This window comes from Corynebacterium pilbarense (genome assembly GCF_026930265.1).
GTDB lineage: Bacteria > Actinomycetota > Actinomycetes > Mycobacteriales > Mycobacteriaceae > Corynebacterium > Corynebacterium pilbarense.
Genome location: NZ_JANRML010000002.1, coordinates 57672 through 112791 on the forward strand (window position 1 = coordinate 57672; position 55120 = coordinate 112791).

Here is a 55120-nt window from a genome sequence, read left to right on the forward strand (position 1 = left end):
TGCCCTTGGAACCGGAGGTGACCTGGTCCAGCGCCGGGCCGTTGGCGCCCTGGACGATCATGCCGTTGTCGAAGAGCTTGTCAAACAGCTCCCAGGTCTTGTCTTCGCCCCACTCGGCGATCATGGCGGTGAGCAGGTCGGCGGCGGTGCCGGACTCGCGCGGGTCCGGCATGATCACCTGGTCGGCGTACTTCGGGTCTGCCAGGTCCTCCCAGTCGGAGGGGATGTCGGAGACAACATCGGTGTTGGCCACCAGGGCCAGCGCGGAGCCGTCGCGGCCGTGGAAGGTGTCGTCGGCGGCGTTCCAGTCAGCGTTGGCGTCCTCGATGTTCTCCGGCTCGTAGGGCTCCAGGGCACCGGTCTGAGCCTGCTTGTTCGCGGCGTTCCAGGACGCCAGGTAGACCACGTCCGCCTGCGGGTTCGCTTCCTCGGCCTTGATCTTGGCGGTGACCTCGCCGGTGGTGCCGGCGAACACGTTGACGGTCACGCCGGTGCGGTCCTGGAAGGCCTCGACCAGCGCGTCGGTCAGGCCCTGCGGGTTTGCCGAGTAGTAGTCGATGGAGCCGGACAGGCCCTCCGGGGCCTTCCACTCGTCGGCGGAGACGGTCTCGTTGTTCGCGCCGGTGGACTCGGCGTTGTCGCTGGACTCGACGGAGCCGCAGGCTACCAGGCCGAACGCGGCGGATGCGCCCGCAAGGGCGGCGATGATCTTCTTCATGTTGGGAAACTCCTAAATAGAAGGAAACGGGATTAGGAACGCGGGGTGACCGTCAGCAACACGTCGTCGCCGCGGCCCAAGCGGTGCCTGGTGTAGGCCAGCCAGGGCTCGGGCGCACCCGGTACGACGCTGCGGATTTCGTAGCGCCCGCCGGTGTACTGGCTCTCCACCACCTCGCCGACAATGGAGTTCGCCGGAAGTGCATCCGGTCGCTTTCCATGCAGCGGGGTGACCTCCAGGTCCTCCGGCCGGTTCGACGGGAGGGTCTCGTGGGTGTTGGTCACGCCGACGAAACCGGCGACGAAGTCGTCCGCGGGGTGGTCGTAGAGCTCCACCGGGTCCGCGAACTGCACGACGTTGCCGGCGTGCATCACCGCAACGCGGTCCGACATGGCCAGCGCCTCAGACTGGTCGTGGGTGACGTAAATGACGGTGAGGTTGAGCTCGTAGGCCAGGCGGGTCAGTTCCGAGCGGATCTGGGTGCGCAGGGCTGCGTCGAGGGCGGACAGGGGCTCGTCCATAAGCAAAAGCTCCGGGTCGGAGACGAGCGCACGCGCAATCGCGACGCGCTGCTGTTGGCCGCCGGAGAGCTCGTTGGGGCGCTGCTCCGCCTTCGCGCCGATGCCCACCATGTCCATCGCGCGGGCGACGCGCTGTTCGCGCTCGGCCTTGGCCACCTTCTGCTTGCCGGTGGTCAGCGGGAACTCGACGTTTTTGGCCACCGTCATGTGCGGCCACAGTGCGAGGTCCTGGAACACCATGGAGAGGTTGCGCTTGTTTACCGGCACGTTGGTGCCGGAGCCGAAGACCTCGCGGCCGGCGAACTCGATCACGCCCGCGTCCGGGGTTTCCAGCCCGGCGATGCAGCGCAGCAGGGTGGACTTGCCGCAGCCGGAGGGGCCGAGGACAGAGACGAACTCGCCTGCCGCGATGTCCAGGGAGGTCTCGTGGAGCCCGGTGCCGTCCGCAAACTCACGACGGACTCCCCTCAAGGAGACTTGAGCCGTATCGTTTGCAGTTTTTTCAGCACCGTTTCCAAAATTCACCCGTGGCACGTTAGAGGCGCAAGGTTGCCGCCTGCCGACGTCAAGCCGACGCTCAGGTGAATTCGCGGTGAAAGTTTGGTGGCGCTACGACCCGAGCGAGTCCACCGACCAGGACAGCCACAGCATGGCCGCGCCGAGGACGGTGGTAAACAGCGCGTCGAAGCGCCTCGAGCGCACCGCCACCAGGCCGATCACCTTCGAATCGCAGGTCAGGCGCATCACGGTCAGCCACAGCATGGCCGCGCCGAGCGTGAACGTGGCGCGGCGCCAGTGCTCCGTGGCGGCGTAGACGCCGGAGAGCACGAACCCCACCACAAACAGCACGCCCATCGCGCGCTGCACCGCCACCGGCAGCGGTGAGGCGGCCGCGCCGCGGTCGTGGGGGTTGTCCAGCGTGAGTCCGTCGGGAAGCTCAGTGTTCAACCGGTCGCCCAGCCGGTCGCTCCCCGGCAGCTGGATCCTGCTGCTTGCCAAACCAGCGCCCTAGCTGGCGTCCTGGCCGATGCCGGCCTGGCGTTCTGCGTTTTCCACGATGTTGCGCACCAAAAACGTGCGCGTCATCGGGCCCACACCACCCGGGTTCGGGGAAACCCAGCCGGCCTTCTCCCACACCTCCGGGTGCAGGTCACCGACGGTTTTGCCGTCGACGCGGGAGACGCCGACGTCGAGAAGCGCGGCGCCTTCCTTGATCATGTCCGCGGTGATCATGTGCGGCTTGCCGGCGGCGGCGATGATCACGTCCGCGCGGCGGGTCTCCGCGGCGAGGTCCTTGGTGCCGGTGTGGCACAGCACGGTGGTGGCGTTGACGTCGCGGGCGGTGAGCATCAGCGAAATCGGGCGGCCCACCGTCACGCCGCGGCCGATCACGCACACGATCGCGCCGTTCAGATCCACGCCGAAGCGCTCCAGCAGCTTGATGGAGCCGTTCGGGGTGCAGGGCAGCGGCGCGGGCTCGTTGAGCACCAGCTTGCCCAGGTTCACCGGGTGCAGGCCGTCGGCGTCCTTCGCCGGGTCAATCAGCTCCAGAATGCGGTTTTCATCCAGGTGCTTCGGCAGCGGCAGCTGCACGATGTAGCCGGTGACGGCCGGGTCGTGGTTCAGCTCGCCGATAAGCTTCTCCAGCTCCTCCTGGGTGCAGTCGCCCGGCAGCTCCTTCATAATGGACGCAATCCCCAGCTCTTCGCAGTCCTTGTGCTTCATGCGCACATAGTTCTGGCTGGCGGGGTCCTCCCCCACCAGCACCGTGGCCAGGCCCGGGGTCACGCCGTGCTCAGCTTTGAGACGAGCCACACGCTCCTTCAAATCCGCGAAAATCTCCTCGCGGTAGAGTTTTCCGTCCAGTTTGATCGCAGTCACGGCCCCAATCCTAGACTGTCAGGCGTGCTCCACCTGATCTACGACAACCCGGCCATCGGCGGCAACGCCGGCGCCGCCATCCGCCTCGCCGCCAACACTGGGGCGCAGCTGCATTTTGTCGAGCCGCTCGGCTTTAACTTCGACGACAAGCACTTAAAACGCGCGGGCCTGGACTACCACGACCTGGCGGATGTGATCATCCACCCGGACATCGACGCCTGCTTCGACTCCATCCCGGATTCCCGTATCTTCGCGTTCACCGCGCACACCGAGCACCACTTCCACGAGGTGTCCTACCAGGACGGCGACGCGCTGCTGTTCGGCAACGAGGCCAACGGCATCCCGGAAGCACACCTGGCCCACCCGCGGATCACGCGCGAGGTGCGCATCCCGATGCTGCCGGCGCGGCGCAGCATGAACCTGACCAACTCCGCGTCAGTCGCCGTCTACGAGGCGTGGCGCCAGCTCGGCTTCGTCGGCGGTATCTGACAAGGGGTCCGTGACCTGCATCGGTGGGAGCTTGCGGGCCCGCAGCTTATCGACGATTTCACGTGCCTGCGCCTCCCCCACATCGCGCAAGGAGACACTGAACGGGCCGGGCACCATGTCGAGGTCGACGTTGGCCAAGCCGAGGGCACGCTGCAGCGGGCCCTGCTCGAACGCCAGCTCTTGGATGTGGGGCGTTTCCACCATCTGGTACCAGCGGCCCAGCCGGCCGGCCGTCGTAGCGACGGCGCCGTCGCGGATGGTGACGGTCTGGCGTTTCCAATCGATCGGCGAGACCCACCGTGCGCTGCGCGGCGAGCGGTAATCGGCTGCGGATAGGTCCGTCAGCTCGTCGCCGGTCATCGGCCCGATGGCGTCCACCATCGCCTTCGCCTGCTCCCACGTGCCCACCGGCAGAAGCTTCGAGGTGCCGGTCTGCTTGTTGCGCTCCGAGCCGTAGCCGGCCACCACCACGGAGACGGTCCACCAGCCGAACATGCGCCAGAACATCGGCTGGCGCAGCTGCACCGCGTGAATGCGGGAGCGCGGCACCGCCTGGCGGCGGCGGTTGGCCAGCCCGTACGTGAGGTGGAACATCTCCCCTTCCTTGGTGCAGGTGAACCGCCAGGACTGGTCGATGGTGCGCCAGATCCTTGGCAAGAAACCCACCAGCACCGGGATGATCGCCGCGGCGGTCAGGTCCGTCCAAATCGGCACGAACGCCCACGCGATGGTGAACAGCGTGGACATCTGGAACGCGGTGCCGATGAGCGACCTGCGGATGGGGATTGGAGGAACGAGGTTCGGGCCGGAGGCGTCGATAGGCAACTGCTTCTGCGGTCCCCCGATGCGGCGCAGCAACTGGGCGCGCACCTCCTCCGCTTCATCGCGCGGCAGGTAAGTGATGTCAATAGCGGATTGGGCGTTACCGGCGGCCTCGATGCGCACCGACGCGAGGCCGAAGAGCCGCGGCGCGAAAGACTCGATGACGTCGACGGCCTGGATGCGGTCGAAACGCGCGGAGCGAACCTGGTTGGTGAGCACGCCACGGCGCACCTCCACCTCCTCCTCGCCGATTTTGAAGCCGCTGCGGCGCCACCAAATCTGGGAGACCGCGAAGATCACCGCGAGCGCCGCGACGGCCCCCGCCGCCGCCCACGCGATCTCGCGCACGCCGACGTTTTCGCGCTGCGCCCAGTGGTAGATGGGCATGGTGAAGTTGAACAGCGCAATCGTGGCCAGTGCCAGCACGAACGCCCAAACGCGAAGGAGTGGCGTGAGGCGGTGGATGCGGCGGTAGCCCTCCATGCCGGGGGTGGTGTGCTCGGTGTGCTCAGTGTGCTCAGTGCTCACAGGCCGCTCATCCGCTCGCGGGCTTTGACGGCCAGACGGTCGCGCAGCGCGTCGGCATCCTCGGCGATGAGGCCCGGAAGATCCGAATCCGACGAGCTGGACGCCGTGTGCACCTTCAGCTCCTTCAGGCCGAGGGAGCGGGAAATCGGCCCGGACTCCACATCCACGAACTGGATGCGCCCGTACGGAATCACCGTGATGGTGTGGAACATCTTGCCCTTGCTCAACACCAGCTCATTGTCCGTTTCCAGCCAGCCCATGTTGCGCACCTGGAACGGGATAAGGAAGAACCGCCAGATAAAAAAGACGCCGAAAATACCCAGCGGGATGAGAAAACCCCAGCCCCACTCGCGGTAGCAGAGGTAGAGCCCGCCGCAGACAATGAGCGCCCAGATGGCGTTGCTGACCAACTGCGGCCACATCAGCTTCGGGGAGACCTTGTGCATCGTCTCCACCGAGGTGGGCAAAGGCTGCAGGGGCGCGTCTGACATGGCGCTCACGCTACCAGCCCGGGGTGGTGGGGCTTACCCGGCGTAGATGCTTACCCCAGGATGCTTACTCGGTGTAGATGCTTACCCCAGGATGCTTATCCATCGAGTACGGCGGCTGGCATCACCCTGGATCTCTCGAGAAGTAAGCGTTTAGAAGTAAGCATCCTCGGGCGGTAAGCATCCTGGGGTAAGCATCCACAGCCAACACCCGGCGCACCCGCCCCGGTCACGCGCCCATCACCGGAAGTCCCGGGACCCGCGGGAGAGCAGCTCCCCCATCGCCAGCGGCTCAAGCCGGTCCGCCACCACGGACACCGCCCCGGAGGCGTTCTGCACAATCCCGCGCACGACCAGTGCTTTGGCGGTGCGCGCCAACACCCGCTGCTTGTTCCACAGCCCGACGGAGATGACCACGTTGATCAGCCCGGTCTCGTCTTCCATGCCTAAAAAGGTCACCCCGCCTGCGGTGGCCGGGTGCTGGCGGTGCGTGATCACGCCGGCCACGCGCACGCGGGTGCCGTCCTCCACCCCGTGCAACAGGTCAGCAGCCGGCACCACACCCTGCGCCGACAACGCCGAACGCACCATCTCCACCGGCATGACCCCCGGTGTGACACCGGTGGCCGCAACGTCGGCGGCCATCAGCTCAAACGGGTTCATGCCGGGCAACGACGGCGCCACCACCGACGACAACCCCGGCAGCATGCCCTCGCGCTCCGTGGCGGCCACGCCCGCCTGCCACAGCGCCTGCCTGCGCGTGGCCCCGAAGCAGTCCAGCGCCCCCGCCCGGGCCAGCGCCTCGACGTGCTCCACGGACAGGTCGGCCCGGCGCGCCAGGTCCGCGATCCCGTCGAAAGGCGCGGCCTCCTCGATCCGGTCCGCCGCGTCCACGCCTAAGCCCCGCACCAGGTTCAACCCCACCCGGATGGTGGAGGAATCCACGCACGACGCCTCGCGCCCGGAGTTGTTCACGCACACCGGCAGCACCTCCACCCCGTGGCGGCGCGCGTCCTGGATCAGCGACTGCGGGGAGTAAAACCCCATCGGCTGCGCGCGCAGCAGCCCCACGCAGAACTCCGCCGGGTAGTGCCGCTTAAACCAGGCGGAGAAGTACACCAGCGAGGCGAACGACTGCGAGTGCGACTCCGGGAACCCGTAGGCGGCGAAGGCCACGATCTTCTGCCACAGCCGCTCGGCGACCTCGGAGCCAATCTCGTTGGTGTGCCAGCACCCCTCGAAAAACCGCGACTTCAACGCCGCCATTTTCTCAGGCGAACGCTTCGACCCCATGGCCCGCCGCAGCGCATCCGCCTCGCGGCCGGAAAAGCCTGCCGCATCCACGCAGATCTGCATGAGCTGCTCCTGAAACAACGGGATGCCCAGCGTCTTGCCCAGGGCGCGCTCGAGCACCGGGTGGTCGTACTCCACCGGCTCCAACCCGTCGCGCCTTCTTAGATACGGGTGCACCGAGCCGCCCTGGATCGGGCCCGGCCGAATCAGGGCCACCTCCACCACCAGGTCGAAAAACTGCCGCGGCTTCAGCCGGGGCAGGGTGCCCATCTGCGCGCGCGATTCCACCTGGAACACGCCGACGGCATCGGCGCGGCAGAGCATGTCGTACACGGAGGCGTCGTCAAGCGGAAGCTCCCACAGGTGCACCGTGCGGCCCGTGGTCTCCTCCACCAGGTCCACCATGTGGTGCAGCGCCTCCAGCATGCCCAGGCCGAGCAGGTCGAACTTGACCAGGCCGGCCGACGCGCAGTCGTCCTTGTCCCACTGCACCACCGAGCGGCCCTCCATGCGCGCCCACTCCACGGGCACCACGTCCGCGATCGGACGGTCGCAGATCACCATGCCGCCGGAGTGGATGCCCAGGTGGCGCGGTTGCCCTTTCAATTGCGCCGCAAGCTTCTCGACGGCCTCCGGCACCTCCGTCATCCCCTTCGCCCAACTATCGGCCGCGCCTTGCGCAAACCCCAGCGCACGCGCGGCGTCGCGCACCGCGCCCTTGGTGCGGTAGGTGATCACGTTGGCCACCTGCGCCGCGTTGTCGCGCCCGTAGGTGTCGTAGACGTGCTGGATCACCTCTTCGCGCCGGCCCGACTCGATGTCTAAGTCAATGTCGGGCGGGCCGTCGCGGTCCGGGGATAAGAAACGCTCGAACAGCAGGCCCGCCTCGATCGGCTCCACATTGGTGATGCCCAGCGCGAAACACACCGCCGAGTTCGCCGCACTCCCGCGCCCCTGGCACATGATGTTCTGCTTCGCGCAGAAATCCACCAGGTTGTACACGATGAGGAAGTAGCCGGGAAAGTTCAGCTCCTCGATCACCTCCAGCTCGTAGCGGATTTGGGCCATTGCTTTTCGACGCACCTCCGGCCCCCGCGCCGCATAGCGAAACTGCGCACTCGCCAGCGTGAGATTTCGCAGGTGGTCCATCTCGCTGCGGCCGTCCGGCGTGGGGTAGCGCGGCAGCTCCGGCGCGACCAGGTCGAGCGTGAACGCGCAGCGTTTCGCCAACTCAACGCTGAAAGCCAATTTCGACTCGCAACCCGGGTACATGCGTTGGAGCTGGTCGCCGGAGCGCAGCCAGTTCGCCCCCATCGGGTGCAGGTCCCCGTGCGCCTGGGCGAGCGACTCGCGTCTGGCCAGCGCCCGCTTCGCCTGCGCCAGCCTGGCATGGTCGCGTGTGGCCGCGGCGGGCAGCGCCGTGACGATGGCGGGGAGTTTGCCCGCGTGTTCATCCAGCGCCGCGTGGCGGTCCGTGTCCTCGGGCGTCATGGACACCTCGTACTCCAGCACGACATTGTCCGCGCCGAACACGTCGACCAGGTGGTCGATTTCCTCCGCCCACCGCCAGCCGGCGAGCACGACGCAGGTGCCGTCTAGCTGGTCACCGATGAGCTCAAGCGGCGGGTAGGCCACCTTGTCTTTCTCGCGGGTGGCCATGTGCGCGGCCGCCATCAGGTGCGACAGGCGCTTGTAGCCTTCCGGCCCGCGGGCGAGCACGGGCAGAACCCGGTCGCCGAGTGTCAGCTCCGCCCCGAAGACGGTGTCCACCCCGGCCGCGGCGGCCGCCTCCGCGAACTTCACCGCGCCGTAAAACCCGTCCCGATCCAACAGCCCCACCGCGCTCATCCCCAGCTCAACGGCCCGGGCCACCAAATCCTCCGGTTCGCTTGCCCCGCCGAGGAAGCTATACGAGCTGACGGTGTGCAGTTCGGCGAACGGTGTCGTCGATAGGCATCGCTCGCGCGATGGAGACGTCGGCTCCGCCTTGCCGTACGCGGCGCCTGCGGGCGTGCCGGTGTGCCCGACCGGCACCGGCTCCGGGCCCGGGCGGCCGGAGAGGATGCGCTCAAGCCGCGACCACGACAGCGGCGCTCCCCCGTTGAACCTCATGCCGGGAACGCTACCACTGTTCGAAACTGTGTGCTAGTCCGCGGGACGTCGCCACCGTCACCGCCGTTCGGGCCCTGGATCCAGCTAGTTGCACCTCATTTTTCGCCCCCAGGGGCCGGATAGCTGGGTCTTACTAGCTGGATCCGCAAAAAGGGCCGCAAAAAAGGGCCGCACAACCGCCGCGAAAACCACGCAACCCACACCCCTGGACAGACAGCTCGGTTAAGAAATTCGACCAGAAATAGACTAAGCGGTACATAGGGTGCTAGATTCTGACCCGTCATAGATTCCCAACCCAAGGAGACCCCAATGCGTATCAAGCGCACCCTCGCAACCGTTGCCGCGGCTGCCCTGGCCACCACCGGCTTGGTCGCCTGCTCCAACGAGTCCGACAACGCCGCCGGCACCACCGCAGCCGACGGTGACAACACCACCGTCAAGATCGGCACCACCGAGGCCGACCAGGAAGCATGGCGCGTGTTCAAGGACCTGGCCGCCGACAACGGCATCACCCTGGACATCGTCTCCTTCTCCGACTACTCCCCGGTCAACGAGGCGCTCGCGCAGGGCGAGCTGGACGTGAACAAGTTCCAGCACATCAAGTACCTCGCCGAGTACAACAAGGCATCCAGCAACGACCTGCGCGTTGTCGGCTCCACCGAGATCGTGCCGCTGGCGCTGTTCTGGAAGGACCACGAGTCCATCGACGGCATCGAGGGCGAGTCCGTCGCCATCCCGAACGACCCGTCCAACCAGGGCCGCGCCATCAACGTGCTGGTCCAGGCTGGCCTGCTCACCCTGAGCGACAGCGTCGCGGACGAGCTCGCCCCGACCCCGGCCGACATCGACAAGGACGCCTCCAAGGTCACCGTCACTCCGGTGGACGCATCCCAGACCCCGTCCGCCTACAACGAGGGCAAGCCGGCCATCATCAACAACACCTGGCTGGAACGCGCCGGCATCGAGCCGGGCCTGGCCATCTTCCAGGACGACCCGGAGTCCAAGGAGGCCGAGCCGTACATCAACGTCTTCGCGGCCCAGGCAGATGACATCGACGACGAGACCCTGAACAAGCTGGTTGAGCTGTGGCAGACCCCGGAGGTCGCCGAGGCCGCGGCCAAGGACTCCAAGGGCACCTCCGTGCCGGTCTACCGCGATCAGGCTGAGCTCAACGAGATTCTGGACCGTCTCCAGAACTAGTAAGTCTCCACACACCTCAACACACAAAGGAGCACGCACATGCGTACCAAGCGCGTTATCGCCGCAGCAGCGGCCTCGCTCATCGCAGCCACCGGGCTGGTGGCTTGCTCGTCGGAGACGGAGTCGTCGGCAGGCAATGGCGACGGCGACAAGGTCACCGTGAAAATCGGCACCACCGACGCCGACCAGAAGGCCTGGAGCGTCTTCGCCGACGAGGCGCAGAAGGCCGGCATCGACCTGGACATCATGCGGTTCACCGAGTACCCGCAGGTCAACCCGGCGCAGGTCGAGGGCCAGATTGAGATCTCGAAGTTCCAGACCATCAACTACCAGGCCCAGTACAACGCCACCGCCGACGAGGACCTGCGCATCATCGGCTCGGGCGAGATCAACATCCTGGGCCTGTACTGGAAGGACCACGACTCCCTCGACGGCATCGAGGGCACCGAGATCGCCATCCCGAACGACCCGTCCAACCAGGGCCGCGCGATCAACGTGCTGGTCCAGGCGGGCCTGGTCACCCTGCGTGACGGCGCGCCGAAGCTGACCCCGACGCCGGCCGACATTGACAAGGACGCCTCCAAGGTCAAGGTCGTCGCCGTGGACGCTTCCCAGACGCCGAACGCCTACAACGAGGGTCGCCCGGCCGTGATCAACAACAACTGGCTGGCGCGCGCCGGCATCGACCCGGCTTCCTCGGTGGCCGCGGATGATCCGAACTCGGAGCTGGCGGAGCCGTACATCAACGTCTTCACCGTCTCCGGCGACGACCTGGACAACGAGACCTACGAAAAGATCGTGGACGTCTGGCAGTCCGAGGAAGTCACCGCGGCGCTCAACGAGGACTCCAACGGCACCGCCGTGCAGGTCCAGCGCTCCAAGGAGGAGCTCAACGAGGTCCTCGACCGACTCGTGGAGGAGTACAAGTAGATGACACATACCGGCACCCGGATTGAGTTCCGGAACGTATCCAAGGTCTTCAAAACCAAAGACCGCGAGGTCACAGCCGTCGACGACGTCACCCTGACCGTCGAGCCGGGCGAGATTCTCGGCGTGATCGGCTATTCGGGTGCCGGCAAGTCCACGCTTGTCCGCCTCATCAACGGCCTGGACATGCCCACCTCGGGGCAATTGCTTCTCGACGGCACCGACGTCGTCGGCATGCCCGAGCGCAAACTGCGCGAGATCCGCCGCAACGTCGGCATGATCTTCCAACAGTTCAACCTCTTTTCCTCCCGCACCGCCGCCGGCAACATCGAGTACCCGCTGAAGCTGGCTGGTGTGGACAAGCAGGAGCGCAAACGCCGCGTCGCGGAACTGCTCGACTTCGTCGGCCTCTCCGAGCGCGGCGAGAACTACCCGGAGCAGCTCTCCGGCGGCCAGAAGCAGCGCGTGGGCATCGCCCGTGCGCTCGCGACCAACCCGTCGCTTCTGCTTGCCGACGAAGCCACGTCCGCCCTCGACCCCGAAACCACCCAAGAGGTCCTCGGCGTGCTGCGCCGCGTCAACGAGGAACTCGGCATCACCATCGTGGTGATCACCCACGAGATGGACGTCATCCGCGCCATCGCCGACAAGGTCGCCGTGATGGAGGACGGCCGCGTGGTGGAGTACGGCAGCGTCTACGACGTGTTCGCCAACCCGCAGACCTCCGTGGCGCAGCGCTTCGCCGCCACCAGCCTGCGCAACCGCCCCGACGAGGTGGAGGCGCGCGAGCTGTTGGCCAAGCCGGGCCGCCTGTTCACCGTGGACCTCACCGAGGATTCCGGCTTCTTCGGCGCCGCGGCGGCCGCCCGCGAGCGCGGTGTGTCGGTGGAGCCGGTGCACGCTGGCATCACCACCTTGCAGGAGCGCTCCTTCGGCAAGATGACCGTGCGCCTCAACGGCGACGACACCGCCATCAACGAGTTTTTGTCCACGCTGCAGCAAAGCACCGAGATTGAGGAGATCACCCGATGACCGCGTTGAACACTGGCGTAACCGAGTACATCCTCGCCGAGCCGAACTGGGACACCCTCGGCCCCACCTTCCTCGAAGCGATCGGCGACACGCTGTGGATGGTGGCCATCACCATGGTCGTCGGTGGGTTCTTCGGCCTGCTTCTGGGCCTGTTTCTGTACACCACCCGCCCGGGCGGCATCCTGCAGAACAAGGCGGTGTACACCATCATCAACGTGGCGGTGAACTTCTTCCGCCCCATCCCGTTCATCATCATGATCGCGATGCTCTACCCGCTGACCTTGCAGGTGGTGGGCACCACCATCGGCCGCGCGGCCGCCACGTTTGTGATGTGTTTTTCCGCCACGTTCACCGTTGCTCGCATCGTGGAGCAGAACCTGGTGGCCATTGACCCCGGCGTGATCGAGGCGGCCCGCTCCATGGGTGCGAGCCCGTGGAAGATCATCACCTCGGTGATCCTGCCGGAGGCGCTCGGCCCGCTGATTTTGGGCTACACCTTCATCTTCATCGCGGTGATCGACATGTCCGCCATGGCCGGCTACATCGGCGGCGGCGGCGTGGGCGACTTCGCCATCGTGTACGGCTACCGCGCATTCGAGCCTCAGGTCACCTGGGCTGCGGTGCTGGTCATCGTGGTCATCGTGCAGCTGGCACAGTTCCTGGGCAACTGGCTGTCCAAGAAGGTCATGCGCCGGTAAGTTTGGGTGCCATGAAGGTTGCGGCGTTCGACTTCGATGGCACTCTCCACCACCCTCCCCACGGCTTCCGCGAGGAGGACATCGCCGCGATAGATGCCTGGCGCGCTGCCGGGCATCTCGCCTTTTCTGCCACCGGCCGCTCCCGCACGGCGCTGGCCCACGGGATGCGCGGCAGCGGGCTCACCTTCGACTACCAGGTGCTATCCAACGGCGGTTCCGCCACGGACGGGGCGAACCGCCAGCTCATCTTCGGCCACGAGGTCGCAGGCTCGGTGCTGCAGGCGACTCTGGACACCTTCGGGTCCCGCGACGGCCTGGCCATCTTCGGCACCACCCTGGGCCACGTCGACGGGGTGTTCGCAAACAACACCGGCATCACCCACACCTTCACCGCGCATTTTGCGCAGATGACTCCTGCGGACATCCCCAACCACCGCTTCGCCGTCGTGCCCATCTGGGTGCCCGGCAACGCCGAGCTGCGCGCGGAGGTCGTCGACTGGGCGTCCACGCTCGGCGAGGTCGAGGTCGCGCAGAACCAGGACTACATCGATCTCATGGCCCCGGGCCGCTCTAAAGGCGCAGGGATCTTGCAGCTTCTCGACGAGCTCCGCCTCCCCCGCGAATCCATCCAGCTCTACACATTCGGCGATTCCTGGAACGACCTACCCATGCACGCCATCGCGGATACCTCCCACAGCTTCCACCACTCCCCCGCAGAGGTACGTGCCGCCACGGACCGCGTCATCGGCTCCGTGGCGGAGGTTCTGGGCGAGTACATGTAGCTGTTTGGTGTTCCGCCAGGCTCACGCGCAGATCGTCTAGCAGCCGAGGAAACGCTGCTAGACGATCCAACAAACATGGACGAGTTTCCCCAGGTGATGCTGAATATGATTGTCGGTATCGTCCTGGCCGTCTAGCAGGGTTGCGACGCTGCTAGACGATCCGCAGCGCCAGCCCGGGACACCCTCAAACCTGATCTGCTAGTTCGCCGCCGACCGCCCCGATCCGCAACTAGCAGATCACGTGTCCAACTTTTCGTTTCCCCAGATGGTGTTGAACACGAGTTTCAACACCGGGCTGATCTGCTAGGAGCGCCGCGAAAGCTGAATTGGACAACTAGCAGATCCGCAGGTTGTGGTGCCGAAGGCGGAAAGCGAGAAGTTAACGCCGCGGGGTCACCGACACCGCGACCCAGGCCGTGCTCTCCTTCGGCGCCTTTCCGCACGAGTCAACCACGCCGGATACCGGGCGCTGCTCCAGCTGGACTTCGTACGCCTGGCCGGACGCCGTGTCGGTGACCAGGGCGGAACCGCCATCAGACGCTGCGACCTCGAACTGGCCGTAGCACGCACCGGGCACCTCGGCGGCGACGGCGAGCTCAGCCACCTGCTCGGCGGGTCCGAGGGTGCCGCGGCCACGGTTGCCGGGGACGAAGTAGTGGCCCTCGGATGCGTCGGCAAGCATGGCGTCGGTGGCCTCAATGTTCATGCGGCCGAAGCTGTAGGCCCACGGCATAAGCAGCATCGTCGGTGCGAAGCGGTGGCCCTTGATGTGAGAGGTCTCCCACACCACGTCGTTGCCGGGGCCGAACGGGTGGCGCGCGTGCAGCTCGTTGAGCAGCGGGCGGCCCTTGACGGCGCAGCAGCGGTCGCGCTTAGCGTGGGTGCAAATCAGCAGCAGTGGGCGCTCGCGGTGTTCGGCGCCGTTGCGGCCCGGGCCAGAAAGATCCAGCTCCAGCAGCTCTTCGGGGCTGTCGATGTGCTTGACCTCGGTGACGGCCTCGTCGGCGAAGACGAGGTAGAGGTGGTGGTCGGTGATGTTGCGGCCCTCACGCGTTGGGTGGCGGATGAGCAGTAGCGTCGCGTCGTGCTCCTCGAGCATGGGCGCAAGTTTCGCGGTGAGCTCCTCGCCGAGGGCGGCGTCGCCCATGACGTCGCGGGGCCAGGCTTCCGGCCACTCGAAAAGCACGTACACGGAGCCGGGTTTGGCGGTTCCCGGCAGCGGTTCAACCTCTACGTCAGAGCAGGGCAGTTGTTGCATGGCACCACCATAGCTAAGCGTGCCCTAACCTGTAAGTCGCCCTCTTGGACACCACTCTAAGTCTTAACGGTTATATAACCTTTTGTGATTTCGCGCTTTTTCTTTTTGTTCTTACTTGCCTCCTGGCTACGGTGACTGAGTGTTTAAATTTTCCGGTCTTTCCCGCGCGGCGCTCGTGGGCGCATGCGTAGCTACTTCTGTGGCCTGCAGCGCCTGCAGCGTCGTCGGCGACGGTGCCGGAAAAACGCTGACGGGCAGCTTGGCCTCCCCCACCACGAAACTGCAGCCGCTGGGCACCGCCGACTCGTCACCGAAGACGCAGCGCCCGTCCGCGCCGTCGCGCCTGGCCGTGGTCGGCGTGCGCGTCGGCGCGCACGAGGGCTTCGACCGCGTGGTGGTGGACCTGGCAGGCGACGGCGACCCGGGCTGGTTCGTGGACTACACCTCCACCCCGATGCAGGAGACGGTGGGCCAACCGCTGCAGGTGGCGGGCAACTCCTTCCTCAACATCAACGTCGACGGCACCGTGTACCCCTTTGAGCTGGGTCAGGACAACGACGTCCCGGTGACCATGGCGGGCGACACCGGCAACGTCATCGACGTGATCAGCGCGGGCACGTACGAGGGCCGCAGCCAGGTCGTGGTCGGCCTGCGCTCCGAGTTGCCGTACTCGGTGCAGGTACTGGACAACCCCACGCGCGTTGTCGTGGATATCGTGCAGAAGTAGCTAGTACACCGCTTCCACGCGCCAGCTGCGCCGGCTCCACACCAAAAGCCAGCCGGTCACGGCGCCTCCTTCCCCTCCTTCACGGCCCACGACCTGCATGCGCGCGACGCGGCCTGCGGGCAGTTCGGTTTGCGTCCACCAGTCCGCGTCCACGGGCCACGGGCCCGCCCATCCGGTGACGAGGTAGCGCTTGTCGCCCCAGGCCAGCCCGTACGGTTCGCTGTTTAAGAGGGCTTCGGCGGTGACGATGACGGGGGCACCGGTGGCGTTGATAAGCATGATGCGCGAGGCCGGATGGTCGATGCCGCCGCCGAGGCGCGCGGGCAGGGGTTGAGGGATCGCACCGGGCCACGATTGCCTATCGACGTCCTCCGGTTCCTCCCCGAACGGCACCATCGCCACGCGCTCGGCCACCCCGCGCCCGCCGACGAACCGCGGTTGAAGCACCGCGTCGATGCCGAGTTGGGATTGGACGCGCTCGACCACCCGGCGCGCGGTGTCGGTGGAGGCGCCGTCGGCCCACAGTTCGCCGACTGGTTCGGGCGCGGCGAATTCGAGCGGCTCAAGGATGAGGCTGGTGATTGCGCCGCCCTGCCCTTCTTGACCATCCTGACCTCCCGAAGCGGAGCGAAGGGAGGTCAGCCAACCGTCGAGCTGCCAGCGCACGCGGTCCGCGGTGGCGGCTTCGGTGAGCGGTTCGCGGGTGCGCCAGACACGTTCGACGCGGGAGCCGTCGTGAAGCTCGGCGATAACTTTCAGGCGCAGGCAGTTGCGGTCGGTGTCTTTGAGCCGTTCGTGCAGGCTGACGGCCAGCGCGCGGGCGGCGAAGGCGGCGGCGTCCACGCGCTCGATCGGGTCCTCGGGCGTGATGGCCACGGCAAGGTCTTCCACCGGCAGCTCCGGGGCGACGCGGCGGTCCGGCGCGGCGGAGGCAATGCGGTGGATGCGCATGCCTTTGGTGCCGAAGCGGGTGGTTACCGCGTTCGGCGGCAGTTTCGCCAGCTCCCCGAGGGTGGAAATGCCCAACTGCCCAAGCGCTTTGACGGTGTCCATGTCCGCGGCGAGCGACTCTTCCGCCACCAGCACGCCGAGCGGCTGCGCTGCCAGGAATTCGGCCGATCCTCCCGGCGGGATCACCTGGGAGGAGCGCGCGGCGATCAGCGCGGTGGCAATCTCGTCGGCGGCGCCTGCGAAGGCGTCGATGCCGCGGCGCGAGGCGGCGTCGATAAGCATCTCGAGCGCTTTGCCCTCGCCGCCATGGAAGCGGCCCGCGGCATCCACGTCCACCACCACGAGCCCGGGTCGTATCACCTCCACGCTGGCGGCGACCTCGTCGAAGCTGGCGGCGAGCGAGGCGAACATCCGCCCGTCGCGGTCCGGGTTGTCCTCTATCACCGTCAGCTCGGGCGCGACCGCCTGCGCGTTGCGTACCCGCATCCCGCGGCGGATGCCCACCTGGCGCGCGGCGTGCGAGCACACCTTCACCCGGTGCTGCGCCGCGATCGCGATCGGTTCTGCCAGCTCGTCTCCCGATTCCAGCCGCGCCGCCTGCACCGGCCAGTCCGGGAACCACAGCGCCGCGGCCCTCATGTGACGGCCCGGAGCCTTCGCTTTTCGACGCCTCCGGTGCCCAGCGTCACCCGCGCGCTCGCCGGACGGTACCCCTTGGCCTGCGCGCGGACGTCGAAGTCGATGCCGGTGATGCGGCCTGTACCACGGCCGATGCCGTGGAACTGCGCGAGCTGGCCCGTGATGGTCAGCGCCGGCGAGGGCACTTCCACGTTCACGCACACCAGCGCCGCCTGGCCTTTGCGGATCCGGGCGAGCAGGGGGCGTGCGCGCACCGGAGTGAGCTGGAACGGGCTGCGGGTGCGCAGCACCACCAGGTCGAGGCCCTCGGCGAGCACGCCCGCGACGCTGAGGTCGTCAAGACCCGCGTCCGGCACCGCCACCACCCGCTCCATCGCGTCTGCGTCGATGCTGGCGTAGGACAGCTCCGGCCACCCCACCACGCCCGCGCGCCCGCCGGCCTGGGCCACCTGGCCGATGAGCTCCACGATCAGCGCCGGGGTGTCGCTGACGTGCGTGACCGCCCGGCGCGGCAGGCCACTGTTCGGCAGCACGAGCGAAAGCCCGCCCGCCACCATCAGAGTCTCCGCATCCTCGACGACCTGTTGCGGAACCTCCCCGCCGATAGCGGCCATACGGGCGCGCAGCTCGGCGATCTGGTCGGCGCGCGACTGCTGAGCTGGCGGTTCATCCACAACCGCCAGATTTGCCGCCGCTGCCGACGCAGCTCGAATAGGTGTTCCACTCACGCCAGATAGTATGCACCCACGTCCCGACACAGGCAACACTACTGGTCGAACGGGTTTTCTAATAGGAAAATTTGTACTTGCGCAGCTCTACATGCAAAAAGCATTGCCACACCCCTTCGGTCGAGATCCACGGCCCAGACTGAATATCGAACATTCATGCAAAGCTCATGTCATGAACAGCACTCCTATATTCGATTTTCTGCAAAGACAACCTCCGTTTTCAAAGGGAGACATCGACCGCCTAGGGCAGTACTTTGCAGGCCGCCGGGATAGCCCACCCGAGAGCGCCTCCCAAATACTTCAATGGCATGCGACGCTCACCGAAAGAAGCGAGGATGCAATCAGGAAGTGGATCCGAACGCACCCAGAACTGGCAGGATCAAGCACTGGACTAGTCAGCTCGGGCCGGGTCAAATCAGCAAGTACGATCACCCCTAAAGTTCGAGATCGGAATCTTCAGCTCTCACGCATTCAAGATTTCTCCGGAACCCGTTTCAGTTGGAACTGCCTCCATGGAGAATTACTCGGTGCTGCAGAAGGGCTCGCAAGCCATCTAGCGTCTACCGGAGTTAGTGCGCAGGTGAAGGACTACCTCGCAAATCCTCAGCAGGGCTATCGGGCCATCCACATCTGGATCCAGGCTCCAGCAGGACGTCTAGAGATTCAGCTACGGACAGTCCTCCAATCAGCATGGGCAAATGCCTTCGAGAAGGCTGCAGATCTCACCGATAGGCGAATACGGTACGAATCCGACTTTCGCCCCACAGACCAAAAGCTCAACCAGATCGTGACCGAGCTTTTACAGCTCTCCGATTCCATCTACGAATTGGAGCAAAGGATCGAGGCCAACCTGCGGGAGGAGGCCACATTGCTCAGCAATCTGAGTGCTCAGTCGCGAATGGTTCCGTTTTCGGAAAGAACCCACCTAACGATGTCGGAAGTGTACTCTTACCTCGCACGTTCCGAATACGCGAAATCTTTACAGGCCTCCCACAATCGTGATTTGCTCAAGTCACTGGATAGACTGGCATTATCCCTAGCGCAATACGGCAGCTCCGACAGCTCGGAAGGAGGAGAAAACAATGGCTCACTTCCTCATTAGGTTCCACCGCCCCTCAGGGCGGCTCAACATCACAGAGTTCTCCGACTCTGCAAAAGCAATGGAAGCCCGATTCGCGCTAGATTTGGAGAATACCGACCCGGATGTCGAGATCGTCGTCATCAGCTCACCCTCCCTTCGAGACCTCAGGGTTTCCCATTCCCGCTACTTCGCAGCAGAGCCCCGGCCCCTCCATCACACGGAATACATGGAAGCGGACAACGCCCAACACATCTTGGATCGCGCCACGAAGCTGACCGGTTAAGCTGCCCAGCATGATCCCGATCAGCGCAGCAGAGGTCCGCAACCGCGTCACGCCGATCCCCACCCCGACCGTCGTCCGGGCACTGGGTTCGCTCGGCGTGGGCGCATCCATCGGCGTGATGACCTCGCAGGCGCCGCTGGGGGTAAGAGCCGCCGTGGCGATCCTGTGCGTCGTTGCCGCCGTTTCCGTCACGCTGCTGCACCCCTACCGCAAACAGCTCCGCGCGTTCGCGGAGCAGAAGAACGTGGCCAGGGTGCCGTCGATAGGCATGGTGCTCCCCCTGATGCTGTGGTGGCTGTTACTCATGCTCGCGCCGCTCGCCCACTGGCCTGCTGTAGGCGCGTGGGTTGCGGGTGTGGTGGCGGCCGCAGTGGCCTGGGTGCTGTACCCGCACGTGGACGGGTCGCGGCGCCTCGCGTACGCGTAGGGCTGCAGCCAGCCCCTCATAGATTTGGTAGGTCTAGGCAATTTTTTGCTTAACCGACCAACCCACTTTTCGAGAGCCCAAGAACCGAGCCACGCGTAGAAATTACTTCACTACGATACGGCACTCCCCCGGTGTCCCCACCGGCCCGCGCGCATCAATCTGGACGTGATCTAGGTCCCCGTTATAAATACTTGCACCGGTCTGCACGCTGGTAGTGGTATTGGATAGCTCGACACTATCTTCCTGTAAGACCTTTTCTCCGCTCATGTACCTAATCGTCAAGACATCACCAGGTTGTCCTTCGTACACAATGTGCGGCGTATTTCGTTCCTTATCCATGCGCAGAATTTGCGGATCGCACTCACCTGTGTCGGAAACATTTCCGAGTATAGGAGAGTCTGGCGAACGGGATTCGAAATTCTCCAGAGAGCTATTGTTCCCATCTGCTTCTTGAGAAGCATCATCATGGTCGCTACATCCAGCAACGGTTAGCGACAGAGCAATGGCACCGAGAAGGATTTTGCTTAACCGCATGTTGTGACTTTAACAGTCCCGCCGGAGGGCGCGCGGAGGACAAGGGCGTGACCGGAGTGCTGTCCGCCCCGCTCGCCCATTGGCCTGCGGTGGGCGCGTGGGTTGCGAGTGTGGTGGCGGCCGCGGTGGTCTGGGTGTTGTACCCGCACGTGGACGGGTCGCGGCGCCTCGCATACGCGTAGGGCTACTCGAATGGTCCCTTAGCAGCGGCGGAACGCACCCGCGCCGCCGCCCCGAAACTCCGGCTGCAAGGCGTGACGAGCACGCGGATAATGGCACCCATGGCTCAGAATTCATCGACATCGCTCAAGCACATGTGGGACACCCGCCCGCACCGCATCCCGAAGGACGCGGGCGGGCGCGCCGTGATCGCCGGTGTCTGCGCCGGCATCGGCGAGCGCTACAAGGTGGACCCGGTGGCTGTGCGCATCGCGTTTGTCATTCTCAGCCTCGTCTTCGGCGGCGGCATCTTCGCCTACCTGCTGTGCTGGTTTGTCATGCCGCGCGTGGGCATGACCATCACCCCGGCCAAGGCAATCATCACGCCGAAGGAGCAGCTCACCCCGCACGAGATTGAGGAACGCAAGCCCGGGTGGTGGCTGCTACTCGGCCTGATCGTGTTCCTGCCCGCGGCTGGCCAGGCGGGGGACCTGCGTGGCACCCTGATCAGCTTCGCCGCGTTCTTCTTCGTCTGGTTCTTCACCTACGCGCGCCAGCCGGAGCCGCCGGCAGGCCCCAACAGCAACGACGATCTGGTCTGGCGCTAGCCAAAACCAGCTAGCGGTAGCGCTTCGGCACGTCCGGCGCGCCGAGGGTGAGCATAAGCCGGTTCGCCCAGTTGAAGAACGCGGACGAGTTCACCACATCCAGCACCGCCAGGTCGTTCAGACCCGCGGCCCGCAGCGCGTCCACGTGCGGCGCGCCGAACTCGTAGGGGGTGCGGGTCAGCGCCACCGCGGCGTCGCGGATGGCGTTCCACAGATCGGATGAGAGGTCGGCGGTGACGCCTTCGTCGAGAAGCGTGTCAATGACCTCCGCGTCGCCGCCCTCATCCTTGGAACGGCCCTGGTGCACCGACGCGCAGTACTCGCAGCCGTTCAGGCGCGAGGCCACCGTGGCGGCGAGTTCGCGCTCGGCGCGGCCCAGGCCGCCCTCGGTGTTGTAGAAGATGTCCAGGTCCGTCAGCGTGCGGGCTTTCAGCGCCTGCGGATCGCGCGCGAGCAGGCGGAAGTACTCCATGTCGGCGCGCTCGGGCTTGATCAGCGCGTCGATGTGCTCCTCGGTCAGTTCAGCCTTTTCCAGCGGCGCCACCCACGGCTTCCAGCCCAGCGGGTGCGCCACAAACGTCTCGGGCGCAACCACCTCAGGCTGCAGGGTGTCGGCGGCGGGCGTCCAACCGGGATCCGCAACGCCCGCTCGCTTCTCGACGCCCTCCGGCACCTCACCGCTCCCTGCCAGCACACGCACGCCGTGCACGACACGCAGCTGGAACGCCACAAAGGCGATCAGCTGGCCGAGCGAGACGATCGCGTTTTCGTTGTAGCCCGCCTCTTGCAGGTGCCCGATCGCCGCGGGGGATGCGTCCTTGGGGTGGAAAGTGAGCAGGTGGGCGAAGTCGAACGCGGCGGCAAGCGGCCCCTCGCCGAAGGTGACAAAGTCCCCGCCCGCGTAGGGTCCGGCAGACACACCTGCGCGCACCGCGTCATCGACCACGGCAGCGAGTGACTCGTCCTCGTCGGTAAGCAGATCGGTGTAGAACGCCGCGGCGCGCTTCGCGCCGGAGACGCCGGCGATGAACGCGGCGACGGCGTAGCGGGTGGCAACCGGCAGCGCCTGGATCAGCGCGTCGTCGGTCGGCTCGAACAGCGCCTCGAAGCTGCGCTGCGCGTTCTCCACCGCCTCGGGGCGGCGGCGGCGCAGCTCGGCGAGCTCCGCCGGGGTCTCGGCCAGGGTGTCAATAATGTCGGTGCGGTTAGACAACAAACTCTCCTAACTGTCGGGCCCGGAACACGGTGCCGGGGATGGCGTTGATGAGCTCGCGGGTGACTTCGTGCTTCGGGTGCGCAAACACGTCGTTGGTCGCCCCGTATTCCACCTGGCGGCCGCGGCTGAACACACTCACGGTATCCGAGATCTGACGCACCACCGCCAGGTCGTGGGAAATAAACACGTAGGTCAGGCCGAGTTCACGCTGCAGGTCCTCCAAAAGCTCCAGGATCTGGGCCTGCACGGTCACATCGAGGGCGGAGACGGCCTCGTCCAGCACCACCAGCTCCGGCTGAACGATCAGGGCGCGGGCGATGGCCACGCGCTGGCGCTGCCCGCCGGACAGCTGCGCCGGGGTGCGGGAGGCGAAGCGCGCCGGGTCCAGCGCCACGCGCGCCAAGAACTCGTCGGCGCGTGTGAGCGCCTCACGCTTGGAGGCGCCGGCGAGGTTGCGCAACGGCTCGGCGACGATCTCGCCGACGCGCATCTTCGGGTCCAGCGAGGAGTACGGGTTCTGGTACACCATCTGCACCCGCCTGCGTAGGCCGCGCTGCTGCTTCGGCGAGAGCCCAGTCAGCTCGGTGCCGTCCAGGGTGATGCTTCCCGCCGTGGGCTGGTTAAACATAGAAATCGCGCGCCCCGTGGTGGTCTTGCCGGAGCCGGAGCCGCCGACCAGCGCGTGGGTGGAGCCGCGCGCCACGTCGAAGGAAATGTCCTCGACTGCCGTGAAGTCACCGTAGCGCTTGGTCAGCCCGCTGACGGTAAGGAGGGTCTCGGGGGTGACCGGAGGACGTCGATAGGCATCTGCGACCGCAAGCGAGGGCACGTTGGCCAGCAGGCGCTTCGAGTAGTCCTGCTGCGGGCTGGTCAGCACCTGGCCCACCGGGCCGTGCTCGACCACGCGGCCGCGCTCCATGATCACAACATCGTCCGCCCGGTCGCCCGCGACGGCGAGGTCGTGGGTGATGAAGATGATGCCAAGTCCCAGCTCAGCGCGCATCTCGTCCAGCAGGTCCAGGATGGTCTTCTGCACTGTCACGTCGAGCGCGGACGTCGGCTCGTCCGCAATCAGCACCTCGGGCTCGAGCGCCACGGCGGCCGCGATGAGCACGCGTTGCTTCATGCCGCCGGACAGCTCGTGCGGGTATTGGTTGTAGCGGCGCTCCGGGTCGTCGATGCCGACGCGCTCCAACAAAGCTATTGCTTTGCGACGGCGCTCCGCCCCATCACCGACCCCATGAATCTCCAGACCGTCCTCCACGGACGCGCCAATGGTCTTCAGCGGGTTGAGCGAGTTGTTCGGATCCTGCGGCACCAGCCCAATCTTCGTGCCGCGCAACTTGCGCCACTCGGCGTTAGTCAGGTTGGAAAGCTCCTGGCCCTTGAACCGGATGCTGCCGTCCAAAACGTTGCCGCTAGGCCCCAGCAAGTCCAGCGCCGCCATGGCGGAGGTGGTCTTGCCGGATCCGGACTCACCCACGATGGCGGTCATCTTCCCGGCCTCGACGGAAAACGAGATGTCGCGCACCACCGGGTCCGCGTCGCCGTACGCGACGGTCAGGCCGTCTACCTCGAGTAGGGGCGCACTCATTGCACATCACCTTCCTGTTGGATCACCTGGGACAGGTGGTTGGCGGACATCACCGTGGCCACAATGGCCAGGCCGGGCAGCAGGATCAGCCACCAGGCGGTTGCCATGAAGTCGCGGCCCCCCGCGATGAGCAGGCCCCACTCCGGCGTCGGCGGCGGCGCGCCGTAGCCCAAGAAGCCCAGGATGGACAGCTGCAGGATGGCGGTGCCGAACTGCAGAGCAGCCAGCGCCAGCACCGGGGTGAGCGAGTTGGGTAGCACGTGGCGCAGCAGCACCTGGGCCTGCGTGGCGCCGGAGCCGTAGGCGGCCTCGACAAAGTCCGCGCCGGCGACCTGGATCACCTGCGAGCGCGCCAGGCGCGCGAACGTGGCCACCGAGGTCATGCCGACGGCGAACGCCGCCTGCAGCGAGCCGAAGCCGGTGACGATGATGATGGACAGCGACAGCAGGATGCCGGGGATGGCCAGCAGCACATCCACCAGGCGCATCAGCACCGTGTCCACCCAGCCGCGCTGCGTGCCCGCGATCAGGCCGATCAGGGTCCCCAGCACCAGGCCAACGGCCACGGCGATCAGGGCGCCGAGCAGCGACTGGCGTGCCCCGTAGACCACGCGCGAGAACAGGTCGCGGCCCACCGCGTCGGTGCCGAAGATGTGCTCGCCATTGGGGGCGAGGAGTGCCACGTCGACGCCGTTGTACGGGTCGTGCGGCGCGAAGATGCCGGGCACGATCGCCCACAGCGCGGCGATGGCCAGCACGATCAGCGACAGGATAGTTGCCGGCGAGCTCCAGCGACGGTGCTTGCGGGCCTTGCGCGGCCGGTGGTCCTTCTGCGGCGCGCGCTGGTTGTGCACCAGGTTGGTCGTACTCATCGGACGGCCTCCTTTGCGGTCGTAGCCGGGGTGTTTGCGGCGGTCTGCTCCTCAGCGGCGGCCGGGGTGGTGGCGGTCTGCGCCGCGGCCTGGTCGCGCAGGCGCACGTCCAGCACCGGGTAGAGCAGGTCCACGATCAGGTTGATCACCACGTACGCGGTGGCGGCGATGAGCACCACGCCCAGCAGCACCGGCATGTCGCGGCTGGACACGGCGTTGACGGTCAGCGAGCCCAGCCCGGCGCGGCCGAAGACGGTCTCGGTGACCACGGCACCGCCGACGAGCTCGCCGAACAGCAGGCCAGCCATGGTGATCGCGGGCAGAAGCGAGTTGCGCAGCACGTCGCGCCAGAAGATGCGGGCCTCGCTGGCACCGCGGGCGCGCACGACCTGCACGAACGGCTGGGCGCGGACCTCGTCGATGGAGCGGATGAGCACCTGCATCAGCGGCGCCGCCATGGGCACGGCGAGGGTGAGCGTGGGCAGGATCAGCCCCTCCAGCGGGGTCGGGTCAACCACGTTGACCCAGCCGAGCCGGAAGGAGAAGAACTGCAGCAACAGGATTGCGATCCAGAAGCCCGGCAGGGACACCATGAACGACGGCAGCGCGCGGAAGAAGCTGCGCAGCGCCCCCGCGCCAGGCAGGGTGGCCACGTACGCGGTGGCCAGCGCCACCACGATTGCAAGGCCGATGGACGTCGCGGCGAGTACGAACGTGTGCGGCGCGGCGTCCGTGATCAGGTCGAACACGGGCGTGCCGGTGGCCACGGAGTAGCCCAGGTCGCCGGTAAACAGCCCGGCGAGGGTGGCGAAGTACTGCTGGACCAGCGGCTTGTCCACGCCCATCTGTTCGCGGATCTGCTCGATTTCTGCCTGGGACAGGCCCAGGGCCGGGTCCGCGTAGCGGGCGGCCACGCCGTCGGAAGGCAGCGCGGACAGCAGGAAGAACGCCAGGGTGTAGGCCAAAAGGAGCACGATGAGCGCCTGGCCGATGCGCTTGAGTACGTACTTGCCCATCTACTTGTCCTCCTCGCGGTCGAAATACACCGAGTAGAAGCTCGGGCGCGCCACCGCCTCGGTGGCAAAGCCCTTCACGTGCGGTGCGAGTGCGTAGACCTGCGGCTCTTCAAACAGCGGCAGGGTGTAAGCGTTTTCGGTGAGGTGGTCCTGCACTGCCTTGGATGCCGCGGCGCGGCCTGCGTCGTCCGGGGTGGAGACCACCTTGTCCAACAGCGCCTGCAGTTCCGCGTCGATCGGTTCGCCGTCGCCAGCGTTGTTCAAAAGCGAGTCGCGGCGGTCCACGGACAGGTGCGATTCGATCACGTCGTAATCCGCACGCCCCACCATGGTGTGCATGAGCTGGACGCGGTTGATGTCCTTTTGCGCCGCGTTCTGGGTGGCGCGGTCGCCGGCAACCATGTTCAGTTCGATGCCCAGCTCTCGCAGGTCGGACTGGATCATCGTGACGATCTCCTTGGAGCGCGGCTGTGGCAGGGCGTGGTTGACCCACAAGCTCAGGCGCTGGCCGTCCTTTACGCGGATGCCGTCTGGGCCCGGGGTCCAGCCGGCGTCGTCGAGAAGCTTGCGCGATCGTTCCGGGTCGAAGGTGTACGCGCCCGGCTGCTCCGCGTACCCCAGGGCCTTCGAGGTCATCGATGAGGTGGCCAGCGGGTAGGAATCTGACAGCAGGATGCGGATGATCTCCTCGCGGTCAACGCCGTGGATGATCGCCTGGCGCACGCGGATGTCCTGCAGCAGCGGGTGGTTGAAACGCATCGCCAGCTGGTTGTTCATGCCGTTAGCGGTGGCGGCGACCACCTGCACGCCCTGATCCTTCAGGTGGCGCTCCACCGGCGGGGAGATCGTGCGGGCGGCGTCGGCCTGGCCGGACAGCAGCGCGCCGGAGCGCATGGCCTCTTCCGCGGCCAGGGTGTAGTGGATGCCGTCCAGGCGAGCCCGGCCCTGGTGCTCCAGCGACGGCGGCGCCCAGTCGTAGTCCTCGCGGGCTTTAAGCACCAGGTCGGTGCCCAGGGTCTCGCTGTCCACCACGAACGGGCCGGAACCGATGACGTTTTCCGCGTTGCCTGGGCCGAACTCCTCGTTGCGCAGCTGCAGCGAGGAATCAGCCAACAGGCCCGCGTTGTACGTCGACGTTGCCTGCGCAAAGCCCGGCGAGGGCGCGGAGAAGTGAAAACGCACCGTGTCCTCGTCGACGACCTCGCCACGCTCGTAGTTGGAGATCTGCTCCGAGACGTTGAGCAGCCGGTCCTTGTCGCCCAGGCCGAACAGGTCGAAGTTGTCCACGATATTCTGCGCGGTCATGGGCGTGCCGTCGGAGTAGGTCACGTCGGTGCGGATGTCGAAGGTGAACACCGTGGCGTCCTCGTTGATCTCCGGCAGGTCCGTGGCAATCCACGGCTCAAGCTCGAGGGTCTCCGGGTTCTGGTAGAGCAGCCGGTCCGTCAGTTGGTTGACCACGCCGCCGTTGGGGTAAAACCCGGCGGCCGGCGGGTACAGACTGTTGAACCAATTGGATTCCAGGTAGGTGAGCACGTCACCGTCACCACCGTTGGCCGCCGTTGCGCATCCGGCGAGCAGGCTGGCTGCCGCGCCGAGCGCCAGCGTCGCGGCTACCTTTGGTTTAGGCACGATATCGCCCCTCTTTCTTCGGTTGCGCAGTGCACATTACCACTGTTAGACAATCTGGTTCTTTAGCAATAGACTAGGCAGTCTACATACGATCAATAGTTCACAGAAATCGTGGAGGTTTTTCACCGTGGCAGCATCCATTGCAATCGTCGGAGCAGGACCCCGCGGCATCTCCATCACCGAACGCATCGCCGCCTACCTGGGCGCCCGCAGCGAGGCGCTCACCCTGCACATCATCGACGATGCCCAACTCGGCGCTGGCCGCATCTGGGAGACCGACCAGACCCGCACGCTGTGCATGAACACCCTCGCCGGCGCGGTGACCCTGTTCACCGAACCCGGCGCAACCGTTTCCGCCCCCGTGTTCGAAGGCCCCACCATGTACGAGTGGATCCAGGTGCTTCGCGGCGAGAGAAGCCACCCGCTTATCGACGCCTCCGGTGCCTCCCTCCCCGAGCACTACAACGAGGAGCTGCGCGCCACCCGCCCCGAGTCCAACCCCTCGCGCGCGCTCTACGGCGAGTACCTGCGCTGGGCCTGGAAGGTCGCACTCGCGCAGCTGCCGGACACGGTCGAGGTGGTCGAGCACCACTCCCGCGCGGTTGCGATCGCGGAAGACGGCCCCCGCGACGCCATCACGTTTGCCGACGGCGCGATAGTCCACGCCGACGCCACCGTCCTCGCCTCCGGCTGGGTGCTGCCCGCCCCCACGCCCGCGCAGCAGGCGTTCGCCGACTCGGGCCTGACCTACATCCCGCCGGGCAACCCCGTGGAGCAGGACGTCTCAGCTCTGCCGGCCGGTGAGCGTGTCGTGGTTCGCGGCATGGGCATGGGCTTTTTCGACCTCATGGCGCTGACCACCATCGATCGCGGCGGCCGCTTCGTCGAGGACTCCTCCGCGCGTTCCGGTCTGCGCTACGAGGCCACCGGCAAGGAGCCGCACTTCGTGGTCACCTCCGGGCGCGGCTACCCCTACCTGCCCAAGTCCGAGTACCACTCCCTGCCGCCGAAGGCCGACCTGTCGCGCCTGCGCGCGGCCATCGACGCCTCCGAGGCGCCAGTGTCCTTCGGCCGCGACCTCTGGCCGTCACTGGCCCGCGACGCCTACGCCGAGTACTACCGCGTGCTGTCCCGGGTGCGTCCCGAAGCACTCAGCGCGACCCTCGACAAGATCCTCGCGGCCATCGACGCCGCGGACCTTGCCGCGGTTGCAACCTCGGACGGCATCCTGCCGGTCGCGAACGCGCTGACCGAGGCGCTCGACGGGATGAGCACCGAGCCGTTCGACATGGCCGCCTGGGTGGACCCGCTCGCCGGAACCGAGGAGCTGGACCTGGAGGAGCTGAACCGCCGCGTCGCCGAGACCATGGAGGTGGACATCGCCGAGGCCGTGTCCGCCTGGGACTCCCCGCTCAAGGCAGGTCTGTGGGCCATCTCCGCGGGCCGCAAACCCAGCGCGATCGCCACACAAAACGGCCGCGGCCCCCGCGAGGCGGCACTTGCGCAGTACATGGCGTTCGGCCAGATGGTCGGCTCCGGCCCGCCGCTGTTCCGCACCCGCGAGCTACTCGCGCTTTTCGACGCCGGCCTGGTCACCTTCTTAGGCCCCGACCCCGTGGTGGAGACCACCGACAGCGGGTACACAGCGGTCAGCCACGCCCGCTCGGTGCGCGCCACCGCACTTGCCGACGCCTTCCTGCCCGGCCCCGACATCCGCACCTCCCCCGACGCGCTGACCGCCTCGCTGCGCGAGGCCGGCCGCGTGCGACCGTTCGCACCGGGTGGCGTGGAAACCGCCTCCCCGGAAACCGACGATCACACCCGTCGCACCGTCCACCCCGACGGCGAGCTGGATCCGCGCCTGCACATCGTGGGCATCCCCACCGGCAAGCAGTGGGCGGACACCACCATCTCCCCCATGCCCGGCACCGACCCGCTGATGCTGCAGGAGACGGACAAAACGGCACGTTCGCTGCTCACCCAGGCGGGCGTGCTCTAACCCAAATCCCGCGCCACCGCCCACCTGGTGAGCTGGTGGCGGTTGGAGGTCTGCGTCTTGCGCAGAATGTTCGACGCGTGTGTCTCCACCGTCTTGACGGAGATGAACAGACGCTCGGCGATCTCCTTGTACGTGTAGCCGCGCGCGAGCAGCCGCAGCACCTCGAGCTCGCGGCGGGTCAGCGAGTCGACTGCCGGGTCGTCCTCTTCCACCACCGGCCCCGAGGCGAAGGCATCGAGCACGAACCCGGCCAGCCGCGGCGAGAAGTACGCGTCCCCGCCGCGCACCCGCTCGATCGCCTCAGCGAGCTCCGCGCCCGCGATGTTCTTGGTCACGTACCCCCGCGCGCCGGCACGGATCAGTGCGATGACGTCCTCGGCGGCATCGGAGACGCTCAGCGCCAGGTACGCCGGGCCCGGTGCCCGCTTGAGCACGGCCAGTCCGCCGCCGTCGGGCATGTGCACGTCTAAAAGCACCACGTCCGGGCGCGTGCGCTCGATCCCACGCACCGCCTCAGCGACCGTGCCGGCCTCACCAACGATGTCCACCGCGTCCGCCAGTTCAGCTTTCACCCCGGCGCGGAACACGGAGTGATCGTCCACCAAGAACACGCTCGTCATAGCTCTAACGCTATCTCCACCTCGGAGCCATTGCCTATCGACGACACCACGCGCACCTCTCCCCCAACCCGCTCTACGCGGCCCACAATGGAGTCGCGCAAACCGTGCCGATCGTCCGGGATGGCGTCCGGGTCGAAGCCGGAACCGCGGTCGCGCACAAACACCTCGAGCCTGCCCGCGAGATGCTCCGCGTAGACGTCGATAGTGTCCACGCCAGCGTGCTTGGCGGCGTTGACCATTGCCTCCCTCGCGGCCAGCACGACCGCCTCGGTGCGCTCGTCGAAGGCGACATCCTCGCCCACCGTGACCGGTTGGATGACCACGCGGAAGGCGTCCTCCACCTCGCCGGCCGCTTTCTGCAGGGCGGCGAAGGTGGTGGTGTGGTTGGGCACGGAGTCGTCGAAAAGCCAGGCCCGCAGCTCGCGCTCCTGGGCGCGCGCGAGGCGGGCGACCTCATCCGCATCGCCCGCCTGCTTCTGTATCAGCGCGAGGGTCTGCAGCACCGAATCGTGCAAGCGTGAGGCAATCTCCGCGCGCTGGTCCGCCACCGCCTTGGCCTCACGCTCCGCGACGAGCGAATTGGCCAGCTTGGCTATCAGCGGCACGACCAGCACCCCGACGCCGAGCACCGTGACCAGCACGGAGACCACCACGCCGCCAACCCCGGCGCTTTCGCCCACAAACGCCACTGCCAGCACCCCGGCCATGACCAGCAGCGCACCCAAGGTCAGCGCGGCGATGTTGCCCCACGACCCCGTGCCGCGGTCGTAGGCCTGCAGCGCGATCACCGCGCCGACGATGAGCACGCCGAGCACAAACACCACCGTGGCACCCGCACCCGAGGACAGCTGCAGCGCCGTCAGCGCCCCTGCGAACCCGAGCACGACCAGCGCAAGATCCATCGCTCCCGGGCGCTGGCGCTGCTCCCCGCTGTCGTCCAGGGACGTAAACATCCACAAACCGGCGTAGAGCAGCGCGCCGAACCCGCCCGCGAAGCTCGCTGCGACGAAGAACAGGCGCACCCATTTTTCCTCCACCCCCAGATGGTCGGCCACACCGGAGGCCACGCCGGCCACAACGCGGCGGGAGCGGTTCCGGGTCAGCCGGGGATACAACGCAGACATAACCCCCATCGTTGCACGGGCACGCCTGAGGGCACATCGGGGAAAACCCTGAAACGAAAAATCAGGGTCGTTCCCGATACCGCGGCCCGCGCTCCCGCGGGAGGATGGAGCCATGGAAAACAACACACTCACGCAGATGTGGGACACCCGCCCGCCCCGCATCCCGGAGGACCAGGGCGGCAAGGCCGTCATCGGCGGCGTCTGCGAAGGCATCGGCGCCCGCTTCCGCATCGACCCGACGTTTATCCGCGTGGTTTTCGTCGCGCTCTCGCTCGTGTTCGGCGGCGGCATCTTCCTCTACCTGCTGTGCTGGATCAACATGCCCCGCTTCGGGCTGACCCGCAGCCCGTGGGGCACGATCATCACCCCGAAACAGCAACTGACCAAAGCGGAGATAAAGGATCGCGACACCGGCTGGTTGCTGCTGCTCGGGCTGTTCCTGTTTTTCCCGTCCGCTTCCGTCGCAGGCGACCTGCGGGCAGTACTGGTCACGTTCATCCTCTTCGCCGCCGGCTGGTACTTCCTGCACCAGCGCCAGCCCGAGCCGCCAGCTGGGTTGCTCGTAGGCGAGTCAGAGGGGGCGCGTACAAGCAATCGCGCCGCTGTGGACACCTCTCACCTGACGGTGCCCGAAGGACACGAACACCCCGGCCAGCGCCCGCCCGCCTGGGACCCGCTCGGCGCGGCGCCGGAGCTGTGGCACCTGCCGGAGCCGAGCGAACCGGCGCCGCAGCAGTTGAAGAAACGCAACTGGTTCTGGATCCCCGTCACGCTGGTACTGACAACGGCGACGGTGTTTGCGCTGGGGGTTATAAGCGAAGTCCGCCTTGGCAACTACAGCAGATTCGGCAGCGCGCACATCACTGTGAGCGACGAAGCCGCACTGCCGGACATCATGCGCCCCAACGGCTTCGTTGGCGACGCCTTCCTCGACCTCACCGAACTCGAGCCGTTGAGCGAACCGAAAACGGTCACCCTTGAAAACCCCATCGGCCGCACCGACATCACCCTGCCGAACAACGTCCCGGTCGACGTGAACTGCGAGGTCACCATCGGCGAGACCGCCTGCCCGGAAGAAACGCAAAACGCGGACACAGACAGCGCGCTGCTCACGATCAATGTGAAACAGCGCGTCGGGTCCGTGTCCGCGTACTACGCGGAGTGATTTACTCCCACTCGATGGTGGCCGGCGGCTTGGAGGTGACGTCCAGCACCACGCGGTTGACGTCGGCCACCTCGTTGGTGATGCGGGTGGAGATGACCTCGAGGGTCTCGTACGGAATGCGCACCCAGTCCGCGGTCATGGCGTCCTCGGAGGCCACCGGGCGCAGCACGATCGGGTGGCCGTAGGTGCGGCCGTCGCCCTGCACGCCCACGGAGCGCACGTCCGCGAGCAGCACGACCGGGCACTGCCAGATCTGCTCGTCCATACCGGCCTTGGTCAGCTCCTCGCGGGCGATGGCGTCGGCGGCGCGCAGCGTCTCCAGACGCTCCTCGGTGACTTCGCCGATGATGCGGATGCCCAGGCCCGGGCCCGGGAACGGCTGGCGGTTCACAATCTCCTCAGGCAGGCCCAGCTCGCGGCCGACGGCGCGGACCTCGTCCTTGAACAGCAGACGCAGCGGCTCAACGAGCTCGAACTCCACGTCGTCCGGCAGGCCGCCGACGTTGTGGTGGCTCTTGATGTTGGCGGTACCGGTGCCGCCGCCGGATTCCACCACGTCCGGGTACAGGGTGCCCTGGACCAGGTAATCCACCTGCTGGCCCTCCAGCACGCCGGCAACGGCGCGCTCGAAGGAGCGGATGAACTCCGCGCCGATGGCCTTGCGCTTCGCCTCCGGCTCGGTCACGCCGGCGAGCTTGTCCAAGAACGCCTTGCGCTCGTCCACGGTGACCAGCTTCGCGCCGGTGGCGGCCACGAAGTCGGTCTCCACCTGCTCGCGCTCGCCCTGGCGCAGCAGGCCGTGGTCCACGAACACGCAGGTGAGACGGTCGCCGATGGCGCGCTGCACCAGCGCCGCCGCGACAGCGGAATCCACGCCGCCGGACAGGCCGCAAATGGCGCGGCCCTCGCCGACCTGCTCGCGCACGTCCGCGATCAGCTGCTCGGCGATGTTGGATGCGGTCCAGTTCTGCTCCAGGCCGGCAATCTCGGTGAGGAAGCGGGTGAGCACCTCCTGGCCGTGCGGGGAGTGCATGACCTCCGGGTGGTACTGCACGCCGGCGAGCTTGCGGGAGGTGTCCTCGAACGCGGCCACGGGCGCGCCCGGGGTGGAGGCGGTGACCTCGAAGCCCTCGGGCGCCTGCGTGACGGAGTCGCCGTGGGACATCCACACGGCGTGCTCGGGCTCGAGTCCGGCGTGGAGCACGCCGCCGTCGACACGCATCTGCGTGCGGCCGTACTCGCGCGCACCGGTCTCGGCCACCTCGCCGCCGAGCGCGCGGGTCATGATCTGGAAGCCGTAGCAAATGCCGAAGATAGGCAGCCCCAGCTCGAAGATCTCAGCATCGAGCTGCGGCGCGCCCTCTGCGTACACCGACGACGGGCCGCCGGAAAGGATCAGTGCCTGCGGGTTCTTCTCGCGGACTTCTGCGGCGGTGATGGTGGAGGGAACCACCTCGGAGAAAACGTTCGCCTCACGCACACGGCGGGCGATCAGCTGCGCGTACTGCGCGCCGAAATCGAGGACAAGGACTGGGCGGGCTTGCGGAGTATTCACAGGCCTAGATCGTAGTCGATCCCGCGCGAGACCCAACTGCCTGTGCGGAGTCCCGGAAAACCCCTGAATAACCAGCGTGGCATTGCGCGCACCCGCCTCGTCGAGTCAACGCGTTACTTCACAGCTGAGCTGAGGCGCTCCAGGGCGGCGCGGACCTCGTCCGTGGACGGTGCCTGGGCAAGCTTGTCGGCGGCCTGCTGTAGCTGGGCGATGGATTTATCGGCGGCGGCCATAGCGTTGTTGACTTGCTCCACCAGCGGCATCACTTCGGCGCCCATGGTGGACTCGTTGGTGTTCTGGGACCAGCGGCGGATCATCTCCAGCGGAATCTTGGTCAGCTCAGAAATGGAGTTGACCTTCAGCTCCACGCGGCGGCGGAAGGACGAGTGCAAGAACACCGCGTCGTCCATCTCCCGGACGTCAGCCTCGAGCGCGTCCACAAGCAGGCTCATAGATTCGTCCGCGCCGGACTCGGTGGAAAACTGCGCAGTCTGTGCGGTGTGCAAACGCGCCAGCGCAATCGCCATGCGTGCGTTGGCGGTCTTCGCGTAGAGCTCCTCGGCCACCTCTTCCAAGGTGGCAGCGTTCTCGTCGATGATCCCGCGCATGGTCGCCCACACCTGCAGCGGCGCGAGCAGCAGGGTGCGCGAAGCACCCTCGGTGACCACGTTTTCCATCTCCGCCTTCACGTTATTGGTGACGGCGTTTTCCTCCACCAGGGTGGCGGAAGCCTTGCGCAGCTCGTCGGCCGCGTCCTGAATGGCGGTCTGGACGGACATGAACTGGTCCAACTCGCCGTAAAGTGCGCGGGCCGCGTCGTAAATGTCGCCCGAGCCCTCCGGCAGGGTAAAGCCGGCGTCCTCAAGCGCCTGCACCTCGGCCGGCAGGGCGGCCTGGATGAACGCGTCGTAGTCCGGCAGCATCTCGCCGATCTTCTCCGCGCCCATGACGGCGCGCTCGCGGCGGCCCACACCGTTGGCTTTCGCCTCGTGCTCCACCAGGTTCGCCTCCTGGTAGAGCTGACCTGCGGCCTCGAAGCGTTCCGTCATCGGGCGGGTGCGCACGGAGAGGTAACCGCCGTTGGGCAGCGGGGTGACGGTGGCGAGCACGTCGTAAGCCGAGCCGCTCTTGGCACGGTTGCGCACGTATGCGGCAAAGGGACGGCCATCCTCGATGGTGTCCCACATGAGCTTGAAGGCGGCACCCGGCATCTCGTCGTGGCGGATGAGGTTGTGCGGCTTGCCAATCATCTCGTCCGCGCTGTACTGGGCGTACTTGATGAACACATTGTTGACATGCGTCATCACACCCTTCGCGTCGGTGACCGAGAAGAAGATGTCGTTGACATCAACTTCGTGGGAGGCACCCTCTGGTGCGTCGCGAAGAAGGGTTACACGGCTAGACATGGGCGCACTCATCCAATTTCTTAATTACGGATTGCCAGATCTGCTTTCTGAAAAGCTTTCACATCAGTATACCCACACTTGGCCATAATTCTCTTCAGACCTCCGACGATGTTCAGACGGCCGTATGGATCGCTCGACGGCCCGAACAGCACAGTCCCCAACGGCACACTCTTGCCGGATACCGCATTCTTGCTCACGCCACCACGGGGAAAGCGCGGGTGCGCCGTCTGCGCTTCCCAGTACACCCCGTTCGCCGCAGCCTCGGACGCCTGCGCCAAATCTCGGCCGAGCATGACCGCATCCGCCCCGCACGCGATAGCAAGGGCAACAGCGCCGGGCTCCCACAGGGAAGTGTCCGCCAGGACGTGCACGTAGCGCCCACCGGTTTCGTCCAGGTAGTCGCGGCGCGCTGCCGCCACGTCGGCGATCGCCGTTGCCATGGGGACGTTGACCACCGTGTTGGCATCGCCGGAGCCCACGATCACGCCAGCCACACCGGAGCGCATCAGGTGTGTTGCCGTGGAGTAGTCGTACACACCGCCCGCGATCACCGGCACGTCCAACGAGCCGACGAACTCCTTGAGGTTCAGCGGCTCGCCGCCCTGCTGCACGTGCTCGGCGGAGACGATAGAGCCCTGGATGAACAGAATCTCCGCGCCTGCCGCGATGACCACCGGCGCCAGCTCGCGCGCGTTCTGCGGGCTCACGCGCACCGCCACTGTGACGCCGGAGTCGCGCACCTGGGCGATGCGCTCAGTGAGCAGATCGGCATCAAGCTTCGCTGCGTGCAGCTCCTGCAGCGTGCGAACGGAGCGCTCCTCCGAGTCCATGTACTCCTGGTACTTCTCCTCCGAGTCGATGCCCCAGGCGTCCTCGCACGAGTCCACGACCTTCTTCACCGCGCCCTCGAGGTCGGCATGACGGCCCCAGAGTCCCTCGGCGTCGATCACACCGAGGCCGCCCTGCTCGCCCATCTCGATAATGAACTCGGGGCTGGCCAGCGCGTCCGTCGGGTGAGAAACAAGCGGGATGTCAAAGGTGTAGGCGTCGATGTTCCAGCTCGTGTCCACGTCCTTCGAAGAACGGGTGCGGCGCTTCGGCACGATTGAAAGGTCGCCCAAGTCGTACGCCCTGCGGGCCTCGCGGCCGAGGCCGATTTCCACGTAGTCGCGCATGAGTATCCCCTACTGGCGGTAGTTCGGTGCCTCGACGGTCTGCGTGATGTCGTGCGGGTGCGACTCGCGCAGGCCGGCGGCGGTGATCTGGACGAACTGCTTCGTCTGCAGCTCCTCGATGGAGGCGGCACCGGTGTAGCCCATGGCGGCGCGCAGGCCACCGACAATCTGGTGGGTAATGGAGTCCAGTTCGCCGCGGAACGGCACACGGCCCTCGATGCCCTCCGGCACCAGCTTGTCCTCGCTGGTCACATCCGCCTGGAAGTAGCGGTCCTTGGAGAAGGAGCGCTTTTCGCCGGTCAGGCCGCGGCCCTGCATGGCGCCCATGGATCCCATGCCGCGGTAGCGCTTGTACTGCTTGCCGCCCACGACCACGATCTCGCCCGGGGCCTCTGCGGTGCCGGCCAGCATGGAACCGAGCATGACCGTCGACGCGCCCGCCGCCAGCGCCTTGGCCACGTCGCCGGAGAACTGCATGCCGCCGTCGGCGATGATCGGAACGCCTGCAGCCTTCGCCGGCACGGACGCCTCGAGGATCGAGGTGATCTGCGGGGCACCCACGCCTGCCACCACACGGGTGGTGCAGATGGAGCCCGGGCCGATGCCCACCTTGATCGCGTCAGCGCCAGCGTCGATCATGGCCTTCGCCGCGCTGCGCGTGGCCAGGTTGCCGCCGATGACGTCCACGCGGTCGCCGAATTCCTTCTTCACGCGCGAGACCATCTCGAGCACGCGGTTGTTGTGCGCGTGCGCGGAGTCCACCACGAGCGCGTCCACGCCGGCTTCCACCAGCAGGCCCGCGCGGTCGTAGGAATCCTCGCCGGTGCCCACGCCAGCGGCGACGAGCAGACGGCCGTCGGCGTCCTTGGAGGCGTTCGGGTACTGCTCGCTCTTGACAAAGTCCTTCACGGTGATCAGGCCGGCAAGGGTGCCGTCCGCCGCCACGATCGGCAGCTTCTCCACCTTGTTGGAGGACAGCAGCGCCAAAGCTTCTTGCTTATCGACGCCCTCCGGTGCCACCACAAGCGGCATCGGGGTCATAACCTCAGCCACCTTGCGCTGGAAATCCGCCTCAAAACGCATGTCGCGGTTGGTGATGATGCCCACCAGGCGGCCGCCGTCGTCCACCACTGGCAGGCCGGAGATGCGGAAGCGGGCGCAGAGCGCGTCGACGTCTTCAAGCGTCATGTCCGGCGTTGCGGTCACCGGGTTCGAGACCATGCCGGACTCGGAGCGCTTGACAATGTCGACGTGCTCCGCCTGGTCCTGGGCGCTCAAGTTGCGGTGCACCACGCCGATGCCGCCCTGGCGCGCCATCGCGATCGCCATGCGGGACTCGGTGACCGTGTCCATCGCGGCAGAGGCGATAGGCATGCCCAGACGGATGTTCTTAGTGAACTGGGAGGCCGTGCTCACCTCGGACGGGACAATGTGGGACTCCGCCGGCAGCAGCAGCACATCGTCGAAGGTCAGGCCGCGCAGCGCGACCTTTTCCGGATCGTCCCCACCAGTCCACACACGCTCGTTAGCCATCGCATTGTCTCCTCTCCCGCGCAGATGTTTTTCGCCATGATATAACGTGGCGCAAATACCGACCGTGCCACCCAGTTCAGGGCACTTTTCAGCGGGCGATCCAGCTGGTTTGCCACACCGTATAGGGTTATACGGGTGAACTACGACGACATGATGCCACTGGACCCGTTCGCGGACGACCCTAACGACCCGGCATCCTTCATCGAGGACGATGAGCACGCCGAGCCGCTGTCGCCCGCAGAACGCGTCGCAGTGATCCAGGATCTCTCGCACGTGCGAGATGCGAAGCGCATACTCAAACCCCGCGGCATTCTCGGGGTGTCATTCCTCTGCGAGGACTGCGACCAAGTCCACTACTACGACTGGGAGATCATGGAGCAAAACATGATCGCCTCGCTGAACAACCAGCTTCCCCCGGTGCATGAGCCCAGCGCGCAGCCGAACATCGAGGCGTACGTGCCCTGGGACTACGCCATGGGCTACCTCGACGGCTTAGAGGGACGCTAGGAGCTGCTGCCCACTCCGGGGTGGACGATCGGGCCATCGCCGGTGCCGCCAAACGCACCGGCGCTGTCACCCGCGCCGAAGTCGGCCGGCGGGCTGACCATCGTCGCCGGGTCGTTGACTCGCAGCGACGGGCTCTCCTGCTCCGCACCCGCTTCCGACGGCGACGATTCGCTGGCCGCGTCCTGCCCCTGCGACGGTGCCGTACTGCCCGCGGTCGTGCTCGGCTGCGGGCTCGACGGTGTCGGCTGGGTGGACTGCGTGGGCCTCCCAAGGCCATTGCCTGCGCCATTTCCCGCCCCAGGGCCGCGCTGCGCGGGATCCTGCGGCGCTTGGGTCGGCTGCTGCACCGGCGGCGCGGGGACCTGCTCCGGAGCCGGGCGTTCGGAGGAGGCGCCTTCCGCCGGCACCGTGGACGCCTCCGTGGCTGCCTCTGTGACCGTCTTTGTCTCCGTCACCGTCGCGGACGCGCCGTCCTTGGCTGCGCGGCGTTCGCGCTCCTGGATCGTCGCCACCAGACCCCGCGCCTGCTCCAGCAGATCGCGGGCGGCGGCAGCGTCGCCGCTTTCGCTGGCCACCTCAAGATCGTCGAGGGTGGTGGCAAGCTCCACCACAGTGGTGTCCTCGTCGGCAGCGTCGCTTTCGAACAGGACGGCGCCGGTGCCGACGCACACCACGGTCGCGGCAGCCGCGCCGATCAAGCCGGACAGCCACGGGCTGACGCGGCGCTTCGCCTTCTCCGCGCGCTTTTCCTCCAACGAGGCAACGTTGCCAGTGGGCTGAGCATTCTCCGTGAACAGCTGCGGCGCCGGCGGCATCGGGCGGTCAACATCAGCCTTCAAATCCAACAGGGCGGCGGCGAGGGGGTCGGTGCCAGCCGAAGGATCGTCTCCAAGCATGAGCGCGTCAAAGAACGCGTCGCTGCGCGCGAACTCCTCCATGTGATCGTCCTGACGTGTCATAACTCCGCTTGCCCTCCATCCAGTTGCTTCCGCAGTTTGAACAGCGCACGGTGCTGGGCAACACGCACTGCACCCGGTGTGCTGCCCATGACTTCAGCCGTCTCCTCCGCGGACAGACCCACAAACACTCGCAGAATCACGATGTCGCGGGCCTTCTCATTAAGTGAATCGAGTAAAGCCCTCACAGCGTTACTCCCCACGGACACCATCGCCGCATCCTCGGGAGTGATTGTCGCCACTTCGGTGTCGGGGACCTCCTCCACCGGGCTGAGCTTGTCGCGCGCCATCGCACGGTGCGCGTCCGCGACCTTGTTAAACGCGATGCCGTACACGAACGCCATAAACGGCCGCCCGGTGTCGTTGTAGCGGTCGATACTCGTCGCTACCGCCAGGCAGATTTCCTGGGCGACGTCTTCGGGGGTAGGCATCCGCCCGCCCCCGATGCGCGCCCTGGCGTAGCGCAGCACTCGCGGGTGGATGATGGAGATGATGCGCTGCAGCGCCCGCCTGTCGCCCTGCGCAGCGGCGGGAACCAGGCCAGCGAGTTCTGCGTCTTCATCGCCTGTAGCCACGCGCATCTCCTTCCCTCGTCTGTCAGCTCGCACTAGTTTCGCGTAACCCGTTCATAATAAACGCACTTGCCTTTGCATTTGCGCTACCGACCTTTTGCCAGGAATTCACCTGCCTGTAACCAGCTGCGTTGGCGCAGTAAGACACGGGTATTTTCACGCGGTTCGACTAGGCGACAGCAGACCGTAACCGCAGCGACACCAAACGTTAACCAGAACAGTCCACACTCGTTGCCGGTCACACGTTTGAGGTACTTCCACAAAGGAGCACTCCCGATTATGTCTTTGCCGCACCAGCTTCCCGGACCCAACGCCGACTTCTGGGATTGGCAGCTACACAGCAAGTGCCGGGGGGAGGCCTCCGAAATCTTCTACCACCCCGACGGGGAGCGCGGCCGGGCGCGCACGCAGCGCGAAAACCGCGCCAAGGCCATCTGCTTCGAGTGCCCGGTGCTTACCCAGTGCCGCGAGCACGCACTGCGCGTAGCCGAACCGTACGGCATCTGGGGCGGCATGAGCGAATCCGAGCGCTCCGCCATCCTGCGCGGCACCGCCGGCGGCATGAAGGTCGCCGCGGCTTCCGCCAAGTAGGACGAAACACGAAAAACGCCCCGTTTTCGGGGCGTTTTTGCTTAGCGACGAACTTTCGGCAATGCGCGACTAGTGCGCGTGACCCTCGTGCTCGTCTTCCTCGGCGGGCTTGGTCACCACAGACGCTTCCGTGGTGAGCACCATGCGCGCCACAGACGCGGCGTTGACCACCGCGTTGTGGGTGACCTTCACCGGGTCGATGATGCCCTGCTCAATGAGGTCGCCGTACTCGAGCGTCGCGGCGTTGAAGCCCTCGCCGTTCGGCATGTCGGCGATCTTGGACACCACAACGGCACCGTCGAGGCCCGCGTTATCGGCGATCCAGAACGCCGGCTTGGACAGCGCGCGGGCCACAGCCAGCACACCGGTCTTCTGTTCGCCGTCGAAGCCGTCGGCGAACTCCTCGAGCTGTTTAGCAATCTGCACCAGCGCGGAGCCGCCGCCGGCGATGATGCCCTCTTCCGCCGCCGCGCGGGCGGCGTTGATGGCGTCCTCGACGCGCAGCTTGCGCTCGTTCTGCTCGGTCTCGGTGGCGGCACCGACGCGCAGCACGGCGACGCCGCCGGACAGCTTAGCCAGGCGCTCTTCGGCCTTTTCCTTGTCCCAGGTCGAATCGGTGGATTCGATCTCGCGGCGGATCTGGTTGCGGCGGTCCTCCACGGCCTCGGCGGTGCCGGCGCCGTCGACGATGACGGTATCGTCCTTGGTCACCGTCACGCGGCGGGCGGAGCCGAGGTGCTCCAGGGTGGCGTCCTTGAGGTTGACCCCGACCTCCGGGTCGATCACGGTCGCGGCGGTGACCACCGCGAGGTCGTCCATAAACGCCTTGCGGCGCTCGCCGAAGTACGGCGACTTCACGGCGACGACCTTAAGCACCTTGCGGATGGAGTTGACCACCAGCGCCTGCAGCGCCTCACCTTCGATGTCCTCTGCCACCACGAACAGCGGCACGGACTCGGAGGCGGCCTGCTCCAGAAGCGGCAGGAAGTCCGGCAGGGAGGAAATCTTGCCGCGCACCAGCAGCACGCGGGCGTCCTCGAGCACGGCCTGGCCGGCGTCCGGATCCGTCATGAAGTACGGGGAGAGGAAACCCTTGTCAAAGGAGATGCCCTCGGTGAGATCCACGTAGGAGTCGATGGACTGGGACTCCTCGACGGTGAGCACGCCGTCCTTGCCCACCTTGTCCATGGCGCCGGCGACCATCTCGCCGACCTCCGGGTCGCGCGAGGACACAGTGGCCACGTTCGCGATCTCTCCGGAGGACTGCACCTCGGTCGCGCGGGCCTTGAGCTCCTCGACAACCTTCTCGGCAGCGGCCTTGATGCCCTTGTTCAGCTCGATCGGGTTCGCGCCAGCCGCGACGTTGCGCAGGCCCTCGGCGACGAGCGCCTGGGCGAGAAGCGTTGCGGTGGTGGTGCCGTCGCCGGCGATGTCGTTCGTCTTCACTGCGACGGACTTCACCAGCTGCGCGCCGAGGTTCTCAAACGGGTCCTCGAGGTCGATGTCGCGGGCGATGGTCACACCGTCGTTGGTGACGGTCGGCCCACCCCAGGACTTGGACAGCACGACGTTGCGGCCGCGGGGGCCGAGCGTGACCTTCACCGCGTCGGCGAGGGTGTCCACGCCGCGCTGGATGCCCTCGCGAGCCTCCTGATCAAATGCGATGAGTTTTGCCATGGCGCTTACTTCTCGACGACGGCCAGCAGGTCACGAGCGGACAGCAGCAGGAACTCCTCGCCGCCGTATTTCAGCTCGGTGCCGCCGTACTTGGAGAAGATGACGGTGTCACCCTCCTTGACGTCCACAGCGACACGGTTGCCGTTGTCGTCCAGGCGGCCCGGGCCGACAGCGATGACGACGGCTTCCTGCGGCTTCTCCGCAGCGGAATCCGGGATAACCAGGCCGGACGCGGTGGTGGTCTCAGCCTCGGCGATCTGGACGAGGACCTTGTCCTCCAGCGGCTTGATGTTGACGTTTGCCATGATCAGCAACCTTTCATTGGTGAATGATTCAACAGTTCAGGTCTGAAGAGGCGCAGCCGTCGTCGCGGGTGAACAACTGTGCTTCACACAACCTGCTTTGGCACTCTACCCCCGAGAGTGCCAGCCAACAACCACAGGCCGTGCGGCGGCGTGATTTAGCGGTTGAGCACCGCGTTTCGCCAAAGCTCGAACTCTTCGGCGTTGTCGTCGCGGTAGTTCTCCACCGCGCGGATCGCCTGCAGCACTTCCGCGATGGTGTCCTCATTCACGCTCCCGCCGTCGGCGGCGGTGAAGATCACCGGGCCGCACACCGCGCGGGTCGGGTCGGTGAGGAACTCCGGGTTATCCGTCTCCGAAGTGTTGCGCGCCAGCGACGCCACCGGGTTCGGCTCTTGGCCCAGCTGCGCCGCGTCCGGGCGGAAGATCGCGTGGAAACGGTTGCCGTCCTGGTCGAAGGCGACATCGTCGAACTCCTCGGTTACGCCGCCGAGGGTCTCGCGCACCGTCTCCTCGTCGAAGACGATGCGGCGGTAGGTCAGATCTGGGTTGACCAGGAACCCGAACCGCTCACGGTCGGCCTGATCTTGGTCGAACTGCTCAGTAGTTTCAGCGGACACGGGTCATCCTTTCGTCGAACAAGACGTGCAGGCCCCCAGCGTATCCGCAACGGGCATTTCGTGCCTTACGACGACACGAGCGGCACCTCGACCTCCAGCGAAGTGTCCGTGCCCACGCCCAGTCCGGACGGGGCGGCGCCCTCATGGATGAGCTGGGCGGCCAGCGCCGCGATCATCACCCCGTTGTCCGTGCACAGGTTAAACCGCGGCACCCGCAGCTCGATGCCGGCGGCCTCGCAGCGCTGTTGCGCCAGCTCGCGCAGCCGGCGGTTCGCGGCCACACCGCCGCCGAGCAGCAGCGTCTTCGCACCGGTGTCCTCGCAGGCCATCACGGCTTTCGCGGTGAGCACGTCGCACACCGCCTCCTGGAACGACGCGCAGACGTCCTCCAGCGAGATCACGCGTCCGTCGCGCTCGGCGGCCTCGACGTGGCGGGCCACCGCGGTTTTCAACCCCGAGAAGGAGAAATTGTAGCGGTGCTCGCCGCGCAGGTCTTCGGCGCGCGAAAGCGCCCGCGGGAACTTCACCGCTTGCGGGTCGCCCTCGGCCGCGAGCTTGTCCACCACCGGGCCGCCGGGGTAGCCCAAGCCGAGGAGGCGGGCGACTTTGTCGTAGGCCTCGCCGGCGGCGTCATCGAGGGTGGTGCCCAGCTCCCGCATCGGCTTGCCCACGGCTTCGACCTCCAGCAGCTGCGTGTGCCCGCCGGAGACCAAAAGCGCGACCGCGTGCGGCAGCGGCTCGCCGTCCAAGTTGGCCACCGCGACGTGCCCGCCTAAGTGGTTCACGCCGTAAAACGGCACGCCCCAGGCCGCAGCGTACGCCTTGGCCGCGGAGGCGCCCACCAGCAGCGCACCGGCCAAACCCGGGCCGACGGTGGCGGCCACCGCGTCCGGCTTGGCAATGCCGGCATCCGCCAACGCCTTCTCCATCACCTGCGGCATGGCCTCCAGGTGGGCGCGCGAGGCGATCTCCGGCACGACCCCGCCGAAGCGGGCGTGCTGCTCCATCGAGGAGGCGACCACGTCGGCGAGGATGTCCATCGTGCCGTCGTCGTGCAACTCAACAATGCCCACGCCGGTTTCGTCGCACGAGGACTCGATGCCCAACACAATCACTGGTCTCGCCTTTCGCTCTTTTTCGGCCGCGTCATGGTGTACGCGTCCATGCCGGAGGCCTGATAGTAGTTCTTGCGCACGCCCGCGGTGAAAAACCCGAAACTTTCGTACAGGCGGATCGCAGGCGTGTTGTCCACCCGCACCTCCAGAAAGCACGGCCCGTCTAACAGGTCCACGGTGTGCATGAGCTGGTCCATTAGCGCCCGGCCGAGACCATCGCCCTGCCTGGAGGGGTCGACGCCGATGGTGTGGATCTCAAACTCCGGGTCATCTTTCGGCCCGAGCATGGCCAGGCCCGCAAACCCGACCAGCTCCTCGCCGTCGAAGGCGCCCAGGTAGAAGGTGTGGCGCGCGGCGATCTCGGAGCGGTACGCCGCCTCGGACCACGGGCTGTCGCCGGCGAACAGCACCGCCTCGATCGCCGCGGCCGCCGGGGCGTCCGCGGCCGTCAGCTCGCGGAAGCGCACGCTCATGGCAGCGCCGGCGACTTCGGGGCCTGCTTCGGCGGCACAGCGTCGGGACGGCGCAGATACAGCGGCACCAGCGGCTCCGGCTGCGCGTCCAGGTCGGCGACTGAGACTAAGCCGGCGGGGGTTGGGGGTTGGTAGGTCACCCTTTGGGCGTCGATAGGCAAAAGCTCCGCTAGCGACGACGGCACACTGACCACGTCCACCGCGGGCGAGGAAAGATCCGCCGGCTTGCACACGTCCGGGCCCGCCACCCGCTTACCGCCTGAGTAGCGCGCCCAGTACACCTCGCGGCGGCGCGCGTCGGTGACCACCAGCGCCTCCCCGCTAAGCGACGCAGCAACCGCGTCGTGCGTGCACACCCCATGCACCGGAATGGAAAGCGCCTGCCCCAGCGCCGACGCCGCGGACATACCCACGCGAAGGCCAGTAAACGGCCCCGGGCCGCAGCCGACCACGACCGCGCCCAGATCCGCGAACTCGACGCCTGCCTCCCCCAACAGCCGGGTGATCTCCGGCATGAGCGTCTCGTTGTGCGCGCGGGTGGCCACAGCCGTCTCCGCGAGCACACGGTCCCCGTCCACGATGCCTGCGACCAGGTCAGTCGTGGCGGTGTCCAGGGCAAGAACGAGCATTACTGGCCCAACCCGAGGGTCCAGCGGCCCTGGTTCATGTGGAACGGCATCGCCGTGTTCAGCGGGAAGGACTCGGACTGCGGCACGGTGCAGATATCCACCTTGTTCAGCTCCACCGGGTCCACCTTGGGTGCTACATCTTCGCCGCCCGGGATGAGCAGCACGTAGCCCAGGTCGCCGCCGAGGTCCAGGTCGTCGACGCTGATACCGAAGGCCTCAGCCTTGGCGTCCACCAGCTCCTGCGGCTCGCCCGGGCACAGGGTGGTGTAGCCGAGGTAGCGCTCCGGGTCGTAGATGCGCGCCGGGTCCACCAGCTGCGCGGCCACGGCGTCGCCGCCCGGGCGGGTCTGCTGCAGCGAGCGCGACAGCGAGTTCGTCGGCTCGACCTGAGCGAGATCGTTGGACCGGGACTGCGGGATGAAGATGATCCCGGCGAGGAGCACGAGCCACAGCACGGCTGCGAGCACGACCCAGCGGCGGGACTGGCTAGTGAGGTTGAGCATGCGTGTAAGCCTACATCCCGTCCTCGACGCGCCAGGAGATGATGCGGGCTTCCGTCTCAGCGTGCGTGCGCCGATCGAGCGTGACGTGCACGTAGCGCTGCGCGAGTTGCTCCACCAGCCCGCCGCCCCACTCGGCCACCACCACGGCCTCCTCGAGGGCGCTGTCCAGGTCGAGGGCGTCGAGTTCGCCCAGCGGGTCGTCGCCAAGCCGGTAGGCGTCGACATGCACCAGCGAGGGGCCATTGCCTATCGACGAGTGCTCCCGCGCAATCACGAACGTCGGGCTTGTCACCCTGCCTTTGACCCCCATCCCTTTCGCGATGCCCTGCGTGAAGGTGGTCTTGCCCGCGCCGAGCGGGCCGTCGAGCACAACGAGGTCGCCCGCCTCAAGCGCCTTACCCAGCTCCTCGCCGAGCTTTTGCGTATCTTGGGCGCTCTCGCACAGCCGCTCGCCCTGCTCCGGAAACATCGACTTCATCTACTTGCCTTCCCCGATGTACGTGCGGGTGGTGCGACCGCGCGGGGCGCAGACCACCTCGTAGTTGATGGTGCCGGCGCGCTTGGCCAGCGCGGTGGCGTCGCCGAAGATGACGGCCTCATCGCCCGCGGCGACGTGAGCGTCGTTGTCGCCGAGCCAGACCACGATCTGGTCCATGGACACCCGGCCCACCTGCTGATAGGCCCGGCCCGCGATGTCGACCTCCACCGAGCCCTGCCAGGAGCGCTGCACCCCGTCCGCGTAGCCCGCCGGGATGACGGCGGTAAACCCGTCCGCCGGCGCCTCCCAGGTGCGCGCGTAGCTGGTGGCCTCGCCCTTGCGCATCGGCTTGACCGCGATCACCGGTGCCGACCAGGTCATCGCGGGTTTGAGCCCGTGGTCGAGTCCGTCGACCGGCTCCAGGCCGTACAGGCTCACGCCCGGCCGGACCATGTCGAAGTGCAGGTCCGGACGGGTCCACGTCGCCGGCGAGTTCGCGGCGTGGTTGCGCGGCACCTCCAGCCCCACCTGGCGGGCCTGCGCGATCGCGCGGCGAAACGCTGTGGCCTGCTGGTCGGTGTACGGATCCGCCGGGTCGTCGGCGCAGCTCAGGTGCGTCATCAGCCCCGCGACCGTGAGCATGCCTTTGCGCTGCGCGTCCAGGGCGAGCTCGAAGGCCTCCTGCCAGCGGACCTCATCGATGCCGGAGCGGTGCATTCCCGTGTCCACTTTGAGGTAGACGGTGGGTGCCGTTGGTGCGTCGATAAGCGAATGCAAGTGCGTAAACGACGGCACCCCCACATCGACCCCAGCCGGCAGCTCCTCCTGCGGGTCCCACAGCCACGCCAGCACCGGCTTCGTAGTCAACTCGCGCACCCGACGCGCCTCCGCGAACGTGGCCACGCCGAACGCGTCCGCGCCGCCCGCCTCCATCACCGGCACGCAGCGCTCGACGCCGTGGTTGTAGGCGTCCGCCTTGACCACGCACATCAGCTCCGCCGACGTTTGCTCCTTCAGGCGGCTTGTGTTGTACGCGATTGCGTCCAGATCGATCGTTGTTCTCAGCACGGGCCTATTACATCACGTGGGTGACGCCCAAAACGATGAGCAGCACCGCCACCGACCACGTCGCAGCGGCCGTGACCTGGTCGGGGTGGGCGCGCGCCCAGTCGAAGCCGCGCGCCGCCGCGCTGTGCGGCTTCGCGCGCACCCAGCCCACGGCCAACGCGGCGAGTGTGGGCAGCGACAGCGCCACCGTGGCGTAGAGCGGGATCGCGGCGTAACGCACCTGCGCGTCGATGCCGGCCGCCGACAGCAGCGCGAGCCCGCCGTAGAACGGCACCGAAGTCGCCGACTGAATCAGGCCGAGTACTACACCGGTGGCCACCGTGGCCGGGCCGGGCGTGTGCAGCGGGCGCATGATCTTCTGCGTCAGCGCCCGATTGTCGCCGCCGCGCAGCGCCAGGATCGCCGTGAGGATGCCGGTGGCGATGAGCAAAATGCCGAACACTGGCCCCTCGACGAAGCGCTGCACTACCGGACCCAGGCCGTCGAAAATCACCAGCATGATCAGCGCCAAGCCGGCCACACCGCACCAATCGCCCGCGATCAGCAGCGCCGTAGTCTTGGCGTAGTTGCGCCGCGCGGCGATGCCGACCGCGACGATGACGCCGATGAGAAGCAAATTCACCGAATCAATGAACGCCAGCTGCAAAGCACCGAGCATCCGACCTCCTGTGTGTTCGGGGTTGCTTGGCAATGTCGGACTCACCCTAGTCGAGGAAAGATTGCAGTAGGATTGCCCGCGTGTCTGCGAAGCTGAAGAAACTCTCCGACCTATCCAAGCGCGGCCCGCACCGCGTCCTGGAAGGCGACCTGGGCTACACCGGCCTGCCCGGCAAGGTCTACACCCCCGCCGAAGGCAAGAACCTGCCCGGCGTGGCGTTCGGCCACGACTGGCTCAAGGACGTCGCCGCCTACGAGGACACCCTGCGCCACCTGGCCAGCTGGGGCATCGCCGTGGCCGCGCCGGACACCGAAACCGGCTTCAAGCCCGACCACACCGGCCTGGCCGCCGACCTAGAAACCGCCATGCAGATCCTCGGCGGCGTGCGCCTGGGCAACGGCAACATCTCCATCTCCCCGGGCAAGCTCGGCGTTGTCGGCCACGGCATGGGCGGCGGTGCCGCCGTGCTCGCCGCCGTGGACAACCCGAAGGCGAAGGCCGTGGCGGCGGTGTACCCGGCCAACGTGGCGCCGTCCGCAGTCGAGGCGGCGCGCAACCTGTTCGTCCCTGGCATGGTCGTCGGCCCCGGCGAAGACGGCGACTCGCTTTTCGACCCCGGCAACCCCGCCAAGCTGGCCTACAACTGGGCCGGCGAAGTGGTCTACCGCGCGCCGAAGAAGGGCGACCAGCAGTCTTTCTCCGAAGACAACTTGGTCAAGCGCATCCTCGGCCTGGGCAAGTCCGACCGCGGCCTGCAGGAGACCATCCGCGGCCTGCTCGTGGGCTACCTTCTGCACCAGCTCGACGAAGACAAGTCGTATGCCTCCTACTCCGAGCCCGACGCCGAAGGCTCCGGCGTGGCATCCCTGACCGGCGAGAAGCTGTCCAAGGCCGCTGGCCTGGCGCGCGACAACGCCAGCTTCTCCTTGTTCTAGCTCCCGGCTCCCCCGCCCCGTTGTGTGCTTTACACGACGGGGTTTTCGCCGTTCGGGCCAATCGCGCGCAACACCGCCTGGATCTGCTGCTTTTGCGACTTCTGCGCAGCGTTACGACGAGGCCGCGGCATACTGTAATCTCCCCGCGGCACCGTCACCGGCTGCCGCGGCATCGTCTCCCGGGCCCGCGCGTGGTGCTTGGCGGTCATCTCCATCTTCTGCTGCGTTTCCTTCATCAACGCCTCGAAATCCGCCATGCGCTTCGCGGTGCGCCTTTGGTACTGGGCCACAAACTGCTCGAAATCCATCGTTACCACTCCCCTGACTTCTTCATTGCCCACGGATCGGCATCCACCCCGCCGGTGTCGACGGTGTCGCCCGAGTCGCCAGCATCTCCCGCCTGCGCGGGCTGCGTTTCCAGATTCTCCAGCTTCTTCGGCGGCGGCGCCGGCTCCTCCACCTGCGACAGCTCCGGCGGTGGAGCGATCACACCGTCATCTGCAGGCGCGGGCGGTGGCGGCGCCGGCTGGGGTTCGCACTCCGGTTCCGGCTCCGGCTCGGGCTCGGGTTCGCACTCAGGCTCCGGCTCCGGCTCGGGCTCGGGTTCTGGCTCCGGCTCCGGCTCGCACTCCGGCGTCGCCGCCGGCTCGGTCGGGCAGTCCTCCAGCGCCGTCTCGTCGACGTCGAGCGTCGCCTCCAGGTTCGCCTCCAACGTCAGCCCCAGCGTCAGCTCCAGACCCAAATCGGCGCCAGCGCTGGACGAGGCGCTGCGAGAAGCTTCATCGGAAGTTTTAGCGGCGGCGGGGCGGGTGCTGACGTCGCAAGGCGAATGCGTCTTCTCCCCGAAATCCACCGGCGGGGCGGGCTGCTCGGCGGCCGCAGTGTCGACGCGGGTGGCGACCTCCCCCAAGCACTCCTTGATCACGCAGTTGCGGTCGCTGGTGGTCTCGCGGGCGCTGCGCAACGCCTCGATGACCATCTCCACCGCCGGCTGGATCAACTGCACAATCCCGCAGTTCAGCACGATGTCCAGCATGCGCCGCGCCGGCTCCAGCAGGGCACGCACCGCCGACTCCGCGGTGGCCACGATCGTTTTGATCGCCTCCCCGCACTGCCCAATGCTCTCCCCGGCAGTTTTCGCGCGGTCGAAATGCTCGGATTCGCGTGTTTCGTCGCAAAGCTCACGCTCGCGGATGCCCACCTCCTCGAACCAGGCGCTCTCATCGCACGAGCACGTCCGCGCCGGCGTCTCCGGGCGCTGTCCACCCGCAGACAACCGCAGGCCAGCGGCCAGAAACGCGCTCAGATCTAGCCCGTCGGTCTCCGCGACCTGCTCCAGCAGCTCGCCGGCCAGGCCGTGCACCGCGGCGCGCTGCGCCGGCCCCACCTCCGGCGCGACATCAACCGCGCGCACCAGCGACTGGACGTCGTCTTTCACCGCCGCCATCATGCGTTATCCACCCCACCCGCAATCGACTCTAAGAACTCGGATGAGAGCTGGTCGGCGGCGACGGTGGCGTCGCTAAGCAAAAGCACCTGCTCCCAATTCTCCCCGCGCGCCGCGAGGAAACGTTGCGACGTGGAATGCAACGCCTCCAACGCATCCACGATGCGCTGGCCCTCCCGCGCAAAGCCCGCGCCGAAGGCCGACGCGGTGACCACCGGCCGCCCAGCGTCGAGCTCGCGCGCGGCGCCACGGTACGCGTCGATAGCCTCTGTGTACTTCGTGCGCACCGCATCGATATCGATGTCGAGCGCCCCAACATGTGTCATATGCCCACCCCCGAAAGGCTCGCAGTTGAACTGTCTTACCTTTACTTAGACTCCCCCAATGCCCCGGCGGTTCCCTGCCGGGGCAAAAAACTTTTACCGCCGATAAACCTACACCGCGGCAACGACCGCCGCGAGGCGACCGGCAACCTTGCGCGCCTGCTCCTCCTCAGCGGCCTCCACCATGACGCGGAAAAGCTCCTCCGTGCCAGACGGGCGCAGCAGCACGCGGCCGGAATCGCCCAGCTCAGCCTCCGCCTCGGCGATGGCGTCCTTGACGGACTGGTCCTCCAAGATCAGCGCCTTGTTGGACACCGGCACGTTGATCAGCGTCTGCGGCAGCACCGTCATCACCTCCGCCAGCTCGGCGAGCGTCTTGCCGGTCTCCGCCATGCGCTCCATGAGCATCAGGCCGGACAGCACGCCGTCGCCAGTCGTGGCATGCGCCGGCACCACGATGTGGCCGGACTGCTCGCCGCCCAGGGAAAAATCGCCGTTGCCCAGCTCCTCGAGCACGTAGCGGTCGCCCACCTTCGTCTCGCGCACCGAGATGCCCTCACGCTCCATGGCCAGCTTCAGGCCCAGGTTGCTCATCACCGTGGCGACGAGTGTGTTGTCCTTGAGGCTGTTGGACTCCTTCATGCCGGTGGCGAGGATGGCCATGATCTGGTCACCGTCGACGACGTTGCCCTGCGCGTCCACGGCCAGGCAGCGATCGGCGTCGCCGTCGTGCGCCAGGCCCAGGTCCGCGCCGTGTTCGACCACGGCCGCCTGGATCTGGTCCATGTGGGTGGAGCCGGAGCCGTCGTTGATGTTGTAGGCGTTCGGCGTGTTGTGGATGGCGGTGACCTCGGCGCCAGCGGCCGCGTAGGCCTTCGGTGCGACCTCGGAGGCGGCGCCGTTGGCGCAGTCCACCACGACCTTGATGCCGTTCAGCGGCTCGGTGATGGCCTCTTTGAGGTGGGCGAGGTAGCGCTCTTGGGCGTCCGGCGCCTCCTCGATCACGCGCCCGATGGCGGTGCCGGTCGGGCCCGTTTCCTCCAGTACGGCCATGGCGCGCTCGATCTCGTCTTCGATGTCGTCCGGCAGCTTCTTGCCGCCGGCGGCGAAGAACTTAATGCCGTTGTCCGGCATCGGGTTGTGGGACGCGGAGATCATCACACCGATGTCGGCGCCGTAGTCGTCGGTGAGAAACGCCAGGCCCGGCGTGGGGATGACGCCGACGCGCAGCACGTCCACGCCTTTCGACGCCATACCGGCCGCCATCGCGGCAGCAAGCATCTCGCCGGAGACGCGCGGGTCCCGGCCGATCAGCGCGATCGGGCGGCGCTTCTCCGAGCCGCGGTCCTTGGTCAGCACGGTCGCAGCCGCGGCGCCGAGCTTGAGGGCAAGCGATGCGGTGAGGGCCTCGTTAGCCAGGCCGCGGACACCGTCAGTTCCGAACAATCGAGTCATGCGCACAATTATGCACTTGCTTATCGACGATCGCTCCGCCGCCCCAACTTCCGCGCAATTTAACCTGGTGTTTTGCGAGTTATCCACAGGGATGGTGTTGCGAATTCCACAGGGCGGGCCGGGGTGGGGTTGCGTTGGGTTTAGGGTCTGTGGCCATGAACCCGTTCGACGCATTCATCCAGGCGATGTCCGCGGCATCCATGGAGACACTGCGGCACTTCGACCTGTCCGTCGCGTTGGACGCCGGCATGGCGCCGGATCGGGCACGTGCCTGGGATGCGATGCAGAACGTCTACTACGGGAAAACGAAATTCACCCGCAAGCAATCGGAAGCCGCGCAGAAAGGCCACGGGTTCTCCCTCGACGAACTCGCGCTGATCGAACGACGTGTTGCCGTGGTGAAGGACGCCGGCGAGCGGTGGCGGCTGCGGCTGGAACTGTTGGATGTCACCGGCGGGTACAAAGCAATCGAACGCGCCGCACGCGACATCGTGCCCCGCGAGGACAACGCCCCGACAAAGAAGCAGGTGGCGTTCTCGCAACCGAGAAACGGACGCGCACGCATCACCATCGACACCACCGACCGCAAAGCAGCCGACTTAGAGCACCGCCTGCGCCAAGGCATCGACGTAACACAGCCGGCCGCGCCCCAAATGGAAGAGGCGTTTTGGCGCATCGTCGAAGGCGAAACCGGCGGGGTCGTCGCCGCCGCACCACGCCCGATCGTGATGGTGCCGATCACGGAGCACGCCCGCATTATGGCGGGTGATGGCGACGACGTCATCCTCACACTCACCGACGGCACCATCATGACGGGTGCGGAGTACCTCCAGCAAGAGTTCGGCGAAGCCTTGGAGGTCGCAGCGTTCCACCCGGAGGAAGGGGCGGTGAACCTCTACGACACCGAGCGTTTCGCCAACCAGAAACAACGCGATCTTGCCTGCATGGTCTCACCCGTGTGCGCATTCCCGGGCTGCCGCCACGGGGCGTATGCTTCCGAGATCCACCACGTGGACGCGTGGAAACACGGCGGGCTAACCAACATGGACAACCTGGCGCCGCTGTGCCGGTATCACAACCGCATCAACGACGATGACCCCTGGCGCAACACCCGCGGCCGCATCGCCATGATCAGAGGCGCGCCCTGGTGGGTCTCACCACGCGGGTACCACATCAAAAACACCGACCGCGGAGCACTCGACCAACTCTTCGGACCACCAAGCACCTAACAATGCGAAACGCCGCCGCCCAACAACGGACGACGGCGTAAAACGCACGCGTAAAAGCGATTAACGCTTGGAGTACTGCGGTGCGCGACGGGCCTTGTGCAGGCCTGCCTTCTTGCGCTCCACGGCACGGGCGTCACGGGTGAGCAGGCCAGCCTTCTTCAGGGTGGTGCGCTCAGCCGGGTTGTAGACGTTCAGTGCGCGGGCGATAGCCAGGCGCAGAGCACCGGACTGGCCGGTCGGGCCGCCACCGGAGATGTTGGCCTTGATGTCGAACTGGCCCTCGCGCTCGAGCAGGGTCAGCGGGGTGAGGATGTCCTGCTGGTGCAGCTTGTTCGGGAAGTAGTCCTCGAACTCGCGGCCGTTGACGGTGATCTTGCCCTCGCCCTCGACGACGGTCACGCGGGCGATGGCACGCTTACGGCGGCCAACGGTCTGGATCGGACCCTCGTGCAGCGGAGCGGCCTCAACGGTCTCCTCGGTTGCCTCAGCCTCGGGGGCGATGGCGTCGCCGATGGTGTAGTTGAACTCCTCGGTCGCGGCGGTTGCGGCGTCGACGTCGGTGTCCAGGGACTCAGCGGTGTTTTCGAAGTTGTTCGGCTCGGTCATTACTGTGCCACCTGCTTAAACTCGTAGGTTTCCGGCTGCTGGCCAGCGTACGGGTGCTCGGCACCGACGAAGACGTGCAGCTTCTTGATGGACTGACGGGAAAGCTTGTTGTGCGGCATCATGCCCTTGACAGCTTCCTCGATCACGCGATCCGGACGCTCGTCCAGCGCGCGGCCCAGGGTCATGGACTTCAGACCACCCGGGTAGCCGGAGTGGCGGTAACGCATCTCGCGCTCGCGCTTGTTGGAGGAGATGTGGATCTTGTCGGCGTTGATCACGATGACGTGGTCGCCGGTGTCGACGTTCGGTGCGTACTGCGGCTTGTGCTTACCGCGCAGGATGTCTGCGACGGTGGAAGCGAGCTTGCCCAGCACCACGTCGGTTGCGTCGATGACGTACCACTTGCGGGTGATGTCACCGCTCTTCGGGTGGTAAGTAGACATGCATGACTCCTTAAAGTCTGTCTAGATGGCTGCCGGCCAAAACTTCGTCTGCCCCTTTGCGCTTGACGGCGGCCGGTGGAGACCCGAAAAGCGCATCCGGCGGGACACACAGGGATAACACCCTACGGCACACCTGCCTGAAAACAAAAAAGTGCCGCCGCAGGTGATTCCCCCATCACCTGCGGCGGCACGTCCCCCGTATCCCCCGAGTGGTTGCGCCGCGAGCCGCTCAAAAGCCGTGCCCGTCCCCCGATGAAAACGGCCCCTTGCACGGCCAGCGACGCAAGTCTTGTTGTGTTCTAGCCCCAGCTGTTCGCGGCTGCGTTGTTGACGGCGAGCATGGTGGTGTTGCCGTCTTCCACGGTGTTGGCGATCTGGTTGAGGATCTGGTTCAGATCCTGCGCCGCCTGGTCCCACTTGGCCTGGTGCGCCTGGTAGGCCGCGGCTGCGGTGCCTTCCCAGGTCTGCGCCATGGGCTGGAGCATCTGCTTGAGTTCGGCCAGGTCGCCGTTAATGCGGGAGGCGGAGGCGCGCATGTCCTCTGCAGCGCCGGCGATCTGCGCGAAATCGTACTTGATCTGCATTGTTTCCCCTTTACAGTGCGAGTCCGCCGGCGATCTGGCGGAGGCTGTCGGTGTTGGTGGCGTCGGTGGTTTCGTAGTTCTTGGCGTTGTCGCGGATGTTCACGGCGATTGCGCTCAGCGCTTCGGATAACCGCTTTTGAGCGTCGTCGTAGCGCA

60 protein-coding genes (2 of these 60 only partly in view) are annotated in these 55120 nt (G+C 66.6%); 18 read left to right on the forward strand and 42 right to left on the reverse strand.

Features of this window, described 5'->3' with window-relative positions; translation table 11 throughout:
- From NUW87_RS02095 to NUW87_RS02110, 4 genes are all read right to left on the reverse strand, one after another.
- Positions 1-718, reverse strand: the 5' portion of a protein-coding gene (locus NUW87_RS02095; protein WP_269027058.1) for an ABC transporter substrate-binding protein. Its footprint begins 344 nt before the window's first position; the window shows 718 of its 1062 coding nt (coding positions 1-718); the start codon lies at positions 716-718; its stop codon lies beyond the left edge, outside the window.
- A 32-nt stretch (positions 719-750) separates the two neighbouring features.
- Positions 751-1710, reverse strand: coding sequence for an ABC transporter ATP-binding protein (locus NUW87_RS02100; RefSeq protein WP_269027059.1), 960 nt, complete (start codon positions 1708-1710; stop codon positions 751-753).
- A 138-nt stretch (positions 1711-1848) separates the two neighbouring features.
- Positions 1849-2187, reverse strand: coding sequence for a DUF3017 domain-containing protein (locus NUW87_RS02105; RefSeq protein WP_269027230.1), 339 nt, complete (start codon positions 2185-2187; stop codon positions 1849-1851).
- A gap of 60 nt (positions 2188-2247) precedes the next feature.
- Positions 2248-3120 (reverse strand): bifunctional methylenetetrahydrofolate dehydrogenase/methenyltetrahydrofolate cyclohydrolase, encoded by an 873-nt coding sequence (locus NUW87_RS02110; RefSeq protein WP_269027060.1) that lies wholly within the window; start codon positions 3118-3120, stop codon positions 2248-2250.
- 15 nt (positions 3121-3135) lie between these two features.
- On the opposite strand from NUW87_RS02110, the gene NUW87_RS02115 reads away from it, so the two are divergent.
- Positions 3136-3609, forward strand: a complete 474-nt coding sequence (locus NUW87_RS02115; RefSeq protein ID WP_194560942.1) for a tRNA (cytidine(34)-2'-O)-methyltransferase — start codon at positions 3136-3138, stop codon at positions 3607-3609.
- Here NUW87_RS02115 and NUW87_RS02120 read toward each other — a convergent pair.
- The 3 genes from NUW87_RS02120 to NUW87_RS02130 form a co-directional block, all read right to left on the reverse strand.
- Positions 3556-4959 carry a PH domain-containing protein gene (locus tag NUW87_RS02120; RefSeq protein WP_239219835.1) on the reverse strand — a complete coding sequence of 468 codons (1404 nt, stop codon included), beginning with the start codon at positions 4957-4959 and terminating at the stop codon, positions 3556-3558. The genes NUW87_RS02115 and NUW87_RS02120 overlap by 54 nt on opposite strands.
- Complete coding sequence (locus NUW87_RS02125) at positions 4956-5450, reverse strand: PH domain-containing protein (protein WP_269027061.1); 495 nt, start codon at positions 5448-5450, stop codon at positions 4956-4958. Before NUW87_RS02125 ends, NUW87_RS02120 begins: the two co-directional genes overlap by 4 nt.
- 237 nt (positions 5451-5687) lie before the next feature.
- Positions 5688-8852, reverse strand: a complete 3165-nt coding sequence (locus tag NUW87_RS02130) for an error-prone DNA polymerase (RefSeq protein ID WP_269027062.1) — start codon at positions 8850-8852, stop codon at positions 5688-5690.
- A 309-nt stretch (positions 8853-9161) separates the two neighbouring features.
- Between NUW87_RS02130 and NUW87_RS02135 the strand changes: the two genes are divergently transcribed.
- Genes NUW87_RS02135 through NUW87_RS02155 form a run of 5 tightly spaced genes read left to right on the forward strand, consistent with a single transcriptional unit; the run spans position 9162 to position 13491 of the window.
- Positions 9162-10052 (forward strand): MetQ/NlpA family ABC transporter substrate-binding protein, encoded by an 891-nt coding sequence (locus tag NUW87_RS02135; protein WP_269027063.1) that lies wholly within the window; start codon positions 9162-9164, stop codon positions 10050-10052.
- Positions 10053-10091: 39 nt separating this feature from the next.
- Positions 10092-10982: a MetQ/NlpA family ABC transporter substrate-binding protein gene (locus NUW87_RS02140; RefSeq protein ID WP_269027064.1), complete on the forward strand. Its 891-nt coding sequence runs from the start codon at positions 10092-10094 to the stop codon at positions 10980-10982.
- Complete coding sequence (locus tag NUW87_RS02145; protein ID WP_269027065.1) at positions 10983-12011, forward strand: methionine ABC transporter ATP-binding protein; 1029 nt, start codon at positions 10983-10985, stop codon at positions 12009-12011. It abuts the gene before it with no gap.
- The gene (locus NUW87_RS02150) at positions 12008-12709 is read left to right on the forward strand and encodes a methionine ABC transporter permease (protein ID WP_194560801.1); all 702 of its coding nucleotides are present in this window, start codon (positions 12008-12010) and stop codon (positions 12707-12709) included. Before NUW87_RS02145 ends, NUW87_RS02150 begins: the two co-directional genes overlap by 4 nt.
- A gap of 11 nt (positions 12710-12720) precedes the next feature.
- Positions 12721-13491, forward strand: a complete 771-nt coding sequence (locus NUW87_RS02155; RefSeq protein WP_269027066.1) for an HAD family hydrolase — start codon at positions 12721-12723, stop codon at positions 13489-13491.
- Positions 13492-13870: 379 nt separating this feature from the next.
- Here NUW87_RS02155 and NUW87_RS02160 read toward each other — a convergent pair whose 3' ends face one another.
- Positions 13871-14749 carry a sucrase ferredoxin gene (locus NUW87_RS02160; RefSeq protein ID WP_239219821.1) on the reverse strand — a complete coding sequence of 293 codons (879 nt, stop codon included), beginning with the start codon at positions 14747-14749 and terminating at the stop codon, positions 13871-13873.
- A 139-nt stretch (positions 14750-14888) separates the two neighbouring features.
- Here NUW87_RS02160 and NUW87_RS02165 point away from each other — a divergent pair, with 139 nt between their 5' ends.
- Positions 14889-15476, forward strand: a complete 588-nt coding sequence (locus NUW87_RS02165) for an AMIN-like domain-containing (lipo)protein (protein ID WP_269027067.1) — start codon at positions 14889-14891, stop codon at positions 15474-15476.
- On the opposite strand, the gene NUW87_RS02170 is transcribed toward NUW87_RS02165, so the two are convergent.
- Both NUW87_RS02170 and imuA' read right to left on the reverse strand, forming a co-directional pair.
- Positions 15477-17066 (reverse strand): Y-family DNA polymerase, encoded by a 1590-nt coding sequence (locus NUW87_RS02170; RefSeq protein WP_269027068.1) that lies wholly within the window; start codon positions 17064-17066, stop codon positions 15477-15479.
- A complete protein-coding gene (imuA', locus tag NUW87_RS02175; RefSeq protein WP_239219815.1) occupies positions 17063-17740 on the reverse strand; it encodes a DnaE2-dependent mutagenesis accessory factor ImuA' in 678 nt (225 codons plus the stop codon). Before imuA' ends, NUW87_RS02170 begins: the two co-directional genes overlap by 4 nt.
- Before the next feature lie 226 nt (positions 17741-17966).
- Here imuA' and NUW87_RS02180 point away from each other — a divergent pair, with 226 nt between their 5' ends.
- The 3 genes from NUW87_RS02180 to NUW87_RS02190 are packed head-to-tail and all read left to right on the forward strand — an operon-like array spanning position 17967 to position 19585.
- Complete coding sequence (locus NUW87_RS02180; protein WP_269027069.1) at positions 17967-18896, forward strand: RelA/SpoT domain-containing protein; 930 nt, start codon at positions 17967-17969, stop codon at positions 18894-18896.
- Positions 18877-19158 carry a hypothetical protein gene (locus NUW87_RS02185; protein WP_239219811.1) on the forward strand — a complete coding sequence of 94 codons (282 nt, stop codon included), beginning with the start codon at positions 18877-18879 and terminating at the stop codon, positions 19156-19158. The genes NUW87_RS02180 and NUW87_RS02185 overlap by 20 nt, the downstream gene beginning before the upstream one ends.
- Positions 19159-19168: 10 nt before the next feature.
- A complete protein-coding gene (locus NUW87_RS02190; protein WP_269027070.1) occupies positions 19169-19585 on the forward strand; it encodes a hypothetical protein in 417 nt (138 codons plus the stop codon).
- A gap of 102 nt (positions 19586-19687) precedes the next feature.
- Here the strand turns inward: NUW87_RS02190 and NUW87_RS02195 are convergent, their stop codons facing one another.
- Entirely contained in the window at positions 19688-20119 is a 432-nt protein-coding gene (locus NUW87_RS02195) for a hypothetical protein (protein ID WP_239219807.1), read from the reverse strand.
- Between the two features lie 47 nt (positions 20120-20166).
- On the opposite strand from NUW87_RS02195, the gene NUW87_RS02200 reads away from it, so the two are divergent.
- On the forward strand, positions 20167-20301 hold the full coding sequence (locus tag NUW87_RS02200) for a hypothetical protein (protein ID WP_269027071.1): 135 nt from the start codon (positions 20167-20169) through the stop codon (positions 20299-20301).
- A 99-nt stretch (positions 20302-20400) separates the two neighbouring features.
- On the forward strand, positions 20401-20886 hold the full coding sequence (locus NUW87_RS02205) for a PspC domain-containing protein (RefSeq protein WP_269027072.1): 486 nt from the start codon (positions 20401-20403) through the stop codon (positions 20884-20886).
- A 10-nt stretch (positions 20887-20896) separates the two neighbouring features.
- Here NUW87_RS02205 and NUW87_RS02210 read toward each other — a convergent pair whose 3' ends face one another.
- From NUW87_RS02210 to NUW87_RS02230, 5 genes are read right to left on the reverse strand one after another with little or no spacing between them, the layout of a single operon-like run.
- Positions 20897-22099 carry an alkylhydroperoxidase domain protein gene (locus NUW87_RS02210; RefSeq protein ID WP_269027073.1) on the reverse strand — a complete coding sequence of 401 codons (1203 nt, stop codon included), beginning with the start codon at positions 22097-22099 and terminating at the stop codon, positions 20897-20899.
- Positions 22092-23696, reverse strand: a complete 1605-nt coding sequence (locus NUW87_RS02215) for a dipeptide ABC transporter ATP-binding protein (RefSeq protein ID WP_269027074.1) — start codon at positions 23694-23696, stop codon at positions 22092-22094. Before NUW87_RS02215 ends, NUW87_RS02210 begins: the two co-directional genes overlap by 8 nt.
- On the reverse strand, positions 23693-24568 hold the full coding sequence (locus tag NUW87_RS02220; RefSeq protein WP_269027075.1) for an ABC transporter permease: 876 nt from the start codon (positions 24566-24568) through the stop codon (positions 23693-23695). The genes NUW87_RS02215 and NUW87_RS02220 overlap by 4 nt, the downstream gene beginning before the upstream one ends.
- The gene (locus NUW87_RS02225) at positions 24565-25584 is read right to left on the reverse strand and encodes an ABC transporter permease (protein WP_269027076.1); all 1020 of its coding nucleotides are present in this window, start codon (positions 25582-25584) and stop codon (positions 24565-24567) included. Before NUW87_RS02225 ends, NUW87_RS02220 begins: the two co-directional genes overlap by 4 nt.
- A complete protein-coding gene (locus tag NUW87_RS02230; RefSeq protein WP_336296907.1) occupies positions 25585-27216 on the reverse strand; it encodes a TIGR04028 family ABC transporter substrate-binding protein in 1632 nt (543 codons plus the stop codon). It abuts the gene before it with no gap.
- Between the two features lie 127 nt (positions 27217-27343).
- On the opposite strand from NUW87_RS02230, the gene NUW87_RS02235 reads away from it, so the two are divergent.
- A complete protein-coding gene (locus NUW87_RS02235; protein WP_269027077.1) occupies positions 27344-29215 on the forward strand; it encodes an FAD/NAD(P)-binding protein in 1872 nt (623 codons plus the stop codon).
- On the opposite strand, the gene NUW87_RS02240 is transcribed toward NUW87_RS02235, so the two are convergent.
- Together NUW87_RS02240 and NUW87_RS02245 are read right to left on the reverse strand one after the other, a co-directional pair.
- Complete coding sequence (locus NUW87_RS02240) at positions 29212-29835, reverse strand: LuxR C-terminal-related transcriptional regulator (RefSeq protein ID WP_181191502.1); 624 nt, start codon at positions 29833-29835, stop codon at positions 29212-29214. The two genes, NUW87_RS02235 and NUW87_RS02240, sit on opposite strands and share 4 nt — an antisense overlap.
- On the reverse strand, positions 29832-30959 hold the full coding sequence (locus NUW87_RS02245; RefSeq protein WP_269027078.1) for an ATP-binding protein: 1128 nt from the start codon (positions 30957-30959) through the stop codon (positions 29832-29834). The genes NUW87_RS02240 and NUW87_RS02245 overlap by 4 nt, the downstream gene beginning before the upstream one ends.
- Before the next feature lie 112 nt (positions 30960-31071).
- Between NUW87_RS02245 and NUW87_RS02250 the strand changes: the two genes are divergently transcribed.
- A complete protein-coding gene (locus NUW87_RS02250) occupies positions 31072-32124 on the forward strand; it encodes a PspC domain-containing protein (RefSeq protein WP_269027079.1) in 1053 nt (350 codons plus the stop codon).
- Between the two features lies 1 nt (position 32125).
- Here the strand turns inward: NUW87_RS02250 and guaA are convergent, their stop codons facing one another.
- From guaA to guaB, 4 genes are all read right to left on the reverse strand, one after another.
- Positions 32126-33679: a glutamine-hydrolyzing GMP synthase gene (gene guaA, locus NUW87_RS02255; protein WP_269027080.1), complete on the reverse strand. Its 1554-nt coding sequence runs from the start codon at positions 33677-33679 to the stop codon at positions 32126-32128.
- Between the two features lie 113 nt (positions 33680-33792).
- Positions 33793-35085 carry a PAS domain-containing protein gene (locus NUW87_RS02260; RefSeq protein WP_269027081.1) on the reverse strand — a complete coding sequence of 431 codons (1293 nt, stop codon included), beginning with the start codon at positions 35083-35085 and terminating at the stop codon, positions 33793-33795.
- Positions 35086-35105: 20 nt separating this feature from the next.
- The gene (locus NUW87_RS02265; protein ID WP_269027082.1) at positions 35106-36260 is read right to left on the reverse strand and encodes a GuaB3 family IMP dehydrogenase-related protein; all 1155 of its coding nucleotides are present in this window, start codon (positions 36258-36260) and stop codon (positions 35106-35108) included.
- Positions 36261-36269: 9 nt separating this feature from the next.
- A complete protein-coding gene (guaB, locus tag NUW87_RS02270) occupies positions 36270-37793 on the reverse strand; it encodes an IMP dehydrogenase (protein ID WP_269027083.1) in 1524 nt (507 codons plus the stop codon).
- Positions 37794-37943: 150 nt separating this feature from the next.
- On the opposite strand from guaB, the gene NUW87_RS02275 reads away from it, so the two are divergent.
- Positions 37944-38300, forward strand: coding sequence for a DUF5319 domain-containing protein (locus tag NUW87_RS02275; protein ID WP_194560937.1), 357 nt, complete (start codon positions 37944-37946; stop codon positions 38298-38300).
- Here the strand turns inward: NUW87_RS02275 and NUW87_RS02280 are convergent.
- Together NUW87_RS02280 and NUW87_RS02285 are read right to left on the reverse strand one after the other, a co-directional pair.
- A complete protein-coding gene (locus NUW87_RS02280) occupies positions 38297-39259 on the reverse strand; it encodes a hypothetical protein (protein WP_269027084.1) in 963 nt (320 codons plus the stop codon). The two genes, NUW87_RS02275 and NUW87_RS02280, sit on opposite strands and share 4 nt — an antisense overlap.
- Entirely contained in the window at positions 39256-39837 is a 582-nt protein-coding gene (locus tag NUW87_RS02285; protein ID WP_377733956.1) for a sigma-70 family RNA polymerase sigma factor, read from the reverse strand. Before NUW87_RS02285 ends, NUW87_RS02280 begins: the two co-directional genes overlap by 4 nt.
- A 270-nt stretch (positions 39838-40107) precedes the next feature.
- Between NUW87_RS02285 and NUW87_RS02290 the strand changes: the two genes are divergently transcribed.
- Complete coding sequence (locus NUW87_RS02290; RefSeq protein ID WP_034997331.1) at positions 40108-40419, forward strand: WhiB family transcriptional regulator; 312 nt, start codon at positions 40108-40110, stop codon at positions 40417-40419.
- Between the two features lie 69 nt (positions 40420-40488).
- Here the strand turns inward: NUW87_RS02290 and groL are convergent, their stop codons facing one another.
- The 10 genes from groL to NUW87_RS02340 form a co-directional block, all read right to left on the reverse strand.
- Entirely contained in the window at positions 40489-42096 is a 1608-nt protein-coding gene (groL, locus tag NUW87_RS02295; RefSeq protein WP_269027086.1) for a chaperonin GroEL, read from the reverse strand.
- Between the two features lie 5 nt (positions 42097-42101).
- The gene (groES, locus tag NUW87_RS02300; RefSeq protein ID WP_034997874.1) at positions 42102-42401 is read right to left on the reverse strand and encodes a co-chaperone GroES; all 300 of its coding nucleotides are present in this window, start codon (positions 42399-42401) and stop codon (positions 42102-42104) included.
- Positions 42402-42556: 155 nt separating this feature from the next.
- Complete coding sequence (locus NUW87_RS02305; protein ID WP_269027087.1) at positions 42557-43018, reverse strand: hypothetical protein; 462 nt, start codon at positions 43016-43018, stop codon at positions 42557-42559.
- Positions 43019-43083: 65 nt separating this feature from the next.
- On the reverse strand, positions 43084-44133 hold the full coding sequence (gene tsaD, locus NUW87_RS02310) for a tRNA (adenosine(37)-N6)-threonylcarbamoyltransferase complex transferase subunit TsaD (RefSeq protein ID WP_269027088.1): 1050 nt from the start codon (positions 44131-44133) through the stop codon (positions 43084-43086).
- Positions 44130-44606, reverse strand: a complete 477-nt coding sequence (gene rimI, locus NUW87_RS02315) for a ribosomal protein S18-alanine N-acetyltransferase (protein ID WP_269027089.1) — start codon at positions 44604-44606, stop codon at positions 44130-44132. Before rimI ends, tsaD begins: the two co-directional genes overlap by 4 nt.
- Complete coding sequence (gene tsaB, locus NUW87_RS02320) at positions 44603-45235, reverse strand: tRNA (adenosine(37)-N6)-threonylcarbamoyltransferase complex dimerization subunit type 1 TsaB (protein WP_269027090.1); 633 nt, start codon at positions 45233-45235, stop codon at positions 44603-44605. The genes rimI and tsaB overlap by 4 nt, the downstream gene beginning before the upstream one ends.
- Positions 45235-45738 carry a hypothetical protein gene (locus NUW87_RS02325; RefSeq protein WP_239217677.1) on the reverse strand — a complete coding sequence of 168 codons (504 nt, stop codon included), beginning with the start codon at positions 45736-45738 and terminating at the stop codon, positions 45235-45237. The genes tsaB and NUW87_RS02325 overlap by 1 nt, the downstream gene beginning before the upstream one ends.
- A 10-nt stretch (positions 45739-45748) precedes the next feature.
- On the reverse strand, positions 45749-46216 hold the full coding sequence (tsaE, locus tag NUW87_RS02330) for a tRNA (adenosine(37)-N6)-threonylcarbamoyltransferase complex ATPase subunit type 1 TsaE (protein WP_269027091.1): 468 nt from the start codon (positions 46214-46216) through the stop codon (positions 45749-45751).
- Positions 46217-47284 (reverse strand): alanine racemase, encoded by a 1068-nt coding sequence (alr, locus tag NUW87_RS02335; RefSeq protein ID WP_269027092.1) that lies wholly within the window; start codon positions 47282-47284, stop codon positions 46217-46219.
- 7 nt (positions 47285-47291) lie between these two features.
- Complete coding sequence (locus NUW87_RS02340) at positions 47292-47942, reverse strand: GAP family protein (RefSeq protein ID WP_269027093.1); 651 nt, start codon at positions 47940-47942, stop codon at positions 47292-47294.
- Between the two features lie 80 nt (positions 47943-48022).
- On the opposite strand from NUW87_RS02340, the gene NUW87_RS02345 reads away from it, so the two are divergent.
- Complete coding sequence (locus NUW87_RS02345; protein WP_269027094.1) at positions 48023-48877, forward strand: poly(ethylene terephthalate) hydrolase family protein; 855 nt, start codon at positions 48023-48025, stop codon at positions 48875-48877.
- A gap of 29 nt (positions 48878-48906) precedes the next feature.
- Here NUW87_RS02345 and NUW87_RS02350 read toward each other — a convergent pair whose 3' ends face one another.
- The 4 genes from NUW87_RS02350 to glmM all read right to left on the reverse strand — a co-directional run bounded on the left by NUW87_RS02350 (position 48907) and on the right by glmM (position 52102).
- Positions 48907-49185 (reverse strand): hypothetical protein, encoded by a 279-nt coding sequence (locus NUW87_RS02350; protein ID WP_034997315.1) that lies wholly within the window; start codon positions 49183-49185, stop codon positions 48907-48909.
- Positions 49186-49187: 2 nt separating this feature from the next.
- Entirely contained in the window at positions 49188-50315 is a 1128-nt protein-coding gene (locus tag NUW87_RS02355; RefSeq protein ID WP_269027238.1) for a hypothetical protein, read from the reverse strand.
- 8 nt (positions 50316-50323) lie between these two features.
- Positions 50324-50650: a hypothetical protein gene (locus NUW87_RS02360; protein ID WP_269027095.1), complete on the reverse strand. Its 327-nt coding sequence runs from the start codon at positions 50648-50650 to the stop codon at positions 50324-50326.
- A gap of 108 nt (positions 50651-50758) precedes the next feature.
- Positions 50759-52102, reverse strand: coding sequence for a phosphoglucosamine mutase (gene glmM / locus NUW87_RS02365; RefSeq protein ID WP_239217663.1), 1344 nt, complete (start codon positions 52100-52102; stop codon positions 50759-50761).
- A gap of 155 nt (positions 52103-52257) precedes the next feature.
- On the opposite strand from glmM, the gene NUW87_RS02370 reads away from it, so the two are divergent.
- Entirely contained in the window at positions 52258-53331 is a 1074-nt protein-coding gene (locus NUW87_RS02370) for an HNH endonuclease signature motif containing protein (protein WP_269027096.1), read from the forward strand.
- Between the two features lie 60 nt (positions 53332-53391).
- On the opposite strand, the gene rpsI is transcribed toward NUW87_RS02370, so the two are convergent.
- From rpsI to NUW87_RS02390, 4 genes are all read right to left on the reverse strand, one after another.
- Complete coding sequence (gene rpsI, locus NUW87_RS02375; RefSeq protein WP_239217659.1) at positions 53392-53937, reverse strand: 30S ribosomal protein S9; 546 nt, start codon at positions 53935-53937, stop codon at positions 53392-53394.
- Positions 53937-54380 (reverse strand): 50S ribosomal protein L13, encoded by a 444-nt coding sequence (rplM, locus tag NUW87_RS02380; protein ID WP_034997310.1) that lies wholly within the window; start codon positions 54378-54380, stop codon positions 53937-53939. Before rplM ends, rpsI begins: the two co-directional genes overlap by 1 nt.
- Positions 54381-54679: 299 nt before the next feature.
- Positions 54680-54964: a WXG100 family type VII secretion target gene (locus NUW87_RS02385; RefSeq protein ID WP_034997309.1), complete on the reverse strand. Its 285-nt coding sequence runs from the start codon at positions 54962-54964 to the stop codon at positions 54680-54682.
- 10 nt (positions 54965-54974) lie between these two features.
- Positions 54975-55120, reverse strand: the 3' portion of a protein-coding gene (locus tag NUW87_RS02390; protein WP_239217657.1) for a WXG100 family type VII secretion target. It continues 166 nt past the right edge of the window; only the last 146 of its 312 coding nucleotides appear in the window; its start codon lies off the right edge, out of view — the gene reads right to left on this strand; it ends in the stop codon at positions 54975-54977.

What these genes read in the sequence shown, in the direction of transcription:
- NUW87_RS02185 (WP_239219811.1), top strand. Translation starts at nt 18,877, where the DNA reads ATGGCTCACTTCCTCATTAGGTTCCACCGCCCCTCAGGGCGGCTCAAC.
- NUW87_RS02340 (WP_269027093.1), bottom strand. Translation starts at nt 47,942, where the DNA reads ATGCTCGGTGCTTTGCAGCTGGCGTTCATTGATTCGGTGAATTTGCTT.
- guaB (WP_269027083.1), bottom strand. Translation starts at nt 37,793, where the DNA reads ATGGCTAACGAGCGTGTGTGGACTGGTGGGGACGATCCGGAAAAGGTC.
- NUW87_RS02370 (WP_269027096.1), top strand. Translation starts at nt 52,258, where the DNA reads ATGAACCCGTTCGACGCATTCATCCAGGCGATGTCCGCGGCATCCATG.
- NUW87_RS02190 (WP_269027070.1), top strand. Translation starts at nt 19,169, where the DNA reads ATGATCCCGATCAGCGCAGCAGAGGTCCGCAACCGCGTCACGCCGATC.
- rpsI (WP_239217659.1), bottom strand. Translation starts at nt 53,937, where the DNA reads ATGACCGAGCCGAACAACTTCGAAAACACCGCTGAGTCCCTGGACACC.
- NUW87_RS02360 (WP_269027095.1), bottom strand. Translation starts at nt 50,650, where the DNA reads ATGACACATGTTGGGGCGCTCGACATCGATATCGATGCGGTGCGCACG.
- NUW87_RS02265 (WP_269027082.1), bottom strand. Translation starts at nt 36,260, where the DNA reads ATGCGCGACTACGTGGAAATCGGCCTCGGCCGCGAGGCCCGCAGGGCG.
- NUW87_RS02325 (WP_239217677.1), bottom strand. Translation starts at nt 45,738, where the DNA reads ATGCTCAACCTCACTAGCCAGTCCCGCCGCTGGGTCGTGCTCGCAGCC.
- NUW87_RS02170 (WP_269027068.1), bottom strand. Translation starts at nt 17,066, where the DNA reads ATGAGGGCCGCGGCGCTGTGGTTCCCGGACTGGCCGGTGCAGGCGGCG.
- NUW87_RS02215 (WP_269027074.1), bottom strand. Translation starts at nt 23,696, where the DNA reads ATGAGTGCGCCCCTACTCGAGGTAGACGGCCTGACCGTCGCGTACGGC.
- NUW87_RS02195 (WP_239219807.1), bottom strand. Translation starts at nt 20,119, where the DNA reads ATGCGGTTAAGCAAAATCCTTCTCGGTGCCATTGCTCTGTCGCTAACC.
- NUW87_RS02350 (WP_034997315.1), bottom strand. Translation starts at nt 49,185, where the DNA reads ATGGATTTCGAGCAGTTTGTGGCCCAGTACCAAAGGCGCACCGCGAAG.
- NUW87_RS02155 (WP_269027066.1), top strand. Translation starts at nt 12,721, where the DNA reads ATGAAGGTTGCGGCGTTCGACTTCGATGGCACTCTCCACCACCCTCCC.
- NUW87_RS02125 (WP_269027061.1), bottom strand. Translation starts at nt 5,450, where the DNA reads ATGTCAGACGCGCCCCTGCAGCCTTTGCCCACCTCGGTGGAGACGATG.
- NUW87_RS02385 (WP_034997309.1), bottom strand. Translation starts at nt 54,964, where the DNA reads ATGCAGATCAAGTACGATTTCGCGCAGATCGCCGGCGCTGCAGAGGAC.
- NUW87_RS02290 (WP_034997331.1), top strand. Translation starts at nt 40,108, where the DNA reads ATGTCTTTGCCGCACCAGCTTCCCGGACCCAACGCCGACTTCTGGGAT.
- NUW87_RS02130 (WP_269027062.1), bottom strand. Translation starts at nt 8,852, where the DNA reads ATGAGGTTCAACGGGGGAGCGCCGCTGTCGTGGTCGCGGCTTGAGCGC.
- NUW87_RS02220 (WP_269027075.1), bottom strand. Translation starts at nt 24,568, where the DNA reads ATGAGTACGACCAACCTGGTGCACAACCAGCGCGCGCCGCAGAAGGAC.
- NUW87_RS02150 (WP_194560801.1), top strand. Translation starts at nt 12,008, where the DNA reads ATGACCGCGTTGAACACTGGCGTAACCGAGTACATCCTCGCCGAGCCG.
- NUW87_RS02145 (WP_269027065.1), top strand. Translation starts at nt 10,983, where the DNA reads ATGACACATACCGGCACCCGGATTGAGTTCCGGAACGTATCCAAGGTC.
- NUW87_RS02245 (WP_269027078.1), bottom strand. Translation starts at nt 30,959, where the DNA reads ATGTCTGCGTTGTATCCCCGGCTGACCCGGAACCGCTCCCGCCGCGTT.
- NUW87_RS02205 (WP_269027072.1), top strand. Translation starts at nt 20,401, where the DNA reads ATGGCTCAGAATTCATCGACATCGCTCAAGCACATGTGGGACACCCGC.
- groL (WP_269027086.1), bottom strand. Translation starts at nt 42,096, where the DNA reads ATGGCAAAACTCATCGCATTTGATCAGGAGGCTCGCGAGGGCATCCAG.
- NUW87_RS02285 (WP_377733956.1), bottom strand. Translation starts at nt 39,837, where the DNA reads ATGCGCGTGGCTACAGGCGATGAAGACGCAGAACTCGCTGGCCTGGTT.
- rimI (WP_269027089.1), bottom strand. Translation starts at nt 44,606, where the DNA reads ATGAGCGTGCGCTTCCGCGAGCTGACGGCCGCGGACGCCCCGGCGGCC.
- tsaE (WP_269027091.1), bottom strand. Translation starts at nt 46,216, where the DNA reads ATGAAGTCGATGTTTCCGGAGCAGGGCGAGCGGCTGTGCGAGAGCGCC.
- NUW87_RS02140 (WP_269027064.1), top strand. Translation starts at nt 10,092, where the DNA reads ATGCGTACCAAGCGCGTTATCGCCGCAGCAGCGGCCTCGCTCATCGCA.
- glmM (WP_239217663.1), bottom strand. Translation starts at nt 52,102, where the DNA reads ATGACTCGATTGTTCGGAACTGACGGTGTCCGCGGCCTGGCTAACGAG.
- NUW87_RS02280 (WP_269027084.1), bottom strand. Translation starts at nt 39,259, where the DNA reads ATGACACGTCAGGACGATCACATGGAGGAGTTCGCGCGCAGCGACGCG.
- NUW87_RS02160 (WP_239219821.1), bottom strand. Translation starts at nt 14,749, where the DNA reads ATGCAACAACTGCCCTGCTCTGACGTAGAGGTTGAACCGCTGCCGGGA.
- NUW87_RS02135 (WP_269027063.1), top strand. Translation starts at nt 9,162, where the DNA reads ATGCGTATCAAGCGCACCCTCGCAACCGTTGCCGCGGCTGCCCTGGCC.
- NUW87_RS02260 (WP_269027081.1), bottom strand. Translation starts at nt 35,085, where the DNA reads ATGTCTAGCCGTGTAACCCTTCTTCGCGACGCACCAGAGGGTGCCTCC.
- NUW87_RS02250 (WP_269027079.1), top strand. Translation starts at nt 31,072, where the DNA reads ATGGAAAACAACACACTCACGCAGATGTGGGACACCCGCCCGCCCCGC.
- groES (WP_034997874.1), bottom strand. Translation starts at nt 42,401, where the DNA reads ATGGCAAACGTCAACATCAAGCCGCTGGAGGACAAGGTCCTCGTCCAG.
- tsaB (WP_269027090.1), bottom strand. Translation starts at nt 45,235, where the DNA reads ATGCTCGTTCTTGCCCTGGACACCGCCACGACTGACCTGGTCGCAGGC.
- rplM (WP_034997310.1), bottom strand. Translation starts at nt 54,380, where the DNA reads ATGTCTACTTACCACCCGAAGAGCGGTGACATCACCCGCAAGTGGTAC.
- NUW87_RS02180 (WP_269027069.1), top strand. Translation starts at nt 17,967, where the DNA reads ATGAACAGCACTCCTATATTCGATTTTCTGCAAAGACAACCTCCGTTT.
- NUW87_RS02275 (WP_194560937.1), top strand. Translation starts at nt 37,944, where the DNA reads ATGATGCCACTGGACCCGTTCGCGGACGACCCTAACGACCCGGCATCC.
- NUW87_RS02240 (WP_181191502.1), bottom strand. Translation starts at nt 29,835, where the DNA reads ATGACGAGCGTGTTCTTGGTGGACGATCACTCCGTGTTCCGCGCCGGG.
- NUW87_RS02225 (WP_269027076.1), bottom strand. Translation starts at nt 25,584, where the DNA reads ATGGGCAAGTACGTACTCAAGCGCATCGGCCAGGCGCTCATCGTGCTC.